General features: G+C 46.4%; 46 protein-coding genes and 1 pseudogene (1 of these 47 only partly in view). 43 read left to right on the top strand and 4 right to left on the bottom strand.

What is annotated here, in order from left to right; all coding sequences use genetic code 11:
• The 25 genes and pseudogenes from G9G54_RS00480 to G9G54_RS00360 form a co-directional block, all read left to right on the top strand.
• On the top strand, nucleotides 1–1,175 hold the 3' portion of the coding sequence (locus G9G54_RS00480; RefSeq protein WP_013310067.1) for an LLM class flavin-dependent oxidoreductase. Its footprint begins 166 nt before the window's first position; the window shows 1,175 of its 1,341 coding nt (coding positions 167–1,341); the start codon falls outside the window, past its left edge; it ends in the stop codon at nucleotides 1,173–1,175.
• Nucleotides 1,176–1,192: 17 nt separating this feature from the next.
• Nucleotides 1,193–1,723 (top strand): NADPH-dependent FMN reductase, encoded by a 531-nt coding sequence (gene ssuE, locus G9G54_RS00475; protein ID WP_165175483.1) that lies wholly within the window; start codon nucleotides 1,193–1,195, stop codon nucleotides 1,721–1,723.
• 107 nt (nucleotides 1,724–1,830) lie between these two features.
• Nucleotides 1,831–2,721, top strand: coding sequence for a LysR family transcriptional regulator (locus G9G54_RS00470; RefSeq protein ID WP_165175481.1), 891 nt, complete (start codon nucleotides 1,831–1,833; stop codon nucleotides 2,719–2,721).
• A 160-nt stretch (nucleotides 2,722–2,881) separates the two neighbouring features.
• Nucleotides 2,882–3,730: a transporter substrate-binding domain-containing protein gene (locus G9G54_RS00465; protein ID WP_165175479.1), complete on the top strand. Its 849-nt coding sequence runs from the start codon at nucleotides 2,882–2,884 to the stop codon at nucleotides 3,728–3,730.
• Nucleotides 3,731–3,806: 76 nt separating this feature from the next.
• Nucleotides 3,807–4,586: an amino acid ABC transporter permease gene (locus G9G54_RS00460; RefSeq protein WP_165175477.1), complete on the top strand. Its 780-nt coding sequence runs from the start codon at nucleotides 3,807–3,809 to the stop codon at nucleotides 4,584–4,586.
• Nucleotides 4,583–5,293 (top strand): amino acid ABC transporter permease, encoded by a 711-nt coding sequence (locus G9G54_RS00455; protein ID WP_165175475.1) that lies wholly within the window; start codon nucleotides 4,583–4,585, stop codon nucleotides 5,291–5,293. The genes G9G54_RS00460 and G9G54_RS00455 overlap by 4 nt, the downstream gene beginning before the upstream one ends.
• Nucleotides 5,290–6,042: an amino acid ABC transporter ATP-binding protein gene (locus tag G9G54_RS00450; RefSeq protein ID WP_025722945.1), complete on the top strand. Its 753-nt coding sequence runs from the start codon at nucleotides 5,290–5,292 to the stop codon at nucleotides 6,040–6,042. The genes G9G54_RS00455 and G9G54_RS00450 overlap by 4 nt, the downstream gene beginning before the upstream one ends.
• Before the next feature lie 15 nt (nucleotides 6,043–6,057).
• On the top strand, nucleotides 6,058–7,074 hold the full coding sequence (locus G9G54_RS00445) for an LLM class flavin-dependent oxidoreductase (RefSeq protein WP_061830373.1): 1,017 nt from the start codon (nucleotides 6,058–6,060) through the stop codon (nucleotides 7,072–7,074).
• A gap of 56 nt (nucleotides 7,075–7,130) precedes the next feature.
• A complete protein-coding gene (locus G9G54_RS00440) occupies nucleotides 7,131–8,288 on the top strand; it encodes an amidohydrolase (protein ID WP_165175473.1) in 1,158 nt (385 codons plus the stop codon).
• 163 nt (nucleotides 8,289–8,451) lie between these two features.
• Nucleotides 8,452–9,183: pseudogene (locus G9G54_RS00435) on the top strand (dockerin); the annotation flags it as partial.
• 371 nt (nucleotides 9,184–9,554) lie between these two features.
• Nucleotides 9,555–10,964: a discoidin domain-containing protein gene (locus G9G54_RS00430; protein WP_165175472.1), complete on the top strand. Its 1,410-nt coding sequence runs from the start codon at nucleotides 9,555–9,557 to the stop codon at nucleotides 10,962–10,964.
• Nucleotides 10,965–11,215: 251 nt separating this feature from the next.
• On the top strand, nucleotides 11,216–12,151 hold the full coding sequence (locus G9G54_RS00425) for an ArsR family transcriptional regulator (RefSeq protein ID WP_165175470.1): 936 nt from the start codon (nucleotides 11,216–11,218) through the stop codon (nucleotides 12,149–12,151).
• 202 nt (nucleotides 12,152–12,353) lie between these two features.
• Complete coding sequence (locus G9G54_RS00420; RefSeq protein WP_185156265.1) at nucleotides 12,354–14,075, top strand: ABC transporter substrate-binding protein; 1,722 nt, start codon at nucleotides 12,354–12,356, stop codon at nucleotides 14,073–14,075.
• 107 nt (nucleotides 14,076–14,182) lie between these two features.
• Nucleotides 14,183–15,136: an ABC transporter permease gene (locus G9G54_RS00415; RefSeq protein ID WP_023988364.1), complete on the top strand. Its 954-nt coding sequence runs from the start codon at nucleotides 14,183–14,185 to the stop codon at nucleotides 15,134–15,136.
• A gap of 15 nt (nucleotides 15,137–15,151) precedes the next feature.
• Complete coding sequence (gene opp4C, locus G9G54_RS00410; RefSeq protein ID WP_165175468.1) at nucleotides 15,152–16,078, top strand: oligopeptide ABC transporter permease; 927 nt, start codon at nucleotides 15,152–15,154, stop codon at nucleotides 16,076–16,078.
• A gap of 13 nt (nucleotides 16,079–16,091) precedes the next feature.
• Nucleotides 16,092–17,075 (top strand): ABC transporter ATP-binding protein, encoded by a 984-nt coding sequence (locus G9G54_RS00405; protein WP_023988366.1) that lies wholly within the window; start codon nucleotides 16,092–16,094, stop codon nucleotides 17,073–17,075.
• Nucleotides 17,068–18,036 (top strand): ABC transporter ATP-binding protein, encoded by a 969-nt coding sequence (locus G9G54_RS00400; protein ID WP_165175466.1) that lies wholly within the window; start codon nucleotides 17,068–17,070, stop codon nucleotides 18,034–18,036. Before G9G54_RS00405 ends, G9G54_RS00400 begins: the two co-directional genes overlap by 8 nt.
• A gap of 197 nt (nucleotides 18,037–18,233) precedes the next feature.
• Nucleotides 18,234–18,503, top strand: a complete 270-nt coding sequence (gene rpsN / locus G9G54_RS00395; protein ID WP_028542369.1) for a 30S ribosomal protein S14 — start codon at nucleotides 18,234–18,236, stop codon at nucleotides 18,501–18,503.
• A 247-nt stretch (nucleotides 18,504–18,750) separates the two neighbouring features.
• Nucleotides 18,751–19,743 (top strand): cation diffusion facilitator family transporter, encoded by a 993-nt coding sequence (locus tag G9G54_RS00390; protein ID WP_069291798.1) that lies wholly within the window; start codon nucleotides 18,751–18,753, stop codon nucleotides 19,741–19,743.
• Between the two features lie 207 nt (nucleotides 19,744–19,950).
• Nucleotides 19,951–21,855 carry a heparinase II/III domain-containing protein gene (locus G9G54_RS00385; RefSeq protein ID WP_165175464.1) on the top strand — a complete coding sequence of 635 codons (1,905 nt, stop codon included), beginning with the start codon at nucleotides 19,951–19,953 and terminating at the stop codon, nucleotides 21,853–21,855.
• A gap of 28 nt (nucleotides 21,856–21,883) precedes the next feature.
• Nucleotides 21,884–23,794, top strand: coding sequence for a glycosyl hydrolase (locus tag G9G54_RS00380; RefSeq protein WP_165175462.1), 1,911 nt, complete (start codon nucleotides 21,884–21,886; stop codon nucleotides 23,792–23,794).
• A 60-nt stretch (nucleotides 23,795–23,854) separates the two neighbouring features.
• A complete protein-coding gene (locus tag G9G54_RS00375) occupies nucleotides 23,855–24,991 on the top strand; it encodes a glycoside hydrolase family 88 protein (protein WP_165175460.1) in 1,137 nt (378 codons plus the stop codon).
• Nucleotides 24,992–25,388: 397 nt separating this feature from the next.
• Nucleotides 25,389–25,883, top strand: coding sequence for an RDD family protein (locus tag G9G54_RS00370; protein WP_061831929.1), 495 nt, complete (start codon nucleotides 25,389–25,391; stop codon nucleotides 25,881–25,883).
• Nucleotides 25,884–26,356: 473 nt separating this feature from the next.
• Entirely contained in the window at nucleotides 26,357–28,324 is a 1,968-nt protein-coding gene (locus tag G9G54_RS00365; protein ID WP_069291803.1) for an ATP-dependent DNA helicase, read from the top strand.
• Entirely contained in the window at nucleotides 28,318–28,617 is a 300-nt protein-coding gene (locus G9G54_RS00360; protein ID WP_061831931.1) for a DUF6509 family protein, read from the top strand. The genes G9G54_RS00365 and G9G54_RS00360 overlap by 7 nt, the downstream gene beginning before the upstream one ends.
• A gap of 119 nt (nucleotides 28,618–28,736) precedes the next feature.
• Here the strand turns inward: G9G54_RS00360 and G9G54_RS00355 are convergent, their stop codons facing one another.
• Nucleotides 28,737–29,099, bottom strand: coding sequence for a hypothetical protein (locus G9G54_RS00355; protein WP_165175458.1), 363 nt, complete (start codon nucleotides 29,097–29,099; stop codon nucleotides 28,737–28,739).
• Between the two features lie 255 nt (nucleotides 29,100–29,354).
• Here G9G54_RS00355 and G9G54_RS00350 point away from each other — a divergent pair, with 255 nt between their 5' ends.
• From G9G54_RS00350 to fabG, 4 genes are all read left to right on the top strand, one after another.
• Complete coding sequence (locus G9G54_RS00350) at nucleotides 29,355–30,278, top strand: PLP-dependent cysteine synthase family protein (RefSeq protein WP_023988377.1); 924 nt, start codon at nucleotides 29,355–29,357, stop codon at nucleotides 30,276–30,278.
• A gap of 1 nt (nucleotide 30,279) precedes the next feature.
• Nucleotides 30,280–31,410 carry a bifunctional cystathionine gamma-lyase/homocysteine desulfhydrase gene (locus tag G9G54_RS00345; protein WP_165175456.1) on the top strand — a complete coding sequence of 377 codons (1,131 nt, stop codon included), beginning with the start codon at nucleotides 30,280–30,282 and terminating at the stop codon, nucleotides 31,408–31,410.
• Nucleotides 31,411–31,608: 198 nt separating this feature from the next.
• Nucleotides 31,609–34,365 (top strand): PHB depolymerase family esterase, encoded by a 2,757-nt coding sequence (locus G9G54_RS00340; protein ID WP_165175454.1) that lies wholly within the window; start codon nucleotides 31,609–31,611, stop codon nucleotides 34,363–34,365.
• Between the two features lie 336 nt (nucleotides 34,366–34,701).
• Entirely contained in the window at nucleotides 34,702–35,457 is a 756-nt protein-coding gene (fabG, locus tag G9G54_RS00335) for a 3-oxoacyl-ACP reductase FabG (protein ID WP_165175452.1), read from the top strand.
• A 179-nt stretch (nucleotides 35,458–35,636) separates the two neighbouring features.
• Here fabG and G9G54_RS00330 read toward each other — a convergent pair whose 3' ends face one another.
• From G9G54_RS00330 to G9G54_RS00320, 3 genes are all read right to left on the bottom strand, one after another.
• Nucleotides 35,637–35,798 carry a hypothetical protein gene (locus G9G54_RS00330; protein ID WP_238807596.1) on the bottom strand — a complete coding sequence of 54 codons (162 nt, stop codon included), beginning with the start codon at nucleotides 35,796–35,798 and terminating at the stop codon, nucleotides 35,637–35,639.
• Nucleotides 35,799–35,970: 172 nt separating this feature from the next.
• Nucleotides 35,971–36,888, bottom strand: a complete 918-nt coding sequence (locus tag G9G54_RS00325) for a hypothetical protein (protein ID WP_165175451.1) — start codon at nucleotides 36,886–36,888, stop codon at nucleotides 35,971–35,973.
• Nucleotides 36,881–37,033, bottom strand: a complete 153-nt coding sequence (locus tag G9G54_RS00320) for a hypothetical protein (protein ID WP_023988385.1) — start codon at nucleotides 37,031–37,033, stop codon at nucleotides 36,881–36,883. The genes G9G54_RS00325 and G9G54_RS00320 overlap by 8 nt, the downstream gene beginning before the upstream one ends.
• A 300-nt stretch (nucleotides 37,034–37,333) precedes the next feature.
• Here G9G54_RS00320 and G9G54_RS00315 point away from each other — a divergent pair, with 300 nt between their 5' ends.
• The 14 genes from G9G54_RS00315 to G9G54_RS25285 all read left to right on the top strand — a co-directional run.
• Nucleotides 37,334–39,136: a vWA domain-containing protein gene (locus tag G9G54_RS00315; RefSeq protein WP_165175449.1), complete on the top strand. Its 1,803-nt coding sequence runs from the start codon at nucleotides 37,334–37,336 to the stop codon at nucleotides 39,134–39,136.
• 24 nt (nucleotides 39,137–39,160) lie between these two features.
• A complete protein-coding gene (locus G9G54_RS00310) occupies nucleotides 39,161–42,550 on the top strand; it encodes a tubulin-like doman-containing protein (RefSeq protein ID WP_165175448.1) in 3,390 nt (1,129 codons plus the stop codon).
• 3 nt (nucleotides 42,551–42,553) lie between these two features.
• Entirely contained in the window at nucleotides 42,554–44,920 is a 2,367-nt protein-coding gene (locus tag G9G54_RS00305) for a transcription initiation factor TFIID (protein WP_165175446.1), read from the top strand.
• 46 nt (nucleotides 44,921–44,966) lie between these two features.
• Entirely contained in the window at nucleotides 44,967–46,256 is a 1,290-nt protein-coding gene (locus tag G9G54_RS00300) for a vWA domain-containing protein (RefSeq protein ID WP_103047751.1), read from the top strand.
• A gap of 19 nt (nucleotides 46,257–46,275) precedes the next feature.
• The gene (locus G9G54_RS00295; protein ID WP_165175445.1) at nucleotides 46,276–46,929 is read left to right on the top strand and encodes a beta-mannanase; all 654 of its coding nucleotides are present in this window, start codon (nucleotides 46,276–46,278) and stop codon (nucleotides 46,927–46,929) included.
• Between the two features lie 16 nt (nucleotides 46,930–46,945).
• Entirely contained in the window at nucleotides 46,946–48,211 is a 1,266-nt protein-coding gene (locus tag G9G54_RS00290) for a TRAFAC clade GTPase domain-containing protein (protein ID WP_165175443.1), read from the top strand.
• The gene (locus G9G54_RS00285; RefSeq protein ID WP_165175442.1) at nucleotides 48,208–51,237 is read left to right on the top strand and encodes a GAP1-N2 domain-containing protein; all 3,030 of its coding nucleotides are present in this window, start codon (nucleotides 48,208–48,210) and stop codon (nucleotides 51,235–51,237) included. The genes G9G54_RS00290 and G9G54_RS00285 overlap by 4 nt, the downstream gene beginning before the upstream one ends.
• A 227-nt stretch (nucleotides 51,238–51,464) precedes the next feature.
• The gene (locus tag G9G54_RS00280; RefSeq protein ID WP_165175440.1) at nucleotides 51,465–51,932 is read left to right on the top strand and encodes a MarR family winged helix-turn-helix transcriptional regulator; all 468 of its coding nucleotides are present in this window, start codon (nucleotides 51,465–51,467) and stop codon (nucleotides 51,930–51,932) included.
• Between the two features lie 92 nt (nucleotides 51,933–52,024).
• A complete protein-coding gene (locus G9G54_RS00275; protein ID WP_165175439.1) occupies nucleotides 52,025–53,407 on the top strand; it encodes an MFS transporter in 1,383 nt (460 codons plus the stop codon).
• 80 nt (nucleotides 53,408–53,487) lie between these two features.
• The gene (locus G9G54_RS00270) at nucleotides 53,488–54,057 is read left to right on the top strand and encodes a hypothetical protein (protein WP_165175437.1); all 570 of its coding nucleotides are present in this window, start codon (nucleotides 53,488–53,490) and stop codon (nucleotides 54,055–54,057) included.
• Nucleotides 54,058–54,125: 68 nt separating this feature from the next.
• Nucleotides 54,126–54,275, top strand: coding sequence for a 50S ribosomal protein L33 (gene rpmG, locus G9G54_RS00265; protein WP_013310116.1), 150 nt, complete (start codon nucleotides 54,126–54,128; stop codon nucleotides 54,273–54,275).
• Nucleotides 54,276–54,478: 203 nt separating this feature from the next.
• Nucleotides 54,479–54,718 (top strand): hypothetical protein, encoded by a 240-nt coding sequence (locus tag G9G54_RS25290; protein WP_237166228.1) that lies wholly within the window; start codon nucleotides 54,479–54,481, stop codon nucleotides 54,716–54,718.
• A gap of 64 nt (nucleotides 54,719–54,782) precedes the next feature.
• A complete protein-coding gene (locus G9G54_RS00255) occupies nucleotides 54,783–55,028 on the top strand; it encodes a type B 50S ribosomal protein L31 (RefSeq protein ID WP_013310118.1) in 246 nt (81 codons plus the stop codon).
• A 679-nt stretch (nucleotides 55,029–55,707) separates the two neighbouring features.
• Nucleotides 55,708–57,671: S-layer homology domain-containing protein (locus G9G54_RS25285; protein WP_238807594.1), on the top strand; the 1,964-nt coding region annotated here is incomplete at its 3' end.

Genomic DNA, 57,671 nt, shown 5'->3' with positions numbered 1-57,671 from the left:
TCGCAGATGGCCTGTTCATTAACGAAAAATCCATTCCCCACTTTCTGAACCGTTTTGAACCAATTACGATTTTGTCTGCTTTGGCTGGGGTGACAAAGCATATCGGACTGGTCGGCACACTGTCAACTTCCTATAGCGAACCGTTCACGGTAGCACGCCAGTTTTCTTCCATTGATCATATTAGCGGAGGTCGTGCAGGCTGGAATGTGGTGACTTCCCCGCTGGAAGGCTCTGCCCTTAACTTTAGTAAAGGCGAGCACCCGTCGCATCCGCAGCGCTATAAAATTGCAGAGGAATATTTACAGGTTACCAAAGGACTGTGGGACTCGTGGGAAGAGGATGCGTTCGTTCGTGATAAGGAAGCCGGCGTATTCTTTGATCCTGAAAAGCTGCATACATTGAATCATAAAGGTGAGTTTTTCTCTGTGCAGGGTCCGCTGAACATTGGACGATCCAAGCAGGGACAGCCGGTTATTTTCCAGGCAGGTTCCTCGGAGGATGGCAAAAACCTGGCCGCCAAGGAAGCGGATGCTGTATTTACAGGACATGAAACGTTAGAGGAAGCGCAGCAGTTTTATCGTGATGTGAAAGAACGTGCGGTACGTTATGGTAGATCCGAAGAGGATATTGTCATTTTGCCGGGCATTTCGCCGATTATTGGCAGCACGACGGAGGAAGCAGAACGTAAGTATGAAGAGATCACTAATCTGGTGACGATTGAGGCTGCGTTAAAATATTTGGGACGTTTCTTCGATCATCATGATTTCTCACAATATCCGCTGGATGAGCCATTCCCTGAGCTTGATGGTATTGGCAGCAATGCGTTCCGCAGCGGTACAGATAAAATTAAACGAGTAGCCAAGGAACAAAATTTGACCTTACGCGAGGTTGCGTTGCGTTCAGCTACACCGAGAACCTCTTTTATCGGAACCGCTGAGCAAGTAGCGGATCGAGTGCAGGAGTGGTTCGAAAGAAAAGGGGCAGACGGATTCATTATTGGTTCTGATGTGCCATCGGGTCTGCATGACTTCGTCAATCTGGTTGTGCCTATTTTGCAGGAACGCGGTATTTACCGTCAGGATTATGAATTTAGCACACTGCGTGAAAACCTGGGCGTGCCTATTCCTGAGAACCGCTATACAGCAGCCAGATCCAAAGTGAAGGTTGACGCATAACAGAAGGAGGGAAAAATATGTCCAAGGTTGTCATCCTATCAGGCAGTCCGTCTACACAATCCCGTTTATACGGCTTGATTAACTATACAACGGAGCAGTTGCAGCAGGCTGGAGCGGAGGTCACATTACTGAATGTGGTCGACTTGCCAGCAGAGGATCTGGTCACAGCTAACTTTAACAGCCCCGACATCACAGCATCACTTGCATTGATTGCAGCAGCGGATGCCGTTATTGTGGCTTCTCCAGTCTATAATGCGTCCTATTCAGGACTATTGAAAATATTCCTGGATTTGGTTCCGCAGGAGGGGCTAAGAGGGAAACCAGTCTTGCCTTTATTTATCGGAGGTACAATGGCTCACCTGCTGGTCATTGACTATGCCTTGAAGCCAGTTATTAATGCACTGGGCGGAAGACATATTCTTGGCGGGGTGTATGCAGTGGATCAGTGGGTCGAACGTCTGCCAGATGGAGCATACGGGTTGTCGGAAGAATTGGTTGCACGGTTGGAACGTTCTGTTAAAGAACTAAATGAGCTATTAAAATTATAGATATTTTCAATATTTCCATTGACAGGTCGTTCAGTGAGTTTTATGATACAAAAAACCAAGTTAACTTATTGGATAAATGTATATAAAACTTACTGGGGGACTTGCGTATGAATATCGAGAATATGGAAGCCTTTGTATACGTGAATCATTATGGGAGCTTTAATAAGGCTGCAGAAGCCTTGTTCTTGTCCCAGCCCTCTGTTACAGCCCGGATTCAGACGCTAGAGCGCGAGCTAGAATGCAAGTTGTTCGACCGCCAAAGCAAGCAAACGGTTCTGACGGAGGATGGACGAAAGTTTCTTCCTTATGCGGAGCAGATGCTTCAGGTGCTGCAAAAAGGGAAACAAAAGCTCCAACAGCGTAAGAAAGCCCCTCAGCAAATTCGAATTGGTTGCACGATATCGGTGTCGAACTACATCATTCCTGAAATATTAAAGCAGCTTCGTGCCCGTTATCCAGAGGTTAACTACAAAATTGTGACGGCTACGACGGATCAACTGGTACATAAACTGTTGAACCGTGAGGTAGACATTAGTTTTGTCCGTAAAGTGATGCATCCGGCTATCCGTACGCTTGCTTTTTATGAAGATCCGATTTCCCTGTATGTATACGACGGCCATCCGTTTATGAAGACAGGAAAGGCCAGCATACAGGATATTCAACGTGAAACACTGGTGTTTTTTGAATGCGGATCACTAGATTGGATGAGAATTCATCGCGCTTTTGAATCACTGGAGCAACCACCGGACATTGCTTTTCAGGTAGACAATGTGGTCACGGCCAAAAAGCTGGTATTGGAGAAAGCGGGTATTGCCTTTTTGCCGGATGTCTGTGTGAACCGTGAAGTAAAAGATCAGAAACTGTTCCGTATCCATGTTCCAGAGGTAGCTGGGGTGTCGATGCAGATTAGCATAATAGCGACCAAAGAAGACTGTGCAGTGACCTCGGATTTTGCAGATGCACTGACAGAAGGTTTCCGGGGTGCTGTTTTGTTATAGAAAAGTTCTATGGCTTGATGGATTGACGTATAGGTTTCCAGGTGTTAAATTAATCACATCCTAAAACCAATTAAACTTATAGGAATTATTAATTATTGGATGTTGTAGCTACCATGTATGTCGCAAACTGCTGATATACAAAGAGATGAGGGGGATTCATATGAAAAAGTGGTTTGCAATATTGTCTGTTATGGCAATTATCCTGGTGTTGGCAGGCTGCGGTTCCTCAGATAACGCGTCTAGCGCGTCAGGTTCAAGCGGAGACGTGAAGAAAATTATCGTAGGCACAGGTACTCAATTCAAAAATGTATGCTTTATTGACGAAAACGGAAATTTAACAGGTTTTGATGTGGAGCTGATTAAGGAGCTGGACAAGCGCCTACCTCAATACGAATTTGAATTCAAAACGATGGACTTTGGAAATTTGCTGCTAAGTCTCGATGCCGGCAAGATTGATCTGGTATCGCATCAAATGGAAAAAAACCCGGAGCGCGAGGCCAAGTATCTGTTCAACAAAAATCCGTATAGCATTTTTCTGAACAGAGTCGCTGTAGCGAAGGATAACAATACCATTCATTCAATTGATGATTTGAAAGGGAAAAAGGTACTCACCAGTCCAACCAGTAATGCGGCGTATGTGCTGAAAGAGTATAACAAAACCCACGCAGATGCCCTAAATATCATTTATACGAGTGGTGCAGCCAATGATACGGTGCAACAAATTACGAGCGGCCGTATAGATGCTACCGTTACGACAGACTTTGCGAACCGTTTTAACACCGATGAAAAAGGAGAAGTAGCTCTGAAAACCGTTGGTGATCCTTTGACTCAATCGGATGTACTGTATGTACTGAACAAAAATGAGCAAGGGTTGGCGGATGACCTCGACAAAGCCATTCAGGAAGTGAAGGACGACGGTACGCTGTCGAAGCTGAGCATTAAATGGCTTGAAGAGGATTTCACTAAGTCTCTGGAAGATGTGAAAAAAGAAGGCAGCAGTAAGAAGTAAGGATAGACGTGGACATTTCAGCGGTCAGGGTACTCTATGTATTCTGGCCGCTGATGTATAGAAAGGAGGCAGGCATATGAGCAGAGAGTTCAATATTGACTATGTTTTTAGCTTTATCCCGAAAATGCTGTCTTACTTACACATCACCTTGTTTATTGTGGCAAGCTCGCTTGTATTGGGGCTTATCATTGGTCTGTTGGTTGCGCTGCCTCGCATGTATAACATTCCATTTCTCAAACGTGTTTCTCAAGTGTATGTTTCCTTTTTTCGCGGAACACCTATTCTAATTCAATTGTTTCTGGTGTATTACGGCCTGCCAGAGCTACTAAAGCTGGTGGATATCAATTCCTCCAGATGGGATGTGCTGTGGTTTGCCGTAGCAACCTACGCGCTCAATAGTGGAGCCTTTATTTCCGAAATTATCAGGTCAGGAGTAGAGGCTGTAGATCGGGGACAAATCGAGGCTGCACAGTCTGTCGGAATGTCAGGCTATCAGACCTTTACACGTATCATTATGCCGCAAGCGCTGGCTGTCGTGGTTCCGGTATTTTCCAATCTGGTGATTGGCAATCTGAAGGATACTTCGCTGGCATTTACGATCGGAGCGATGGAGATGACAGGGAAATCACAGACATTAGGGGCGGCTACCCAACATTTTGTTGAAACCTATATCGCGTTATCCCTTATCTATCTGGTGATCAGTCTGATTTTACAAAAATTGTTCAAGGTGCTGGAAAATACGCTTCTCCGGCATGAGCATCGGGATGCAGTGCAGAAAGAACCCGAAAAACGAAAAAGCTTTGTGGTGCGTTACCTGAGAAGTCCCCGTCTTAGTAAAGGAGGTAAAGGCATATGAGTCTGGATTTTGGCTTTATATATACTGCCTTTTTAGGGTTGTTCTCCGCGTTGCCCAACACTTTAATTATTACGGTGGTTTCCGTACTGGCAGGGTTGGTCATCGGTATTATAACGGCGCTGGCGCGAATTTATAAGGTTCCTGTGTTGTCCCAGATTTCTCACGGTTACGTTACCTTTATCCGTGGCACACCGATGCTGATGCATTTGCTGCTTATTTATTTTAGTTTGCCTTTGTTGATTGATGCGGGAGCGAAGCATTTCGGCTGGCCGCTGCAATCCAAAGATGTTCCTTATATGGTATTTGCACTCATTTCGTTTTCCATTACCAGTGGCGCGTATATGTCTGAGGTCGTCCGTTCTGGAATTCAATCGGTCAACAAGGGACAAATCGAGGCGGCTTATGCCGTCGGTATGACGACGTGGCAAGTGCTGAGACGGATTGTATTTCCGCAGGCGTTCGTGGTGAGTTTGCCAAACCTGACGAATTCCGTTATTGGGATGCTTCATGGCTCTACCTTGGCCTTCACGGTTTCGGTCACAGAAATCCAGGCACAGGCTGAGATTCTGGCATCTACCAACTGGAAATATTTAGAGGTATATATTGCAGCTGCACTGCTATTTTGGGGTTTGACGGTATTGATTGAACGAATATCCGGCTTGGTGGAGAAAAAAATCAATGTGTTTAATGGAGGTGGAGCATCATGATCCGTCTGCAAAATATAACGAAGTCGTTCGGCAAACATGAAGTGCTCAAAGGCATTGATTTGACCGTGAACAAAGGTGAGGTCGTCGTTATTTTAGGCCCGAGCGGTTCAGGAAAAACGACTCTGCTACGCTGCATTAATTATCTGGAAAAGCCGAATGATGGGGAAGTCAGCATTGGCGATTTTACAGTGAACTGCAAGCGACCTGCGAAGAAGGATGTTTTGGCTCTACGTCAAAAGACGGCTATGGTTTTCCAGCAATACAATTTGTTCAAGCATAAAACAGCGCTGGAAAATGTCATGGAGGGACTTGTCGTTGTCCGCAAGGTCAAGCAGGAGGAAGCGAAAAAAATTAGCATTGAAGTGCTGGAAAAGGTCGGTCTGGGTGAAAAGCTGAATCATTATCCAAGCCAGCTATCCGGCGGGCAGCAGCAGCGTGTCGGCATAGCGCGTGCCTTGGCGCTGAACCCGGAAGTGATTTTGTTCGATGAGCCGACTTCGGCGCTGGACCCTGAATTGGTGGGTGAGGTGCTGTCGGTGATCCGCAAGATTGCGAAGGAAGGCATTACAATGATTGTCGTTACACATGAAATGGGCTTTGCGCGCGATGTTTCAAATCATGTGGTATTTATGGATGGCGGTCATATTATCGAGGAAGGCACACCGGACGACATTTTTAACCACCCCAAAGAGGAACGTACCAAACAATTCCTGAAACGGATTACACCGGAATATAACTATTCAATTTAGACGGGAGAGGGAGACATGAGTATTAAAATCGGAGTATTGGATCAAAGCCCTATACACGAGGGAGAAACGGCAGCGCAGGCCCTTCGTAATACGATTAAGCTAGCACAGCGTGTAGAGGAATTGGGATTTACGCGTTTCTGGGTATCAGAGCATCACGATTCCGAGCAGGTTGCGGGCTCTTCACCAGAGGTACTCATTTCCCATTTGCTGGCACGCACTGAGCGTATTAAAGTCGGTTCTGGTGGAGTGATGCTTCAGCATTACAGCCCTTATAAAGTAGCTGAAAACTTTAATGTGCTGTCCTCTCTTGCACCGGGTCGCGTAGATTTGGGAATCGGACGCGCACCGGGCGGGTTGCCGAAATCCACACAGGCGTTACAACGAAACGTTCATGATGCGCCTTCTCTCGAAGAAAAAATTGATGAAGTAAGTCGCTATATTCATAATATTCCGTCTGAAGAAGGACCGTTAGCCGGGTTACAGGCGAATCCGATTCCAGAAATACCAGCAGATATTTACGTTTTGGGTACAAGTACAGACAGTGCTGGAATTGCTGCGCGTTTGGGGTTGCCCTACGTTTTCTCGCAATTTATCAATAGTAATGAGCAGGTTGCATTGGAATCATTCCGTACGTATCGGGCGTCTTTCGATTATAGTTATGGACGTGAGCCGAAAGCTCTTTTTGCGCTTTCAGTCATCGTAGCGGACACTTCCGAGGAAGCTGCAGAGTTAGCAGGTGAGCACAAGCTGTACAAAATTCATCTGGCCAGTGGCAAGACGGCTACGGTGGGCACGCTGGAAAGTGCAGAAGAGTTTGGCAAGCAATCGGGTGAAGAATATACAATTGAAGCTACACAAGCGCAAATTAACAAAGGGAATAAAGACGAAATCTATGCTGTGCTGACGGAAATTCAAGCGAAGTATCAGGCCGATGAGCTGATCGTTACGACAGGAATAAGAGATATACACAAGCGTGTGCGCTCGTTCGAGTTGTTGCATGAAGCTTTTGCCGGATTGCCTGTGCAGTCCTAGATGTTGTTGGTCTGAGAGAATTATAACTATTTTGGGTTCACGAAGGAGGAATAGGGATGAGTGGATCAACCGGGACGAAGGAGCAGGTTTTGGAGCAGAAGTTGGTGGACATTCGCCGCCATCTGCATCGAAATCCCGAGCTATCTAACGAGGAGGTTGAAACTACCGCCTTTATCCGCCGTCTGCTGGAAGAACAGAACATAACCATTTTGGATGTGCCGCTGCGTACCGGATTAGTTGCGGAAATCGGCGGACGGCAGGAGGGACCAACTGTCGCGCTTCGTGCAGACATTGATGCGTTGCCCATTCAGGAGGAGACGGGATTGCCTTATGCTTCGGTGCACCCCGGCAAAATGCATGCCTGTGGGCATGACTTTCATACCGCATCCCTGTTAGGAGCAGCCATACTCCTGAAGCAGCGGGAGCAGGAGCTGAAAGGCACGGTTCGGCTGGTGTTCCAGCCAGCCGAGGAAAAGGCCAAAGGCGCTGCCCAAGTGCTGGACAGTGGTGCGTTGGCAGGGGTGCAGGCCATATTTGGCCTGCATAACAAACCGGACCTGCCCGTAGGCACGGTCGGCATCAAAGAAGGTCCGCTAATGGCAGCGGCGGATGGTTTTTACATCGAGGTGGAGGGTCTGAGCACACATGCGGCAGTGCCGCATGCAGGGATTGACCCCATCGTGGTATCGTCACATATCATTACGGCGCTGCAATCCATTGTGAGTCGGAGCGTTAATCCGCTGGATAGCGCGGTCATTAGCGTCACGAAGCTGCACAGTGGCAACGCCTGGAACATCATTCCAGACCGTGCCCATTTGGACGGAACCATTCGCACATTTGACGAGAATGTTCGCGCCCAGGTAACTGAGCGCTTTGAACAGGTCGTAAAAGGCGTTGCCGATGCTTTCGGCACGAAAGCGACCATCCGCTGGATCGAGGGTCCGCCGCCTGTGCTGAACGACGGTAAGTTGGCCGCCATCGCAGAGGAGGCGGCAGAAGTGGTCGGTCTGGACGTAGTTCGTCCCATACCATCCTCGGCGAGCGAGGATTTTGGGTTTTATCAGAAGAACATCCCCGGTGTATTTGTCTTTGTCGGCACTGCGGGAAGCCAAGAATGGCATCATCCTGCCTTTGATCTGGACGAACGCGCGTTGCCCGGAACAGCGAAGCTACTGGCTTCACTGGCAGATTCGGCATTGATATCCATAGAGTAGGAGTGCGAGCCTAGTCTATGGATACTTATCCCCTCCTTGTAGAGGGGATATTTTTGTTTGACGCTATATCATTCCAATGATAGTATAAAATTGTAATTTTATTCAAAATAGAGAGTGGGTGTAATAAGAGAGTAGGCGTTGTCCTTTTAGATGTCTCGTAAAAATAAAAGGTAGCTCAACCAACCGTAAAAATTTGATTTTTGATCAAATCTATGCGGGAAAAGGAACGCTAAATTATGTAGTGCGTTGGCAATCCTCTAAAAATATCACTCTTCAGCAGCGTAAAGATATGGCTTCCATGCTGAGTCGCCAAATCAATAATTGGAATAAGCAGTTGAAAGGGTATGATGGCTGGCCTTATAACAATATTACAGTAAAAATAGTAGGCTGGGCCGTTGCGAATCCATCACAGATTCTTAACAAACAATCTAATGAAATCGTTTACACGGATACCATTACGGATGACTTAAGTAAAACAGACCCGAATATTCCAGCTAAACTTCCGGTTGCTCCTAACGCACTATCGAGATTTGAACATTTTATGGACCCTAACTATTCTTACCCAGGTGGCCTGGACAAGCGGTTTGATATGTACTTATGGGGAACGTCCAATTTTCAAGGCGGAGCCGGCGGGGATTGGGGGCAACGTATGCCTGATGATTATATCCTGAACACCTTGAATTCGGATGAAATCCAGATTACAGAGCACGAGATGGGGCATGGATTCGGCTTGCCTGACTTCTATGAAGAACATGAGCGTCCACCCGGTGGGTTTCCTGTGCCAACTATTATGTGGGCCGGAAATTCTCCCAAAATAACAGAGTGGGATACCTGGATGTTGCGTTATACCTGGAGCCAGGTCAAAAAGGATACCTCTCGTTTTTCTAACCGCTAAAAAATGCTAGAGTAGTGTGAAAAAAGCTTATAAATAGAGCCGTTTGTTCCAAAATCAAATTCTATGGTGGAATTGATTTAGTGAATAAACGGTTTTTTCATTTTATAAAATACCAGTTTTGTGCATGCAAAGATCAAGTATATGTTCCAAGATACGATTAAAATGACTAATTTAAATCATTAAGGAAAATATTGACGATGCAATAATCCAGTGATAATATGATTTGTGATTATTTACAAAAAACGACAAGGAGATTTGATAGTGTACTCTTAATCTCCTAGATTAGTTCGCAAACACGAAAAGAGAGGTGATAGAGATAGTTATTTCAAGAAAACTATTGCAATAATACAAATGGATATGGAGGTACATACATGTTGAACAGAAAAGGAATGATGATGGCTTCTTTTTCAGTAGTCATTGCTAGTTCATTACTGATGGGAAACGCTAGTTTTGTATCAGCGGATTCTCATCTAAACGGGGATTCTGTGGTTGCGGCAACGGGTGATTCGACGTTAGCTGATATGCCAGCTTATCTCAAATCCTCAGTGGAATGGGTTTGGAAGAATAGGATGTTGACTGAAGGCTCGACGGTTCGTAAAAATACGATTTTTGATCAAATTTTTGCGGGAGAAGGGACTCTTAATTATGTTATACGCTGGCAATCCTCTAAGCCCGTCACACTGAAGCAACGCCAGGATATTGCTAAAATGATAGATCGGCAGATGAACCATTGGACAGATCATCTTCAAGGATATGACGGTTGGCCCTATCAGGATATTAAAGTAAAAGTGGTAGGGTGGGCTGTTGCTGATCCTTCACTATTACTGGACAAGCAACCTGACGAGGTCGTTTATACGGATACCATTACAGATACACTAGCTTCTGAAAAACCGGAAATTCCTGCCGCACTTCCCGTTGCACCTAATGAAATATCGCGATTTGAGCATTTTTCGGACCCGAACTATTCGTATCCGGGTGGATTGGATAAACGCTTTGATATGTATCTCTGGGCCACAGAAAATTTTGGCGGGGGAGCCGGCGGCGACTGGGGACAGCGTATGAATGATGAATACGTTCTGAGTACGGTGAATTCGGATGAGATTGAGATTACTGAACATGAAATTGGGCATGGATTTGGATTAAACGATTTTTATGAAGAACATGAGCGTCCACCAGGTGGATTCCCAACGAACACTATTATGTGGGCCGGTAATTCCGATCATATCACCGACTGGGATATCTGGATGCTGCGCTATACCTGGAGTCAGCTCAAAAAAGATACTTCTCGTTTCCCAAGCGTGACTAACGGCGATGAGGGTCCCATCGATCCATCACCTAATGAAAACGTAAACATTGCGCCAGCTGCAACGGTCAGCACTTCTTATACTTCGCCTTGGGAAAATGTGAGCGCGCTTAATGATGGATTTGACCCAACCAGCTCTAATGATCGAAGTCATGCCGTGTATGGTAACTGGCCTGAGACGGGTACACAATGGGTCCAATATGATTTTGATCAAGAATATACATTATCCCAAACGGATGTCTATTGGTTCCAAGATGGCGCTGGCATTGATGTTCCTAAGTCTTACAAGATTAAGTATTGGAATGGTCGCAGCTGGTCCAATGTCAAGCAGGCTAATGGATTGGGTACTTCGGCAGACCAGTATAATACGACTACTTTTACGCCTGTAAAAACAACGAAATTAAGAATTGAAATGGTATCCAAAGGTTCGGCATCCACAGGAATATTGGAGTGGAAAGTAGCAGCTAACAAACTTTAAACATCATACTATTTGTCCCAAGGTTGTCTCCTGCGATATTTGTGGGAGACAACCTTTTTGAATTCATAGCTGAACAGTTAAAGTCTGATGAGATCAGGCTTTTTTTTGCGCCTTGATTATGACGCTTGTTTTCTTCATATTTGTATCTGTGTTTTGCTACATTCTCGTATGAATGGATCACTAAGAATGAATGGGTGTACGATAGTATGTATAATGGACTTCAGACATGAAAGAAAAGAGGACAGAAAGCGATGAGTTACGACGTGAATGCTCCTTACGATGTACATGTAGCCTATGGACCGGCGTTTGAGCTGCTTAGCAGCTTACACACCTTTATTTGCCGCAAGGCTTACAAGAAGACCGATTTATCAGCCGGGTGGGCGGAGCAAGTGCGTGGAACGCTGTCTCCAGGTTTGTCCGAATTGCTGGAGTCCATGGAAATTAATGCAGATTGGAAGGTTATTTATGGACTCGTCTGTATGCTTTCTGATCAGGGAAACACGGAAGAGGTCGTAGACCGTCTGGAGAACCGGACTGTACAGGAATTAAATGAACAGGCATCAGCTTATGGGGTCCCGCTGCCTGACGACATGGAGAAGCTTCGCAAACTTGCTTTGCAACTGCTATCTGGCTGGGACGAGGAGTATTTTCGCCATGTGGATACAAGTATTCTTAGCGGTCTGGAACAGGAAGCTGAACGGAGAAATAAGGAGAAGGGCGTATATAGCCCTATGGAATGGGTGGATCGTACCACAAATGGCTTCCGATTCGAGCCTTCCGAAGGGCTGACGCGGGTGTTGCTGGTACCGCAATATCATTTTCAGCCGATTAATATCATTTATCGATTCGGATCGCTCCTGCTGTGTCATTATTCGGCAGGTATTTATGTTCAGGATGACGATTTTTTATCCCCACAGGAATATCGAATGATTCGAAGTTTGGGGGAGAAGAGCAGGCTCAAGATTTTAAAATATTTGTATCAAAGTCAGTCTCCACGAACCTTTATTGAGATTGTCCGTCATCTCAAGCTGTCCAAGGGAATCACGCACGACCATATTTTTAAGCTCCGGGCCTCTGGCTTCATCCATGCACATTTTGATGGCGAAACATTACTCGGATATAGCGCACGGCTTTCGGCTGTGGATGAAATGCATCGGAGCATTACTGGCTATATGGAGCGAAATTAGGCTGCACGCACCAGTTAGACTTTAACACTTTAAACAAATAGACGCCAACCATTTGGAATCCAGATGAGTTGACGTCTATTTTTTTACATAAAAAATGGAGTTCTCTCTTTACAGAACCGGAATAGATTCCTATAATGAGATTTATCTTATTAATTACAACTTGTTCGATCGGAATTTACTAAATTAACTTGGGGGGATTATTTTGAAAAAGGGAATTATTCTACTCAGCAGCCTACTTCTGGCAAGTTCTACCTTATTAGCAGCTTGCTCGAGTGGTGGATCAGATAGCGCTAGCGATGCTGCTTCGCAAAATAGTGATGCCGCACAGACAGCCGCTACAGCGCAGCCATTAACAAGTCTGGTACAAGCTTCAGATTTATCCAAATTGCCGGAAGTGTCCAAAAAGAGAAGCGACACGATTATTGTTGGTCTGACTGACCCAGCCGGGGTGTTTACTCCGTATTTTAACCAAAGCGGCTATGACGGCAACGTGATTTCGCAGTTGTGGACTCCGCTGGTCACGGTAGACGAGAAGGGGCTTCCGCTGCCCAATCTGGCTAAGAGCTGGGATATTTCTAAGGATAATCTAACGTACACGTTTCATCTGGTTCCCGGTACAAAATTCAGTGATGGCTCTCCTTTGACAGCAGAGGATGTCGCTTTTACCTGGACGTTGATCTATGACAAAGCCTATCCTGGTGACAGCCAAATCCGAAAGCTGAACATTAAAGGCGGCAAAGACTATACGGAAGGCAAGGCAAAACAAATTGAAGGAATCAAGGTGATTGATGCGCAGACCATTTCTGCGACGTTGGAAAAACCAAACGCGCTGGCTCTGCCGATTCTGGGTGACTATGTACTGTCCAAAGCCTACTACGGCAAGGATTACAAGTTCGGACAGCTGGATTATTTTAAAAATTTACATAGTAGCCCTCTGGGAAATGGGGCTTATAAGTTGGAAAAGTTCATTCCAGGGCAAGAAGTTCGTCTGGAGGCGAATGATCACTTTTTCAAAGGCAAACCGAAAACACAGCATTTCATTTACAAAACAGCAGAAGGCGACGCTTGGCAATTCATAGAAACAGGCGATACCGATTTTGCTCAATTCACCGCAACTCAGGAAAATATCGACAAACTAAAAGGGCTTGGCTTTTTAAACATTTTGCCGTATACCCCTAGCACTTACGGATATTTGCAAGTAAATCTTGAAAATGAAAAGCTTAAGGATAAAAAGGTTCGTCAAGCATTGACCTATGGACTGGATCGGAAAAGCATTTATGTCGACGCAGCTCAGGGAGCAGGGGCGGTCGCAAACATTCCAGCTTCCCCAATATTCTGGTCTTACACGACCGATGGAATCAATCCATATAACTACGACCCAGAGCAAGCGAAAAAGCTGCTGGATGAAGCGGGCTGGGCAGAAGGTAGTGACGGCATACGTGAGAAAAACGGTCAGAAGCTGACCATTCACCTGCTGACCTCTAAACGTCCAGAAACAGACACCTTTATTGCGCTTGCGGCTGAAAATTACAAAGCGATTGGCGTTGACCTACAGCCGGAAATCTTTGCAGACTTTAATGCAATGGTCGCCAAAGTAGAAGGTAAGGATTATGATCTTGCCGCCTTTTCGACAGGCATGCTGACAGATCCATCAGATGGAATCGAGCAATTCGTCAATGGAGAAGTCAAGGGATATAACAATCCAAAGGTAAAAGAGCTATATGAAAAAGGCTTGTCTACGACGAATATGGAAGAACGCAAGAAAATATATCAAGAATTATATGTGCTGCTAAACGATGAACTGCCCGTAATTTTTACCAACTATAAGAAGACGGTGTATGCCTACAATGGTCGGATGGAACATGTAAAGGTCAGTCCGTTCATTGGCTTGTCTGGTAATCTGTTCGAATGGTCCCTTAAATAAGCCACATTTGCGGGCCCCTTGTGAAGAACATCAGGTTCGGATCAAGGGGCCTCCCAAATAGGGGAAACGTAATGAGTAGCCTGCCCTTGAATTGAAAGGAGTCTGTCATGAGCTCGTTTTTAACGAAAAGACTGACGTATATGGTTATTATTTTGTTGGCCGCTTCGATGATGATTTTTTTCCTGTATGCCATGACACCGGGAGATTTCATTAGCGGCAATCTGAAGCTGTCGCCAGAGAGAAAGGCGGAGCTGAGGGAAATTTACGGCCTGAATAAGCCTATTCTTGAACGCTATGGAAATTGGCTGGGCAATGCGCTGCATGGAAATTTTGGTTATTCGCTTGCCCAGCAAAAGCCGGTGCTGACCTTATTTAATGAGTATATCTGGAACTCGTTTTTGCTGGCCGTTGTATCGACCTTCCTGACCTGGTTTATCGCGGTCATTATCGGTGTGGTTGCTGCTTATAAGCAGTATTCATGGTTTGATACTTTGGTAATGGTGGTGATTTTCGCTGCCATGTCTGTGCCCTCATTTTTTATCGGGTTGTATCTGATTAAAATCGCAGCGGTTGACCTGAAGTGGTTGCCACCCGGTGGCATGCTTAATACGGGGAGTAACGCTACAGGTATGGAGTATGTGAAGGAGGTTCTCCAGCATATGACCTTGCCAGTGATCGTTATGACGCTGCTGGGACTGGGGTCGTTGACCCGCTACTTCCGTAGCAATATGATCGACGTGATCCAGCAGGATTATATACGCACAGCCCGTGCAAAGGGCTTAAAGGAAAGAAAGGTACTTTTTACGCACGCATTGAGAAATGCATTGCTGCCTGCCATTACGCTCGTTGGCTTCGAATTACCTGCGCTGTTTGGCGGGTCCCTGATTATTGAAAAGATTTTTAATTGGCCAGGAATCGGTCAGTTGTACATGCAATCCTTTTCGCTCCGGGATTATCCACTACTTATGGGCTTTACGATGCTAATTGCCATATTGAGCGTTATCGGAACACTGTTGTCCGATATTTTGTATCGCATCGCGGACCCGCGTGTGAAAGTGTAAGAAGGGGGCTAAGGAATGTCATCCGTGAGCAGTAATTTGAGCAAGAGCAGCGGCAGACTGCGAACAACTGTTAAATCTTCAATGTGGCAGCAAGCGCTCCGGCAGCTGTTCAGAAACAAGCTTGCTATGGCTGGTCTGCTTGTCGTGGTATTTATGTTTTTGCTCTGTTTTATCGGTCCGCTATTTTCTCCTTATTCCGATAATAAAACAAATATATTAATGATGAACAAGGCGCCAAATATCCATCACTGGTTAGGAACAGACAAGCTGGGGCGGGATGTGTTGACACGTGTGATGCAAGCAGGTCAAATTTCTCTTACCGTGGGTTTGGCTTCAATGGTATTGTCAGTCTTTTTGGGGGCTACGCTGGGGGTCGTATCCGCATATTTTCGCGGGATTGCGGATCAGATTATTATGCGCGTTGCTGATTTGCTGCTGACGATTCCCAGTTTGCCCCTGCTATTTATTATGGGCGCGCTGCTATCGGACTGGAAGGTTCCACCCGATCAACGGATGTATATTGTCATGCTGATGCTTAGTCTGGTCAACTGGCCGGGGATTGCACGGATGGTGAGGGGCCAGATGCTTAGTTTGCGGGAACGTGAATTTATGCAAGCCGCGACGGTACTGGGACTCTCGAATCGTCGAAAGCTGTTCAAGCATCTGCTGCCGAATATTTTACCGTTGTTGATCGTTATCGCTACATTGAATATTGGCGGAGCCATCCTGAGTGAATCTGTGCTCAGCTTCTTTGGCCTTGGCGTGCTGCCCACAACACCGACTTGGGGCAACATGATTGATGCCGCTAACAATGTGCTGGATTTTCAGCAACGTCCGTGGTTGTGGATACCGCCAGGACTGTCTATTTTTGCTACAGTCATCGCTATTAATATTTTTGGTGACGGGCTGAGGGATGTACTTGACCCGAAACATAAGAGGTAGGTGATCATACACCATGGACAATTTACTTTCTATTGAACATTTAAGCACTCATTTTTATACAGAAGAAGGAACGGTTAAAGCGGTGGATGATATCAGCTTCCGTGTGAAGCCAGGGGAAACGGTATGCATTGTCGGTGAATCGGGATGCGGCAAAAGTATTACTGCGATGTCGATCATGGGTCTGATCCAGAGTCCCGGTGGTAAAGTGGCAGGCGGAAGCATCCGCTTTGAGGAAACCGATCTGCTAGAGCTTAGCAGAAATGAGATGCGCACGATTCGCGGACATGAAATCTCCATGATCTTTCAGGAGCCGATGTCTTCATTGAATCCGGTCATGACCATTGGTGAACAGCTATCCGAACCACTGATTGAGCATTTGAAAATGGGCCGTAAGGAAGCTCGTAAGCGAGCACTGGAGCTGATCGAACAGGTCGGTATATCCCGGCCGGAGCAGATTTTAAAAAGTTATCCGCATGAGCTGAGCGGGGGGATGCTGCAGCGAATTATGATTGCGATTGCTGTTTCTTGTGGTCCCAAGCTGCTTATCGCGGATGAGCCAACCACCGCTCTGGATGTAACGATTCAGGCGCAAATCCTCGATATGCTGCGTGAATTTAAAGCCCAATCCAATATGTCGCTCATGCTAATCACCCATGATCTGGGTGTTGTCGCCGAAATGGCTGATTACGTCATTGTGATGTATGCAGGCAAGATCGTCGAGGAAGGCGAAGTGGTACAGCTGTTTAATCATCCCAAGCATCCTTATACACAAGGGTTACTAAAATCCAAACCGGTGCTTAATCAGCGCCAAGAGGAACTGTATTCCATTCCCGGGCAGGTACCTAATCCGCTGGAGCTGACGACTTCCTGTTATTTTCATGACCGCTGTGGGCAGTGCATGGACATTTGTCGTGTAAAGGAGCCTACATTAAAAGAAGTTTCAGCTCAGCAGAAAGCATCCTGCTGGTTATATGAGGAGGCGGTTGTTCATGGCTGAGCCGTTGTTGGAAATAGACCGCTTAAAAACGTACTTTCCGGTGAAGTCCGGGTTTATGAACCGTACTTCAGGACATGTGCGGGCGGTAGACGATATCAGCTTTACGATCCGTCAGGGTGAAACCTTCGGATTGGTAGGGGAATCGGGGAGCGGTAAAAGCACGGTGGGCCGCACGATTGTTAGATTGACGGATAAAACGGACGGTACCGTAAAATACAAAGGGGTGGATCTGCACAGCTTGTCTGCCAAAGGGATGCAGGAACTTCGTCCCAAAATTCAGCTGATCTTTCAAGACCCATATAGCTCGCTGAATCCGCGTGTACGGATTGGTGATGCCATTGGTGAGGCGCTACTGGATCACGGTATAGCATCGAAGGAGGAGGTCCGGCAGATTGTGCTGGACGTGCTCAAGCTATGTGGATTGTCAGAGTATCATATCGACCGTTTTCCCCATGAATTTTCGGGAGGTCAACGCCAACGGATCGGCATTGCCCGAGCGCTGGCGCTTCAGCCGGATCTAATTATCGCTGATGAGCCGGTATCAGCGCTGGATGTGTCCATACAGGCGCAGATTATTAACCTATTCGCCAAATTGCAGGCCGAACGAGGTCTGACATATTTGTTCATCTCGCATGATTTGAGCGTGGTAGAACATTTGTGTTCCCGTATTGGCGTGATGTATTTAGGCTCCATGGTCGAAACGGCTTCGCGTGACGAGCTATTTGGGAATCCGTTGCATCCGTATACGAAGGCGTTGCTGTCGGCTGTACCTATTCCGGTGCCGAAGCTGAAAAGAGAACGAATTTTGCTCAAGGGGGATATTCCTAGTCCGGTTAATCCGCCTTCGGGCTGCAAGTTCCATACTCGCTGCCCCTTTGCAATCGATCGTTGCTCCAAAGAGATTCCACTCTATCGTGAGGCTCGTCCAGATCACTGGGTGGCTTGCCATTTGGCTGAATGAACAGAGCTACTGTTTCAACGGCTTTTTAATGTTATGATTCAAACCGCTTGGGTTGACAACACACCTGGAGTAACGTTATATTAATCGTAATTATTACTATTTAATATGTGAAATCAAGTCCATATCCGTGTTCATCCATCTCGCGGTAGTGAGGGTGAACCTTCATGATTGGCATATATCACAAGGAGGAGCTTTACATGGCCAAGAAGTCAAAAGTCGTAAAAGAGAAGAAACGCCAGGAAATTGTAGCTAAATATGCGGACCTGAGACGTGAATTGAAAGCAAAAGGGGACTACGAAGCTTTGCAAAAGCTTCCGCGTGACTCATCTCCAACCCGCCTGAAAAGCCGTTGCGAGCTGACAGGCAGACCTAGAGGATACTTGCGCAAATTCAAGCTGTCTCGAATCGCGTTCCGCGAGTTGGCACATAAAGGCCAAATTCCAGGAATTACGAAATCAAGCTGGTAAATAGGCACTTATGTCAATCGTCAGCGCATGGAGATTATCTGTGTTGTTAACCTGAGGGTATGTCTGATAGAAGGTTGTAACGGGAATGCTTCATGTCGTAGGGACATGGGGCATTCCTTTTCCATGGAAAATATTATCGTTTGTATTGATTCTCCTCAGATGGTTAGGTAGAATATGGACGGGTTAAAAATAATACATAACAAACGATGATATATCAGATTATGTATACCTCAGGAGGAGCTACAAGATGGAAGTGAAACAGAAAGAGGACTCCTTTTGGAGTATGGTCAAAAAAGGAAACAAATCCTCGGGCTCGGCGGCGTTAGGTAATACCGGCATTGCCTTGATTAAGGGGATTGCTTTTGCCTTGACAGGCAGCGGTTCTATGTTTGCTACGATGATGCATTCCATTGCGGATGCAGTGAATCAAATGTTTGTATTCGCGGGCAGTGTACTGGCAGAGAAAAAACCGACAAAACGCTTTCCTACCGGCTTTGGACGAGTGATTAACCTGTTCTGTATGGTTGCCGTTATTGTCGTAACGATTATGGCCTATGAAACCGCATTGGAAGGCATTCATTTGCTGCAGCATCCGGCTGAATCTACACATGGATTTTGGATTAATGTAATAGTGCTGATTTTGTCACTAGTGGTGGACGGATTTGTATGGAGCAAAGCGATGAAAGAAGTGCTGCATGAATCCAGAGTAGAAGCGAAGGGGTTAGGCATTTTCACCTCTGCGTTCCGTCATGTGGGGCGTGCTGCACCGCCAACCCGGCTGGTGTTTTATGAAGATTTGGTAGCAACAACGGGTGGAGTACTCGCTTTGCTAGCAGTGGTGGTCACATCGCTGACAGATTTTAAACTGCTGGACGGCATTTCAAGTATTCTCATCGGTTGTCTGATGGTCGGTGTTGCTTTCCGGGTCGGTTACGACAACATGGTAGGTTTGATCGGTGTATCTGCTCCTCCTGATATCGAAGAACGTGTGGCTTCCATTATTCTCGCAGATACGCATGTTACGGATATTTATCAAATGCGTATTTTACAGGAGGGACGCTATTATCACGTGGAAGGGTTGATTGAGCTTACGCCGGGCATGACGCTGGCAGATGCTGACGATATTAAATTTAGAGTCGAGGACGCTTTGCTGCGTGATCCTAATATCTCAGATGCAGCACTGGGTATTCTGGAGGATGACGGGATTAGAAAGTGGAAACAAGAGAAACCCACAGTTTAGAAAACATGATCAAAGCGAATCTGGACGGAGATTGGCACTAGTGTAAAACAAGAACTTCCATGACCACGGCAACGGGGCATAGAGGTTCTTTTATTTTTTCTCAATTGTTTTGCTACCCCTTTGAATTTACAATGATTGTTAGATACAATGAAAGCGTTAACAAAAAAAGAAGGTGAAACAAATGCTTCTCATGAGGAGGAAATGCAGATGAGTCTTCTGAGGGAGGCTTGGCCTGCTTCGCGGCTCGTTAAGGCGCTGGCTGGCGGCATGCAGGATTCAGCAAGGCAACGGTTAAGGAGTAATTGGACAAAAAGGCTACGGACGACTGTCTCTGAGCCGATATACGCCGAGCTTTGGATGGATATTGAGCGTGTCTGTAAAGATAATCGGGAAGCATCATGGCCTGAACTGCCGTTGTCTCTGTTTCGGCAATTTGCTAATACAGGAGAGCGCAAGCCGTATGAGGATGTGTATTTTGAACGGCGTAGACGACTGGTCGCTATAGTGCTGGAAGCTGTTGTCAAGCCGGAGCCACGAAAGATGAAAGAGGTGGAAAGCGGTCTGCTGGACATATGCAGTGAGTACACATGGGCGCTTCCTGCACATGTCAATGAAGAGGACACCGTAACACCGCCTTGGCAGCAGGTGGATTTATTCGCGTCCGAAACAGCACAAACGCTGGTTGAAATTTTATTGCTGCTAGGAGAACAACTGGCTAGCCATGTGGTCGCTCAGGTGCACGAAGAGATCGAACGTCGTGTACTGGAACCCGTTTTTTGGAAGCCTCGTCATTTTGGATGGAAAACCGCAGATCATAACTGGTCGGCAGTATGTGCTTCCGGTTGCGGAATTGCAGCACTGCTGCTGGTAGAAGATGACTCTTCCAGAGCGGTAGCCATCGAGAGTATGCTGGGCGCGCTGGATTGTTTTTTGGCAGGCTATAGTGAGGACGGGGGATGCCCCGAAGGCGTAGGATACTGGGTGTACGGCTTTGGTTATTTCATTTATTTTGCCGATATGCTGCGTGAGTTTACCGAGGGAGCTGTGGATATTCTGAACTCGAAAAAGGTTAGGCAAATTGCAGCCTTTGCAGAGCGGGTTCATCTGTCGAATGGAATTTTCGCTAATTATTCGGACAGTAGTGAAACTGAACGATTGCCTTCCGGACTCATCTCTCAGTTGAATTCATTGCAAGAACGACCATCTACACTCCCTTTCCGCGTACCTGGTCTGTTGGAAGACCCCTGTCGCCGCTGGGCTCATGTATTGCGTAACCTGGTTTGGACGAATTCTTTGGCATTTGGGAGCGGTGAGACCGTTGCCAATTATTTGCCGCAACTCGGTTGGCTGATGTGCCGCAGCCGCAGTTCCAGCCATAGTGGACCCAGAAGCCAAATGGGTGAACCAGGTGTCATGCTTGCTTTTTCAGCGAAGGCTGGGCATAACAATGAACCGCACAATCATAACGATCTTGGACATTTCATCCTTCATGGCGGTGGCGAAAATCTATTGTGTGATCTGGGAGCAGGCTTGTACACGAAAGCCTATTTTTCACCGGGACGAGAGTCGATTATTAATATCTCCTCTAGTGGTCATTCCGTGCCTGTCATCAATGGGACTATGCAGCAATCGGGCGCAAAGGCAAAGGCGGTTGTGCTGGATATTGCTTTGGATGAGCAGGAGGAGGTACAGACGGGCACAAGGCTTAAGCTTGATTTGACATCTGCTTATCCCGTAGAAGAATTGGCGGTCTTCACCCGCTCCTTTATATGGAATGTGCTGGAGGGAAACGAGGGGGCAAGGCTTACCGTCACCGATCATTTTGAGTTTGAAACGTCTGGCGTGAGCATGAAGTCATGGGATGTGGAGGAGTTTTTCATCAGTTGTATTCAGCCTAATCTGGGAACAGGCTTCGTAGAATGGAAGGGAGCGAACGCAGTCGTCAGGCTAGATTATGATGCCGGCGTGCTGCGGGCGGGGTTGGAGGCTGTGAAGCACATAGATCATGACGGAGCTCCCTTTGTGTTTTATAAAACATCGCTGCGACTATACTCCAATCACTGGAGCGATTCTGCAAGCGTAGATTGCAATCTGTTTTTTACCATACATTAATTTTCATTTTGAATGGGAGGCAGACAGGATGAATAAGCTGCAGACAGGCAGCGTGTACCCTTGGCAGACGGAGCTGGAGAGATTTATAGAACAGGTGGAAAGCGAGCCAAATCGAGTGAATGACGGATGGACTCACCAACATAAGCTGGCCGTGCTGGAAAAGCTGGTTCGCGCATATGCCCTGCATCAGGATGATACCGGAGCTATCATTGACCCCCATTCTGAAAGTGAACGGTACTACTCCACCCCCTCCTATGCGTTGGCTGCGGCGGTGTTGGTCAAAGAAGGCCGGCATGATTTACTGGAATCTGCTGCTGCGGCCTTGACGCATAGCATAGCTTGTGTAGTGGAGGAAAAAGCGCCAGATCACCACCCAGACTTTTTTCCAATTATGATGATGGGCGCGTATCGGCTCCTTAAAAATCTGCTGCCAGAACAAGCTACGGCATGGAAGCAGCAACTGAGCAGAATTCAGCCGGAGCAGACCTACATTTTTACGATGAGCAAAATGAACAATCCGAATCGGATGATCAACTGGAATGCGATTATGATTTCCGGCGAGTTTTTGCGTGCAGCGGAAGGAATTGCAGCCGATTCGGAATGGATGGAGACGTATATCCGCAGCTACCATTTGCCTCGTTTTACCGGGTTGGGCCTGTATCAGGATGGTCCGTTGGATCGGCCCAATAGCCCATTTGCCTACGATATCGTTACACGTTTTCATCTGGGCGTGATGCTGGAGAACGGATATAATGGCAGCTGCGCACTCGAACTGCGTGATTACCTTCGCAGGGGAGCGCTCAGCACATTGCTGGCGCTATCCCCGCACGGGGAAATTCCGCCGCGTGGAAGAAGCGCGCAGCATCAGTGGAACGAAGCGGCGGCGGCCTTTGTCTTTACAACACATGCTCAGCAGGCTTTTACAGCAGGAGAGCATGGGCTCGCAGGTGCGTTCCGACGGGCAGCAGATCTATGCTGGCAAGCGATTAGCCGCTGGCAGACCGATGACGGCAAGCTGCATATCGTCCGCAACCATTATTCGTCCGAGGCACGGCATGGCTTTGAGGTGTACTCGAATCATACCTGCTACAGTCTGTGGACGGCGGCTGTGCTGGCCCACACCCTTCTATATGGTGAGGAGATGGATCGCATTTCCCCAACCTTCATCCCGGCGGAGATCGGCAGCCGGGTGTTGGCAACGGATGGCTGGTTCCAGACTGTCATTGCAGCCGTAGACGGGCAGCAAATGCTTGTGCAAACATCGGTCAACGACCCGTACAATATTCCGGGCATCGTGCGTATTCAGCAGTCTGCGCTGCCGTCGCTGATCGGTCCGTCCTCAGCAGGTCATGCAGACCGCGGCTTTACAGGCTTCGCGGAGGGAGATATTTTCCCGCTGAGCTATACCCCAGCCTGGCAAACGGAGGACGGAAAGTGGCACAGCTTGTCGGAGGGCATTCCCGGTACGCTGGAGTTCGACCGGGATGGAGGGATTGACCCGCAGGATGGTGGAGGAACCGTACAGATGGAACAAAGCTCAGCGTCTGACGGAGCAACGGATTTTACACTCCTATGGGAAGGCCCATTCCCGGGAGTGAGGGAAATCCGAACGCATTATCTTCAGGTACCCGGCAAAATTGAAGTGGCGTATGAGCTTCAAGGCAATATTCAGAATGTAGGGGCACTTATTCCCCTAATGGCGTACGACGGTCGGGAGCGCAGCGTTATTCATCATGTCATGTCAGCTGGGAAAAAAACGGAAAGCATTCGAGTAGAATACGCAGGTGCAAGCCTTGAAGTCATCCCGACGACGGAAGGAACGAATGTGGTCTGGCCGGAAGAATTAGCTTCTGTGGCCTGTCGGAATGGTTTACTTAAGGGAGCGCGTCTGGAATGTGAAGGCAACCGCATTTCCTTTATCATTCGGTTACCTGAATAAATGGAACTGGTGTAGCCATATATATTTTTAAACATGTGGAAAAAGGGAGAGGAAAAAGAAATGACGAAAACAGAAGCGTGGCTGGAGCAATCGTGGGAGCTGGCTTTGGATAAAACGCTTGCCTTGGCGGCAAGACTGGGTGACGCTCTTCCACATGTTGCAGAGGGTGGACGTTATGATAATCGTGAAGAAGCGTGGTGGACAGCAGGCTTTTATCCGGGACTGCTATGGCTAGCCAATCGGGCGCGTCCTGACAGTGTGGCTGCCGGGATTGCACAGCGGTGCGAGGGTCGTTTGGAAAAAATACTCTATAATAGCGAAGCTGTAGACCATGATCTTGGCTTTATTTGGCTGCTCAGCGGCGTGGCCGCCCACCGATTGAACGGAGATTCTGAGTCCAGAAGACGTGGGTTATTGGCTGCCAATCTGCTGGCTGCCCGTTTTAACGTGAATGGCCGTTTTATTCGTGCGTGGAACTTCCCCTCGAAGGACATGGATACACGGGGCGTTGCGATTATAGATAGTATGATGAATCTACCCTTGCTTTATTGGGCTTCGGAGGAAAGCGGAGATCCGCGTTTTGCCGCTCTTGCTGTGCAGCATGCAGATACCGTAGCACGTGAATTTGTCCGTTCGGACGGTTCTATCGCACATGTGATCGAATTCGATCCAGAGATTGGAAAAAAGGTCGCCGAGCATGGCGGACAGGGATTTGCTCCCGGTTCTGCCTGGGCACGTGGCACGGCTTGGGCTCTGTATGGTTTTACGCTTTCGTATGGGTACACGCGCGATTCGCGTTATTTGAAGGTGGCCGAGAATACGGCTGACTTTTTCCTGTCCCAGCTGGGCGATGCTTGCCTGCCTGTGTGGGATTTTAGAGCAGAAGAAGAGCACCGCGGGGCATGGGATTCATCGGCGGCGGCAATTGCGGCCAGTGGTTTGCTGGAGCTGGCAAAATATTCGACGCGTGCAGAGCATTTTACAGAAGCTGCAGCATCTATCCTCGAGGGCTTGCATCATACGTGTACAGCGTGGGGCGAGGAGCATGAGGGATTGCTGATGAACGGGACTGTACATTATCCTGAGCAAAAATACATCAACGTTCCCATTATCTATGGCGATTATTTCTTTGTCGAGGCATTGGCAAAGCTGCGCGGAGAAGAAGGTTTGTTTAGTGTTGAATGCAAAAAAATATAGTGTATAAGCGTGCAAGAACGAACTCATTTTTAATCGTCCTATAATTTGTCAGATTTGCAGAATGAATTGTGAGACAGCGTGTGTGTAATTTCATTTACATATACGCTGTTTTTTATGCATGAAAAGGCTGGATTTATTTCGATGCCAAAGTACTACTTATGGGTAGTTAAAGATCATAGCTGCGCTTGTTTTGTACCCAATCAGAGAAAAATCATTGTATATAAGCTCTTAATTCCTATGAAAATTTTCATTTTGATGCATGGAAATAGGTCCTTTTACTTGTTTAAGAGCATTTGCTCGTAAATTGACAATATAGGTGGGTAACCGTATGATATCTTCTTGGATAAAGGGATAAACTGGATTTTAAATCTCATTTGCAAAAGGAGTCATACATATCATGACAGCAACAAGTGATAGTACAAAAAGAATATACGGAGGATTTTGGATAAGAACAGCAGCGTTTTTGATTGATCTGATCATCCTTACTGCCATAGTCCTTTTAGTAGGGGGCGCAATTTACATTATCCCAGATCTTCTGGGCATAAAGGAGACGGGTTTCATACAAGTACTGCTTATGTTGTGGCCGCTGATTCTTTGGCTCGTGCTACCATGGCTGTATTGTGGTTTATGGGAGTCATCGAAAGTTCAGGCTACACCGGGTAAGCTTGCGTTCTCTTTGGTTGTCGTGGACAAGGAAGGAAAACGCCTTGGATTTTTACACGCCTCAGGGCGTTATTGGATAAAGGCTATTTCTTTTGTAATTGCTCATATTATTTATATTGTGGTTGCTTTTACTGCTAAAAAACAGGGACTCCACGATCTTTGTACCAACACCTTTGTTGTACATAAAAAAGAATTGCAGCGATATGGGCAGCAATCGTCTTTTCTTTAAGTATTAGAGGAGATCACCAAAGCTTCTGTTTAATGCATATTCTTCAATTAACAAGAAACCAGCTAATGCTTGCAATACATTAGGTGGTTATTTGTTTTTTCATTTTGTTATGGTGTTTTACTTTTTTTGTCAGGAAAGCGAGACATTTTTCATTTATAAAATAACGATACTACGGTGGTGCGCAGCGTAGTGGAGGATTTGAATATGGAGAAGCGTAGCGTTCGCCTTTGCCATGGGATTCTTACCTTTTAAAGGTTTATGAAAATCTGAGAATCCTGGGGCAACAGCGATCGTAGGATCAAATGCTACACGTAGCGTCTCACTCAGACAAAAGTATGTCCCTTTATTTTAAAGGGATTCTTATAGCGAAATAAAAAATGTAAGCTGTTCTTACAGTTTTCATGTTCTTTTTAGCTTGTTTTGCGTTATAATGAAAGGATGCACATTATGAACGAATTGGAGGCACAGCCCGATTGACTACTTACCCTTTTGCCTTTGATCCGTCCAAGCCGTTTATTGAGCAGGCAAGTGACTGGATTGCGGATGTATTTTATGAAGTTTTGCCTGAAGTCGGCTTTGAGGTTCGGGATGAACAAATTTATATGGCATTCCAGCTAGAACGTGCCTATAAGGAAAAAAAGACCATTTTTGCAGAAGCGGGTGTGGGCACTGGTAAAACGCTCGTATACCTGCTGTACGCTATTGCATATGCTCGATACATGAGAAAACCGGCGATTATCGCCTGTGCGGACGAATCGTTAATTGAACAATTGGTAAAGCCGGAAGGGGATATTGCCAAGCTGGCACAGCATTTGAATCTGACGATTGATGCCAGATTGGGGAAGTCGCCGGATCAGTATATTTGTCTGAATAAGCTGGATGAGGTACGAGGCGGACTGGATGAGGACGCAGATGTTTTCCGTGATATTTATCTGGAACTGCCGGATTTTGTTCATTTTCCAGATACGTTACAATCCTTTACTCCTTACGGGAACCGAAAGGAATATCCCGAGCTAACAGATGGACAGTGGAGCAGACTCGGATGGGATGTATTTCAAGACTGTCTCGTTTGCCATCAGCGGCATCGTTGCGGTCAGACGTTGTCTCGTGATCATTACCGTAAAGCGGCAGATCTGGTCATCTGCTCTCATGACTTTTATATGGAGCATGTATGGACCTACGAAGCGAGAAAGCGCGAGGGTCAGCTGCCGTTGCTGCCGGAGCACAGCTCTGTTGTCTTTGACGAAGGGCATTTGCTGGAGACAGCGGCACAAAATGCGCTTACCTACAAGCTTAAGCACGCTCAGTTTGAATCTATAATTACCCGATTGCTGGAGGGAGAAGTACGGGAATCTTTGGCAATGACGATCGAAGATGCGATCTCCCAAAGTGAGGCTTTGTTCGCTGCGCTTGATAAGAACAGTCAGCCTGTACAGGGTTCTAATCGCAAGGAGTTCATTCTGAATGAGTCACTGATTAGAGAGGTAAACCGCTTTGGTGAACTGATCGGCACGATCGAAGAAGAGCTTGTATTTGAAAGCGGGCTATTCTCTTTGGATGAGTATCAAGTCAAAATTGTGGAAGAACATTTGGAAATGATTCAAACCGCGTTGGCTTTGTTTAAACGTCCTGAACTTCTCATTTCGTGGGTGATGGAGGATCAGGATGGATTAACGCTTGTGGTTATGCCGAAGATGGTAAAAGAGATTCTCAAAGAACGAGTATTTGCGCAGCATATACCGATCGTATTCTCTTCAGCTACACTTTCCGTAGAGAGCTCTTTTGACTATATGGCGCAGAGTCTCGGTATTGAAAATCCGCTAACGTTTTCTGTTGCTTCACCTTATGACTACAGCGATCAGATGCAAGCTGCACTGTACCCGTTGCAAGCGGGGGATGATCCAATCCCGAGAGCACTGGCACTGCTGGAGAAATCACAGGGAAGAGCGCTTATCCTGTTTCCTTCACAGGAAGAACTGGCTGCATTCCAGACGGGTCTCGTTGCCTACCCGGAGGCGTCTGCCTATCGTTTTCTGTACGAAGGTTCGGCTGAAATCAGCCATCTGATCTCAGCTTTTCAGAATGATGAGGAAAGTGTGTTGTGCGCTGTTACATTATGGGAAGGATTGGATATTCCTGGACCTTCTCTGTCGCACGTCATTATCTGGTCACTGCCATTTCCTCCGAATGATCCGGTTTTTACGGCTCTGCGCAAGGATGCAGCAGATCCGTTTATTCAGATAGATATGCCTCACATGGCACTTAGACTCAGACAAGGCATAGGGCGTTTAATTCGCTCGCGTAATGATCGGGGCTGGATATCCATCATGGGCCAGGATTTGAGTCGTCAAGAAGTACGTACACAAGTTGAACAACTACTGCCTGCGGGCGTAGAATGCACCGTAATTGAAGGAAACCCGGGGGGAATAAAAACATGTTGAACTTTACAACGTACACAGTAGATCAGATTAAAGATGCTTTTGGTATTTTGACTGGACAGCGTTATGAATTTATCATTGATGTAGAGGTAGAGGAGGACGACGAGCTATACACTGAAAACGGACTGTATATCCGTTGTCTTTATTTAGTAGACGAAGAAAAGACGGGACTGCTAAAGTATGAATTAATTGAAAAAGTAACGAATCGTTACATTGATCTTGAACTTGAAGATGATGAGTTGCAAGCTGTTGAAACCTTCTGTAAAGAACATGTACAGGATGAAACAGTGAAGTAATAGTATAGAACACTTAGCTAGCAAAGCTGGTATATAGCTAACATATAATGAAGATATCAAGGAGTCCTGACATGATCAGGCTCCTTATTTTTATGGCCATTGAAGAGAACTTATTTGCTTTAGCGCAGTCTATCCCACACATTCACCATAAACAGCATAGTCCCCCCGGCGAGTAACACCCATCCTATGACGATCCAAACTCCAGCCTCTGGAACCTTGTAATTTTCACCTATATTCGCCAATATCAACACGGGCAGACCGATATTGTGCATCCAAAAATGGATATGTGCCAGAATAGTAACTGAAAGTGCAGGAAAGGTCACATAGATCAGACCTATTATTCCAAGTGCCATCCAACCCAACAAATGGGTATGAGACTGAACATTGGATAGGCTGTGATCACCCGACACGCCAATAATTACACTAAGCAGCACACTAAGGGCAAAATATACGGCAGCTATCTTCAGAAATTGCTTTCCCATATATGAACTCCTCCTTATGTTGCACAAGGACATTTTGTGACATCTTCTCTATCATATCGAGCAAGTAGGCAGGGGGTGTGGGTATTGTGACTGGTCCATTTGACAAAAGCTTCAAATACACATAAAATCTTATTGCATCAATACTTACCGTATTACTGTGTTTTCTCGGAGATGATAGCGAACTTTTCCGACAATAGGCGTTAATTTTTGACCATTGGTTTATTTTGGATTCGCCATTAAAAGGAGCTTGAAATTATGAATGTATATCAAAATACCCTTGAACTCATCGGACGCACGCCATTAGTGGAGCTGAACAGCTATTCTCTACCGAGAGGAATTCGCCTGTTTGCGAAGCTGGAGTTTATGAATCCCGGCGGCAGCGTTAAGGATCGGGTGGGGAAGGCTCTAATTGAAAAAGCATTAAAAACAGGTCAGCTGAAGCCAGGGGGGACATTAATTGAAGCAACAGCAGGCAACGCAGGTATTGGTCTTGCGATGGCAGCTCTTCATTATAATATCTCGGTTATTTTTGCTGTGCCTGAGAAGTTCAGCCAAGAGAAGCAGGACCTAATGAAGGCATTGGGAGCACGCATCGTTCATACCCCGACAAGTGAGGGGATGAAAGGAGCTATCGAAAAAACAAAAGAATTAGCTGCTGAAATAAAAGATGCATACTTGCCACGGCAATTCAGTAATCCGGATAATCCCGAGGCATACTATACGACAATGGGACCTGAAATATGGAACGATCTGGACGGCAAAGTGGACGTATTTGTGGCAGGTGCAGGCTCGGGGGGAACATTTATGGGAACCTCGCGTTATCTTAAGGAACAAAATGCAGCCCTTAAAACGGTCATCGTGGAGCCAGAAGGGTCCATTTTGAATGGCGGCGAGTCAGGCCCACATAAAACGGAAGGAATTGGCATGGAATTAATCCCTGAATTTGTGGATAAAGGATATTTCAATGCCATTCACACCATTAGCGATGTCGATGCTTTTGACCGTGTCAAGGAACTGGCTGCACGTGAAGGCCTTCTTGTTGGTAGTTCTTCAGGGTCTGCTTTACATGCCGCTTTACTGGAAGCAGAAAATGCACCGGATGGCGCACATATTGTTACCATTTTCCCGGATAGCAGCGAACGTTATCTGAGCAAAAAAATATATGAAGGCGGGATATAAAATGAAACGCAAAACAAAACTGATTCACGGCGGGCTTCCTACCGATCCCCATACAGGCGCGGTTAACGTTCCTATTTATCAGGTAAGCACTTATGAGCAAGAGGAAATTGGCGTCCATAAGGGATACGAATATTCGCGTACAGGCAATCCGACCCGGTTTGCTCTGGAGGAGCTGATCAAGGATCTGGAAGAAGGAAAGCGTGGTTTTGCTTTCGGTTCGGGTATGGCAGCCATTCATGCGGTATTTTCACTGTTTAACGCAGGGGATCATATTTTGCTGACCGATGATGTATACGGAGGCACCTACCGTATTGTAAGCAAAGTGCTCAGCCGTATCGGAATTGAATCCACATTTGTGGATACGACTGACCTGGAAGCCATCTCCAAAGCAATTCGTCCGAATACGAAGGCATTGTATATCGAAACGCCAACGAATCCGCTTTTGAAGGTTACTGATATCCGTGCTGTTTCGGAGCTTGTAAAAAAACATGATCTTTTACTGATCGTCGACAACACATTTGCTACCCCTTATTGGCAGACGCCAATTACACTTGGGGCTGATATCGTCATTCACTCTGCTACCAAGTATTTGGGCGGCCACAGCGATGTTGTAGCCGGTCTGGCTGTTGTGAACAGCGACGAGCTGGGAGAACAACTGCATTTTCTGCAAAACGCCATTGGTGCTATTCTCGGCCCGCAGGATTCTTGGTTATTGATCCGCGGTATTAAAACATTGGGTCTGCGTATGGAAGCGATTGAGCAAAATGCGAAGGAAATTGCAGCCTTTTTGGAAAAACATCCGAAGGTTAGCAAAGTGTACTACCCTGGATTGGAAAGCCATGCACAACATGAACTGTCCAAAACCCAGGCTGAAGGCTTTGGCGGCATCATTTCCTTTGATGTAGGTAGTGACGCTAACGCGGTTGCACTTCTGAAAAAGGTAAAATATTTTACACTAGCTGAAAGCTTGGGAGCGGTTGAAAGTCTGATTAGTGTTCCGGCACGTATGACGCACGCCTCTATTCCGGTAGAACGTCGTGCAGAGTTAGGCATTACCGAAGGTTTGGTGCGGATTTCGGTTGGGATCGAAGATCTGGAAGATTTGATCGAAGACTTACAGGCAGCATTGTAAGAAAATAATCGTAATGATCAAGAGAGGTAGCTGAGGCTGCCTCTTTTTTTTGTTTTTTTATCACAGCTACTTTTTTGAGAAGAACAGAGGAGTACGTAGATGTAATAACGAATAGTTTTATATAGTTCAATTGAATGTTAAACGGGATATAACCGCGACTACGTCTCTGAGGAAACAAAAACCTGGAGGGGGAATGTTATGAGGTTCACACATCTGGAAAAAGCAACAACTGTGCTGTCGGATCATCCGGTACGTCTGAGGTCTGCTTATGCAGTCGGTCCGGTCATGCTCCCGGAAAATTGCGGTGTGGGCAGGGAATGGTCCAATTATTTTGCTCATGAGGATTGGAATTTGGAAAAGGCTTGTGGTGAAGAAGGAATAGAGCTTTCAGCCGGAGGAAAGGCAGCGTGCCGATTACTGACCGAGCTAGACCCTCGGACTGCGGAACTGAATCTAGGTGTTTTTCCGCCTTTGGCCGAACAAGAAAGGCTTTTGCTGGTTTCAAATCTTCGTTGTATGGTTGCACAGGAAGTGATTTTCAGACCCTTTGAAGGAACGGGACAAATTTGGATAGATGGCACACTGGTATATGCGGAATCCGGTCCTTTTCGCTTGTATCTGGAGGAAGGCGATCACACGGTAGTTATCATTGCTGCGTTTATTCCTGAGGAGGCCCGCTCTATTCGTATCAGTGGAAATCAGGTATGCAACGAACCAGATGTGGCAGAACTGCATCGTGAATTTGTAGACCGTAATATACGTTTTCATATGGCATGGCTAGAGGTTGAGAAAAGTGCTGGCAGGGAGGGTGAAGACAGCCCGATCTTATTTTATTTACTGCGTAAGGATCGGATAGATCTTCCCTTAGATCAAACGTTATGGGTCGAGGTAACGAATGATGAAGGCATAAAGCTGGATCGCTTTCCAGCACATTGGGAGCAGGAGCAAAGCTATGACTGGGATGAGGAAAAGGCCAGGAATACGGGAATGCTGCACTTCACCGTTACATATCGGGATCATGAGGCTGTGGAGCATCATTTTGTGTATTCGGCACTTGTGCGGCCTTTGTCAGTCGTCGTGGAGGGCTTGCAGGAAGAGTATGACCGGTACATTCAAGCCCGCGCTATAGATATTCTTCCTTCTACGCAGAAAATACAAATAGAGGGCCTGCTTGAAGAATTAAAAAGGTTAACGGATTTGCCGGAAGATCCTTTTGAAATCTGGGATTACCGGATTGTGCGTGAATATATCAAGCTATTAAAAGAGATCTTCACAAATGGACATACCGGACAGTCACAGCCCCCATCCTTACTTCAAAAAGAACACATTTTTTTGTCTAATGACGGAATTGGGGAAGGATTTTTTGTCTCCCGTTTGGACAATAGTTTGCAACGTTATACCATTCAGCTTCCTAGAAGCTACTCGACTGACGGACAGTATCCTCTGATCGTCCTGATGCCAGGCAAGCGATATGAGCTGGGTTTGCCGGATTTTCAGAATCGAGGTTTTGGGCAAGGCTGGGAAGAGGAAGCTATATTTGTTACTTTTTCATGCCGTGGTGTAACGTTGGGTAGTTATATTGGAGAAGCTGCTTTTTTGGAGGCGCTGGATGTCATACTGCAAGCATACCGAGTGGACGAAGAGCGGATCTATCTGACGGGTTATTCGAACGGAGCATATGCGGCCTGGGCGATGGCACAGGCTTATCCTTCTCGGTTTGCGGCTATTGCGGTTATCTCTGGAGCGCCACATCCTAAGCATCTGATAAATCTGTTGAATATGCCAATATTGAATGTATGCGGAGATCAGGATTACTTATTTGCACAAGCATACACAGCCCCTGTAACAGAGCTTCTATCTGATCATTTTAAAGGTGTCGTAGAACGCCATTCTAATCACTGGGATACGCATGAGCTGAGACTTCTGGACGGCGTGCTGAGCTGGCTTATGCAATGGAAAAGAGATGTCGTACCTCAGCGTATTGCCTATCGGACGGAACGGGGGAGACATAACCGGGCTTACTGGCTGGAACTGGCAAAAATGGATGAAAATGAGGAATATGCCGAATTGTACGGTGAAATGAGTACCACAGGTGAGTTGGATATCGAGGCAGTTCACGCCGAAGAATTTATCATTCATCTTTCTCAAGAGGTCATGCCCTTGGAGCTGGCCCAGGTTCGTATTGGAGCCCGTATTTTCGTGTTGGATTTGCGGGAATACAGCCGCTTTCGCTTTGTTAAAACACACTCACATAAACGTCCCTCACCTGAATACCGTTTGATTGCCGAACGGGAGGAAGAAAGCAGTGGATGCTTTACAAAAGAATCGGATGCCAAAATGAAAACGGTGGATTCGAAAAGCGTGGGAAGAAACGTTTTGAGCCATGGTATGGGTGTGCTTGACGTTTATATGGATCGTCTTCACATTGTCCTTCCATCCAGCTATGCTACACCGGAGGAAGAGCAGGCGGTGAGACGGACGGCGAACGCCTTGGCTAGCCCACGAACAGCAACTTGGAATCCGTATATCGGTGTTCATTATCCCGTGGTGTCTTCTAATGATATTACGGAGGAAGCACTGGCTGATAGCAACGTGATTTGTATCACTTCGGGCTTGTCCAGACATGAGCTGCTTCAGAAGCACCAAGCCGATCTGCAAATTACATGTACGGAGCAAGGATATACATTGGGCGACGACTTTACGGCAGGCGAGTATTGTCTGTCATATATTCAACCTAGCCCATGGTCTGCAACCCAGCAAATGCTTGTCGTAGCGACCAATTCACCCCGTATGCTGGGTAAAAACCTATTTATGCGCAGACTAATTATGCCTGGATATTTTAATGGTTTACACCCATATTTGAATAAAGAGATTATTGTGTATGATAGCAAGGGAGTGCGTGCTTTTAACTTTACTTCCATTCGACATGCGCAGCAGAAACTGCAAGGCCAATAAAGAAGACAGCTAATTAGACACGATAATCCTAAAATAAAAAAACGTCCGGAGTTGGGGAGGGGGACTGCCCCCTTAATGTGAGACAAATCAAAACTCCTTCAACAGAGCTCAACCATGTCGAGATATGGAAGTAGACTTGTGCGTCCACTTTATTGACAATGCTAAAAATGTGAATATTATCCAAATGTTTTGAATCCTTCTTCTGTCCAGGGAAAGGCACATTAAGTGCACAGGAAAAGATTAATCTAGTCATGCAATCTATTAATATTATTATAAGATAATTTTTTTGATCTATTTAGAGAGCAAATGCTCTCTCTCCGAAGGAGGGAAAACATAATGGAAAGTTCATTTGAAAACAAGTCGGTTATTGTAACTGGTTCGAGTAAGGGGATTGGTAAAGGAATCGCCAAAGTCTTTGCTGAAAAGGGAGCTAAAGTAGCCATTATTTCTCGTAACCTAGATGAGGCCGAGATATGCGCTGCCGAAATCAGAGCATCCGGTGGATACGCGCAAGGCTTTAGAGGTGATGTCACAGATCGATCTTCTATGGAAATGATGGCACATTCAGTATCGGTGGCCTTTAGCGGCATTGATGTGTTGTGTGCTAACTCAGGTATTGCCCCTATGACTACAATTGAAGAAATGGTTGCTGAAGAATGGGATAGCGTGATGAATACTAATGTGCGTGGAGCTTTATTTTCTTTACAGGCTTGTCTGCCATTCTTAAAAAAAGCTGAATATGGAAGAGTGGTGTTAACATCTTCGATTACGGGGCCGGCGACAGGATTTGTAGGATGGTCGCATTACGGTGCCAGTAAGGCTGCCCAACTCGGTTTTATTCGCAGTGCAGCGCTTGAGTTAGCTCCGTTTGGTATTACAATCAATGCGATCATGCCCGGTAATACAATGACTGAAATGATACAAACCTTCCCAGAATACATTGAAACCATGCTTCCAGCTATTCCATTGAAACGGTTTGGAACCGTTGAAGAAATGGGACATGCAGCTGCATTTCTTGCCTCTAAGGAGGCTGGCTTCATCACGGGACAAACAATTATTATCGACGGAGGACAGAGCTTGCCTGAATCTTAATAAAAACAAGTTTGTACCAAGAGGGATAAAATGAATCCTTGAGTAGTCATACCCCTGTCAAGTAGACGAATGAAAAAAGCTAAGCTGCAAGCGCGTGCCGATACTCGATCGGGCGCGCTTTTTGAGTTTATCCTGAAACCGCTGAGCTTCGCTCCGTCACCAGATTTGAATATCGCTTTTTAAGTAGTCCACCCCTGAGCTATCAAGTAATCTCGTTCTTCTTTGATACTGGAAAAGGAGGTACGTGTACGCCCCTTCATCAGGCTGGATGAACCCTTGCGCCAATCGAGCGGTTCAGCATTTCGAACCTTCTTCACCCAAACTTTGAGTTGGTTAGCCATACGAAAATCCCCTCCAGGTTCACTCATACCCTCATGGTAACACACAAGGTTTTTTAAGAGTGTCTACTTGAAGGGGACGATACCACCCAGGCGATCCTGACGGATTTTTGCTGGTTCATTGCAGTGATTTGTGATCGAGATGACGTCATATAAAGAAGGGTATTGTGGCAGCTTAGCTTTTATATTGCTCCATCAGGTACATGATCTTTACTTCATCGGCCAAATCTCCAAAGGGTTCTAACGGATTCTCTTGAATGATATGATATAAACGCTGGACTCGTTCCTTTGGCAGTTTGCGTACATATCTGGAAATGAAAGCGGCATGGGTGACTACGTAGCGCTTTTTACGGACAGCTGCACTGGCTACGCGGACGAGAATATCTTCGCCCCCTGCCAATTCCAGAATTCGGCGCTCATAAAAGACTACGTATCGGAATGTCCGGTCCTTGATCAGCTCACGATTGAGTCTGGCAATCTCTCCGATATATCTGACCATAAGCGGCTCGAAGCTCTTGATCAGGAGGGGATCGAGCGTTAATTCCATGTCTTTGCGGAGAACGAAAGATTGCAGCAGGGCGACCTGCTGGAGCCTTATCCGATCATTGTGAATGAGTACAGCCATCTCACGCAGCATTTCATAGGAGACACGCTCACTGAGTTGCCGCAGGGCAACCGCGTTTTTATGATTAACGTTTAGTCCTTCCTGGATCTGCTCTATACGACCTCTGAACAGACGTATAAGCTGCCTACGCTGTTCATAAGGATAAATACCCTGCTGTAGAAGTACTAAGGGCAGCAGAAGAAGCGCACCGACGATACCGCACAAAAGCATTTGTTGCGGTGAGTGGCCGAAAAAGACAGTAGCGGCCAGCAATATGACACTGACAGCAAGGTCTTTACGAAAATAACGTTTGGCTCTGAGTCTGGCATATTGCTCTACAGGAACTAGTGTATCCCGACCACATGATGTGCATTTCTCTTCCCAAAGGGCAGTGAATTGTCCACAACGCTTGCAGACTCTTAGCTTTTGGAAGGCGTGCTCTGTGCGGGTAAATGGGCGAAATTGTACAGCTTGTTTGGAACTATTCATTGCGTTCACTTCTCCGGTTCAGCAGTGCCAGAAGCTCGGTGTCGATTTGTGTAATCGACGGGGCCCGTTTTTTATGTATATAGTAAATTAGTGATTTGATGGCGACAAAAAGAAACATAATCGCCAGACATCCGTATGAGATCATAGTGTACTTCCTCTTTCTGCTTGGATTTTTACTTCAATATTTTACATGGGCGGGTTTCGCTACTGTCATTTTTGTCGTATAAAGGAGAAGGCTGGTGCCCGATTGCCCTTGTTGGGGTATAATTATATCATTACTGCAGGATATTGGTAAAATCTTGCGGTATAACAGGCTTTTTGGTTGGGTTCAGACCATTCGGGCAGTATTTTCAGCTGGCGCTCATGTAAAACTCATTATAATTTAATAGTAGGGGAGTACAACTGTAATTTAGAATGAGAATTAACCGGCAAAGGGGTACAAGCGATGTTTAGTAGAGACAGAAAATGGTTTTTGGTCATCGGAATCATATGTACAATGATCATGACCTCGATTTTGGCATGGCAGCCACAGATGGCGAATGCCGCTTCACCCTCTGCTTCTAAGGTGGATGCGGTGCTGGTCGTCGATGTAAGTAATTCAATGAACACCAGTGATCCTGGGAAAATTGGCAATGAAGCCATGAAAATGTTCATTGATATGCTGTCGACGCAAAATGACAAAGTCGGGATTGTAGCGTATACGGATGTCGTACAGCGCGAGAAAGCCTTGCTTAATATTACATCCGAAGCGGATAAGCAGGAACTGAAGACGTTTATTGACGGACTGAACCGGGGGGCGTATACTGACACCTCCGTGGGTGTCAAGGAAGCGATCCGCATTTTGCAAGATGGTAAAACAGCTGGACATGCGCCTATGATCGTCATGCTTGCCGACGGTAACAACGATTTTAATAAGACGACAGGCAGAACCGAAAGCCAATCCGATCAGGATATGGCACAGGCTGTAGCCGAGGCTAAAAATAACGGCGTTCCAATCTACACCATCGGTTTGAATGCAGATGGAAAGCTGAATAAAAACAAGCTCGCCGACATAGCGCAGCAAACGGGTGGCAAGTCCTTTATTACAAGCTCAGCGGATGACCTGCCGAACATTTTGAGTGAAATTTTCGCCAGCAATTTGAAGTTGAAAGTGGTGCCTTTGCAGTCCATTACGGCAAACGGCGACTATCAGGACGTAACGGTAACCGTACCGAACGATAGTGTGCTGGAGGCTAACATTTCGATCATGTCCTCGAAACCGGTGGATGCGAGACTGATAGACCCGTCGGGTAACACCAAGCCGATTCCTTCGAGTGATGTGCTGCTGTCCAAGTCCAAAAGCTACTCGCTGATTAAACTGCTTAAGCCTGTGGCTGGTGACTGGAAGCTCCAAGTCAAGGGAGTCCAGCAGGATCAGATTGATATTAATCTGGTGTTTAACTATGATTTGGAGCTGAAAATGGACGCACCGTCAGCCAAATCATACAAAAAAGGCGATGCAGTTCAAATTCGTTCCTACCTGACGAGCAATAGCCAGCAGCTCCAGGATCAGGAATTGTATGCGAATATGAATGCTGTTCTGAAGGTCAAGGATCTGGATTCCGGTACAACGAATGAGGTGCCGTTAACCAATGCAGGGGATTCTTTTACCGGTTCCTATACGATTCCAGATGAGCATGACTACGAACTAACCGTTAGAGCAGAGGAGAAGAGCTTTTACCGTGAAACACAGCCTGTAACCATCAGTGCTAAAGCAGGGGCGACGAGCGGTACGAATACGGGCACGACGCAGCCAACAACACCTGCTGAAAAGTCCAAGCTAATGCCACTCATTCTTTTAGGGCTGGGACTGCTCGTTCTGCTGGTTGCCGCGTATTTCATCTGGAAGGCTGTCAAAAAGGCCAACCGTGGCTTTGTCGGTCAAATCGTACTGGAAATCCGGGATGAGAACACCGGCGAAAAAACGTATCCGCAATACAAGAAGCTGAACACCTTCCGAGGCAAATTTAATCTGCACCAGTTGCTGCAACTGGCACCGGAATTTGCTGGAACCGACAAGGTCGTGTTCACACCAGCCAATCAGGATCGTATCATTGTGCGCAGTACCCCCGAGATTACGATTGAAAAATCCGGACGGGCTGTTGACACAGGCAACGGTCTTGAACTCAAAAACGGTGATCGTCTGACGATTCCGTTAGCCAGTGTGGACAAAACCATTTTACTGGAGTTTATTTCAGTAAACAGCTAAACGAACCCTTAGGAGGTCATATCTATGAAACCAGTAGTTAGAGAGCATATCCAACAATTAGACGTATCACTCGGCGGAGGGATCGTAAGCGATAAGATCAGAGTTGATACTATTGATAATCCTATTTTAATTATCGGACTCGGAGGAACGGGGATTGATGCCCTTCTCCGCTTGAAATATCAAATTAACCGTAGATTCAAGCTTCCAGCAGATCCGATTTCCAAGAAAAAGAGTGATAAACCGGACAATGTGGAATTTCTCGCTTTTGAAACGAATGAACAAGACCGCAACAAAAAATACAAGGGGATTGGTTTGGACCCTATCAATGAGTTTGTACTGCTATCCAATGCGGAAATCGGTGGATTGCTGCAAAACCGCAGCATTCTTGAGCCGTACATTACCGATTGGCTGTCTCCCGAACTAAGCATTACCGATGGTATGAATGGTGCGGCAGGGGTGCGGCAGGCAGGACGATTGCTGCTGTTCACCAAAATCAATCAGGTCGTACAAAGCATTGACAAAAAAATCAAAACCTTGTCTGAAGGCACCAACAAGAAGCTTATGGTGTTCCTGCTGTCCGGTTTGTCCGGCGGTACAGGAAGCGGTACCTTCCTCGATATTTCATATATCGTCCGAGGAATTATTGAGCGCGACTATGGCTCTGCAGGCGTAGACCGTGTAAATACATTAGGTTATCTGTTTACACCAGATATTAATTTGGCGAACAAAAGCCTGAGCGAGCATACCCGTGAATATATTAAAAAGAACGGCTATGCTGCACTGAAAGAACTGGACTATTGGATGAATGTAGACAGCCGTGGTGAACGTTTTAAGCAGCAGTACGGCAACATTTTGACCGTGAACTCGCCGCTTCCGCCGTTTAATCTGTGCCACCTCATTTCGGCCACGAATACGGAAGGCAAGCTGTTGGAAAACGCTTATGATTACTGCATGAATGTCACCGCTGAGAACATCACTAACTTTATGGCGAGTGAGGAAAAACAGTCGGGCGAAGAGTTTGCCATTCATGACTATATCAGCAATATCCGTACCAACATCGCACAAATGAATAAGGCGTATCCGGCAAACTACGATTACAATATTATCGGGGCTTCCTCGGCGGTACTGCCAATGGAGGAAATGACGACATATCTGGCCTATCGAATGTTTGGCAAAATGTCCAAAATGTTCGAGCAATCGCCAAATCAAGAGGATGTAGAGAAGTTTGCCCGCAAGCTGGGCGTGGATCTGGATAGCATGATCAAAAACTTTGAATCCCGTGTACCTGAGCCACTTCCTGGCTTTGAAAACAGTGAACGGTTAAGTTATAGCAATGTCGTTAAAATGCAAGTTGTCAATATGGACACCGAGCTTGAGCAAACGTTCCTGACGCGTGCCCGCGAAGAGTATATCAAAGCGAAGAAGCAGCTTCCTGGTGAAATTACTGGACAGTTTACGGATCAAATTCGCCGGATGTTTCTCCATCCTGAGCAAGGGCCGTTTTATGTATCCCGTATGATTTATACTGAAAAAGGATTTAGCTTGCTGAAAATGCTGCTTTCATATGTTGAAACGTTGCGTGAATCACTGCATCGTATTCCTACGGACATTGAATGGGCACGTGAGCAGGCGAACGAAAAGCTGGGCGATGCCAAGAGCGCGTTTGTGTCTAAGGATAAAAAGAAAAATGCGTACATCGAAGCGAAAATTAATGAATATTGGCTGCGGGCTGATGTGGAACGTACAGAGCAGCTCATTGAATTTTATGAAGACCTGTATGACTTGTTGAACAAGGAAAATAGCCGCATTTATAATGTATTTACTGAAATTTTGAACGCGCTGAGCGCAATTTTCGAGAAGAATGGCGATCTGCTGATTAACGGCGAGGAACAGTCCGATCACAAAGGTAACAAAACGTACTATTGGAATCTGGTAAGTGTACCGGATATTTCTGAAGTTGTGACTAAGCTGCTTGATAACCGCAACGGTGATGATTTGATTCGTGATTTTGCCCAAGAATTGCTCGAAAATTCAGATCAATGGGTGAAGGATCAGGATATGGACATCATCAGCTCAATCTCCAATTTTTTGACTGATAAGTTCGGTGATCTCATTACCCGTTCCATGGAAGATTTCCTCGTCATGAAATACGGGCAAGATGAAGCCATTGAAAAATTTGTGGAGCGCTACATTGCGAGCAAACTGGATGAGGAAGCTGTACCTGTGTTTCATCTGAGCAATAGCTCTGGCAACTTGTACTTCCCGTCATGGGGATTCGTTTCAGTACCTGTACAGTCGCCTAATATCCTGAAGGGCGTTCGCAATTATCAAAATAATGCAATTGGCAAATCACACTTTACTATTAAAGAGAGTGAAGTTCGTAACCGGATTTTCTGGCTCAATACGCGTAATGGTGTTCCTCTGTTTGTATATACGCCGCTCAAAGTGTATGAAGAAAGCTATGAAAAAACGATTCTTGACCGCGAAGGTATTGGCCGCCATCTGGTACAAACAGGTCAGAACAACTGGACTAATCTTCCGTCGCCGATTCCTGAAAAGTCATGGGGCGAAACTTACGTCAATTCGCGTGTGCAAGCTTACAATGCGCGCATTCGTAATGATTTTGACCGTGCCAAGTCACTTGGCGTGATTCGAGAAAAGGATGTCGATCAGAATACGAGCAGCCGCTTCACTGTAATCCGTTCACATGCGCTAGATCTGAATGCGATGCTGGCAGGCTACGATATGCGCTTGCAGGAATCCAAGCCGAATTTGGGTGAGGTGAAAAGAGCATGGTCTGAGTTGAAACGTCTGCTGGCTGAAGGGCTGGAGCAGGCCGGAAGCAAGGACATCTTTGGCAGCATCAATGAAGAGATGGCGAAGGAAAACCTGATCCGTTCACCAGAGTTAACACAGGTGGTTCGTGAAGAACTAGCGAAATATACACAAATTGAAGCGAAAGCCACTGAACTGGAAGCTTTGCTGGGCAAATATCAGGATGAAGAAAAATGGCTGGATCAGTTCATTCAGGCACTCTATACGGATACGATTACGAAAAAAGGTGCTTTGTACGTCTATGATCGTGACGAAGAAGAAGAGGCTTGGGAGCCGTTTGCCAATGTCATGAAGAGCCGTAATTATGTGGAGTTTGAAGTGTTTACAAACTTCCGTGGTTTGGATGAAAAGAAATTCGCAGCTCTAATGCGCAAGGCGGATCGCCGTGATGCTGTATTGACTTCATCGGAGGATATTACACCACTGCTGTCGAAGCTGGATGAACTGGCTGCGACTTACACAGAGGCCCGCAATCAATTGGAATATGAAAAGGTGGAGCTGGCTAACGGAGCGGAACTATATGCATTTTATGCTCAAATGGCTGGAAAATTAAACGACATCCGCAGAAAGTTGAAATAAAGTATGAGAGAGCAGCTGTTACGTTATGCGGCTGACTATGCAGCCGCAGAGGACCAATTAATCGGAAGCGGGGATGGACGCAGCAGCATCCATTTCCCGTCCGTGTTTCTTTTTATCGGTGATCGCATGAACCCGGTGATGAACACCATTGCAGATATCAACCGGACCAAGTGGGATAACAGCACGGGAGTAACGTATATTCAGATCCGCTCGCAGGAAGAACATGCGGCTGTAGATCGTTCGGTGGATGCTATTGTTCATACGATAGCGGTACCGGAGGAAAGTGGCCACCAAACGATACGCCGTGACTTGCACCAGGCTTTTTATACACATGAATCGCAGCTAATTGAGCTTAACACCGCGTTGCGCCGGGCTAGTGGACATCTGGCAGATTACGGTCGGTTGTATTCTTCGTTCGAGCGTGTCCATTTGTCGATTTTGACGACAGCGGATGACCCCATGAACGTATTAATCCCTGAAATTACGCTGTTGGCGGAGTATATTTTTGCACAGTCTTTTAAATCGGTACAAATGGATCTGTATGTGTTGGTGAATGAAAGCGATCAGGCTGTCCAATTCGGTTACAGTAATGCAACGTCCGTTGCTTTCATGCGGGAGCTGGACTATATCCAGAGTCCAGAGTATACGTTTACGGCACCGCTTCATATGACCGAGGACAAATTGACCATTTCAGTAACCCATGCTCCATCACCGTTGTTCGACCTCGTCTATGTGCTGTCCGACAAGAACGAACGCGGCGTAACGGTGCCGAATAGCCTGCGAGAAAGCTGTGACATCATTTGCCATATTCAGCTTCTTAAAAACCGCTATCAGGCAGGAGATTCCTATCGGTCACAGGATGGGGGATACAACAATACATCGTTTAAAAACAACATCATGACGGAATCCGGGCGGCAGGGTTATGTGTCGGCTGGATTTTCCCGAGTCAACCGCCCTAACCAGTCAATCGCACTTACGGTGCTGTATCACTTTTATGTGAAGCTGTTAGAGCGTATGAGAACAGAGCAGGAGTGGGACATACGCGATAAGCTGAATTATTTTGGTTTAGATGCTGCTGAGCGTGGTCGCACGCGAAATGATCTCGTTCCTGGTAATGAAGCGATCACGGACATGAGCGCACTGATGACCAGCGGAACCAGCTACGGCTCGTTGAAGCGAATGACATTACGTGAGGCGGAGGAAGCCTTGTTTGGTCGGGGCTGCGAAGCCTTTTTCCGCGATAACTGTGAACGGATTGTGCACAAACGGTTGGGAGATTTTCAGGCGGAATCAGGTCTGCAGTCGGCTGTGAATGCAGCTGCCAAGGAATATCCTGAAATCGGCTTATTCGAGTTAACAGACTGGACAGATGAAAATAAAACAGGAAATGTGCTTACCGCCATTCGGGGGCTGATTCGGGATACGTCCAATGACTTGCAGATTAGTGCTGCTGAACTGGACACCCTGTATAGCGGGCGAGTGGAGGACCAACCTTTTCAACGACTGCCACTCATGGATAAGCATAATGTGCGCAGCTTGATTCGTTACCTGACCGAGACGGTTTACGGGCACAAACTGCACATGCTGCGAATTCAAGCCGATTTGGAGCTGCTTCGCCGCTATGAACTGGCACTAGAAAAATGGCATGCACAAGCGAAGCATATTACAGTACAGCTTTCCAGCCTGGAGCGTGAATTACATCAAGCTGCAACAGACAGTATTCGGCAGGCCGACAGTTACACAGGTCAAAACCTGTTCGAGTATTACGAGCGTGTGACGGAGGATGTCATGCGTGAGCTGGAAAGCAAGCGGGGAAAATCTATATTCTTTGATACCCGGCATATGGGGCCTGTATCTGGATTGCTGGACGGGGGCCTGTCCGCATTGGTGGATCGACTTACGCAGACCTGTCGCACCTTGATTCTCAGTTCACAGCCGTTTAATCAGACCTTCGAAGAAGAATTATTGCGGCGTGCGAATGTAGCTGCTGCATATGAAAATCGGCTGGTCGTTCCGAAGGATGAGCTGTTTAAGAAACTGTATCAAACGTTAGAGGAACATGGTGGAATTAACGTACGTTTGCTCGACTATACCCATGAGCATCGGTATGAAGAAAAGTACTTCTTTGGTGACTACGAAGGTGAATTTCTTCCTTATGCGATGGATGTGGACATTACTTCGCGTATTTACAAGCTGGGTTTTGTACATGAGCGTCGCAGCAGCGGGGTGGAAAAGCTGCATTTGATGGGCGGCTTCCATCTGGAGGATCTGATGGTTTACCGCAACGGCAAAACGTATTATGAGACATATACTGCGAATGGTTTCGTGTTTCACGGAATCGACGTGGACCGGTTGCCGGAATTGCGGTAGCCACATATTCATCCTACTTTAATGATGGAAGGAAGCAACGATTCTTATGAAGCAGCGTAAATTTAACGTTCTCCTATTGCTGTTCGGCTTGCTGGGCGCTGTAGTAGGCTTCATCTTGGGAGAGCTTATTCTTCACAAATTGATAGGGCACTGGCCGCATATCGTCGTGATCGGGCTGTATTTTGGCATCATGGCACTGTGTATTGGCCTAGGTTGTCTGATCGGCGAACTAATTTCGCCACAGTTAAATGGGCATTCATGGCGGCAGCGCTACTCCGGGTTATCCTGGAAGTTACTGGTGCCTGCAACGCTGGTGATGTTATTCGTCGCAGGTCTGCTATTGGAGTTGGGCTATCAGGTTAACCCTGAAGGGCGCAAGAGCGTACAGGACCTCGTGCTAGTGATTGATAATTCCGGGAGTATGCAGCAAACAGATCCCGATAATGAACGCCTAACGGCTGCCAAGAGTCTAATTGGCCAAATGGATGGAGACAAGCGGGTAGCCATTGTTTCATTTGATTCTACTGCGCAGTTGGTTCAGCCGTTTACTCCCATTCGCACAGATGCAGAGAAGCAAGCGGTTTATTCCAAAATTGATAGTATGCAGACTATAATGTCAGGCGGTACAGAGATCGGACTTGCTTTGGATGAGACGATCAAGGAGATTGAAACCCAAGGCAATGCAGAAAAAGGTTCTCTCGTTATTATGCTCTCTGACGGCTTTAGCGAGCTGGATACCCAGACGGCATTGGCTCCTTATATCGCCCGCCAGATTCCGATCAATACGATCGGGCTGAAGCTGGCAGAGTCGGATGGTATAGCCTTATTGCAAAATATTGCTGACCTGACAGGCGGAACTTATTCTAATGTAGCCAATGCCCAAGGACTTACTCAGGCGTTCGGTAAAATATATAACAAAATCGGTGATCGCACACTGGTAACGGAGCGGACAGGTGAGTATGCCGACAGTCTGTATTTTGCCATTTATCGCGTAACGGCTCTGGTCATTATCGGCGCTCTATTAGGATTAGCTCTTGGGCTGATGTTTGATAACCGTTTTCTCGCGCGGAATTTTGCGATTGGAGGAGTCCCGGCAGGCTTGCTCGCTGGCTTTATTTTGGAAAAGGGATTATCTGGCTCGCCTATAGGCGACTTGATGATTCGTTTGGTGGCAGCGCTCGTACTGGCAGCCCTTATCGCTGTCTTTTCGCTTGTTCTACCGATTGCGGAAAATACTCGCCGATCTTCCGGTGGAGGAAGTCAGGGTGCGCCGTCAGGACGCCGGAGAGGGGCACCGGAAGCCCCGACGCGCAATCGACGCAGCAGTGGATTTTAGAACGGGAGGCCTGGAACTTATGCAGTATAGGGAAGCACAGCCCGGTGATCCTGTTATTTCGGAGCTGAGCCACAAAATTGATGACAACCGGGTTGTGTTGCGCTGGCAGTGGCCTGAGGGCGCAGCCGTGGTATATATTGCGAAACAATCAGCCGATGCAGGTGTGAATGGGCAAAATGAGGGTGAAGTTTTACCGCCTTTTTCAAGCCTAAAACTGTTTACACGCGAGGAGTATAAGGCTGCTGGTAGCTATCGTGACCGAATTGATGGTATTGGACGCGTACGGTATATCGTATATCCGGCTGTTCGGGAGGATGGAGACACTTACGTGATCCGTCAGCAAGACGGAGCCAACCAACTGGAGTTGAGTACGGGGAGGGCTAAAATCAGATATGCGGTTCACCATAAAAAAAGCTGGTTTCGCAGCCGCAAAACCGTCCAGATTCAGGTGACAGCCGAAGTTCCTGTCCCGCAGGAGGCGCTTTGCTACGTGAAGAAGCGCGGGGGCTATCCCGCAGACCGGGACGATGGAACCTTGTATCCATTCACGGCACCCTTTGCCGCGGGACGGAATGTTTTACCCGCTGTTGAAGTGGGGGGAGATGAATATGTGCGGCTGTTTTTTACAGACGGCCAGAAATATGGCACGGTATATGAATTAGTTCCTGAATGAAAGGAGGCCGCAACCGATGAGTTTTCTTAGCAATTTATTCAGAAGAAAGCCACAGGCAGCGCCAAGGCCGTTATTTTATGATATTGTGTGCCCTTATTGCTTTAGTAAATTTTCCCCGGAGGACGTGGTATTCCGTGCTTCTCATCACCGTGAAGATGACGAGGACTACGCTTTGGGTGAAGATGAACTGTTGAACAAATATCGGGAGCGTTTTGGCTTGGATAGTGTGCATGATATGGAGGCAATTTTGCATCCCCATGATGTTCCTGAGGAACATCGATTGTATTCTGATCATGTACTAACAGGACTGACAGACCGTTATGGCGAGCTGACGCGTCATCGACTGTGCCCACACTGTCATAACGAGCTGCCCGTGACCGCGGGTAAGGTGCCTAGCAATATCATTTCGATTATTGGAGCTTCGCAGGCGGGGAAATCTGTCTATATGACCTCCCTGATTCACACGCTGCAGCATGTTACGGCCGATCATTTTGACGCGGCTTGCATGCCGCTCAATGCAGAGATCAGCCGAAAGTTCCGCACCATGTATGAGGAACCCCTATTTGAACGAGGCGATCTGCTTACATCGACACAAAAAGAAAAGATGCAGGAGCCTTTTATCTTCCAGTTTGTATTTAAGGATGAGGAAAAGCCGCCACTGACGCTGGTATTTTTTGATGTCGCCGGTGAGGGAATGGTAGATCAGGACTATCTGGGACTGCATGGACAGCATATTAAGAATTCAGCAGGTATTCTCTTTATGGTCGATCCACTGCAAATCCGCTCTATTCGGGAGCGCATTAAGATTAACCTTAGCGATAAGCCGGGTGAATGGGTCTCGCAATATGATGAACCGCGTGATGTCGTACTTACGATGTTCGGTGATTTTATTGCTTATCAGGAAAAAGGGAAAACGGACATTCCGACCGCTGTCGTCCTGACCAAAAGTGATATGCTTACTGCATTGGCAGATGAAGAAGGCACATACATCAAGACGAATAGCAATATTTTTAATCCGATGGAGCATCGCAAATATATGGATTTGGATGAGTTCGCGAACATTGATGGCGAAGTTCGACGCTTCATCGAAAAGGTGGATAAGCCGTTCAAGGGCACGATGGATGTATATTTTACGGATACGGCCTATTTCGCGGTTTCCGCGCTGGGTAGCAATCCAGTGGAGCAAAAGCTGCAAGGATTGGTTAGTCCGATCCGTGTGGATGAGCCATTCATTTGGCTGCTTTATAAGTTGAAGTACATTGAGGGGAGAGAATCACAGTGAGTTATTCTACCTCTCATTTGATACAACAGCAGATGTACACACGGGAACGGCGTGGAATTTTCCGTTCTACGGAAGGCTTCGATACAGTGGCTAATTCCAAAGGATTGGATGCTTCTTTTATTAAAAAGGTGCTCAATCCCTTATGTGTATATGATGCGCCTGCTGCTTTGACGGCGCGTGGCGAGAAGCAGGAAAGCGTCTATCCAGAAGCCATGCATCTGGTACGGACGGAGTCCGGGGATGTAGTGCTTGGCCGCAGTATTTATAAGGCTGCGGATTTTACTGGGCTGCGGAGCGCCTTTTTCACGCACAACTATGTGATTCCAGCCGGACATGGTGAATCTCCGTCTGACTATAAGCAGTGGCTGAACACATCATTTGTTGATACCTATGATATTGAGCAGGGAACGGATTTACCGGAATTGGAGCGTCTACCGGGTGGAAGTGTATTTCCGGCTGTTGACCCGTCTACAGTGCTGGCTCAATTGCAGCTGAGCGAAGAAGTGTTCAAACAGCTTTTATACGCAGTCATGATGTCCGCAGCGGGTCGCAAAAAGGTATATGTAGCGCTGAATGTTCCTGTAGAAGCGGTCGGTTCTTCAGCCAAGCAGCTGCTGGGTGTGCTGTATGCGGCACTGCCTTATGCATTTCGTAACAGACTCGGATTTCTTACATATGCACAGGAACCGAACAGCAGAAAAGGCATTCACTTGATGTTCGTTGAGCCTTTTAGTTTGCGTCCCGGTGATCGGAATGTGGAAAAGGACTTTGTATTTGACCTGTCTAACCATAGTCGAATACTTAATGTGGATGCAGAGCAGATGAGACAGCCGTATTTTGACTGGATTGTCCGTACGTTGCTGAATGGTGAGACGCCGGATGATTTCTTCAAATTTGCCGAGCAAATGCTGACAGGTATGGAGGCAGGGCGTGATTTGACGCCATCCAGCTATCATGAGCTCATTACGTTGTACAGAATTGAGCAGGGAGAGCGGGCATTATACAACGAACAACGAATCGCTGTATTACGAAGCTTGACTGATTATTTATCGCCACCCGATTCGCTGCCACGTAAAATGAGGCTGAATGATCTGTTTCTATCGTTTTTTGATCATGAATTTGATCGGGTGAAGGATGGATATATTCCAGATGTAGGTCTAGTCGATAGTTTCAAGGACTATTATAAAGTTCATGCACGCAGCAGCGAAAATCGGTTGGTGGAATATTTAATCCGTTCGCTAAACAATGCTTATACTGCCAGAAATACGGAAGCAGTCACGTATATTTACCATACGATTGAGGAGAATCCGTCATTAGGCAAGGCATATTTTACGAAAGTGCTGGGTAATCCGGCGCTTACAAAAATGCTGTTCATTCCCTACATGGACAGTCAGATGAAAAGAACACCGGATGCCAAGGGATTGCTGGCTGTTGTGCATGAATGGGGCAGTCGGTATATCGAAGTGTCGGCGAATGCCGATTTTCAGCTTTTGGCAGAATCTGCACTGATGGGCAGACTGCGTGCCGAAAGAAAACCAGTAGAGGCTGTGGCTGCCATTCACCAACGCTTGCGTCAATGGGACAGCAGCTCTGCCGTAGGCAAACTGTCCCCGCTGGAGCAATCTGGATTGACAGAGCGCCTGCAGGAAGCGTCGGATCGGTATTTACTTACCGAAGTAGAGCTAAAAGAAATATCACCCGATCAGGTCGTACAGATTCCATTTTTTACACGGCCCGATTTGGTGCAGTGGGTTGGAAAGCTGCCTGCTCCCCTCAAGGGACAAGCAGTGCGATTGATTGCGGCTTACGATTGGTTTAATACGGAGGAACCGGAACCGTCGGTACTGGATGGCCTGGAGCCTGGCGAAGTAGAAAAGGTACAGGATTGGGCTTATGGCTGGCTGCCCCAGCAGCTTGCGGAAGGCCATTTTGCCCGTCTGTTGCCTGCTTTCTATCGTTCTGACGGGCCGGGAGAAGGAATATTGGACTTTGCTCGTCTGGTCAGTTCGATCCGCAAATGGGCGAAGGATAACGATACGATGTACCGCTTTATCCGATGGTCGGAAGAACACCCCGAGTTTGCTACTCCACGTGGCGGTTTCGAACCGTCGTATCGACGTGCGCTACTTCTATTCTTCCAAAAGGAAGGACGAGAGGGACTGCATAAAAAAACGCTGTGGCGTCAATATTTTGAACCTGCAAAGCCTGCTTTTAAAAATTTCTATTTGGCAGCAAAGCGGGAGACGGACACACCGTTGGTTAAAACACTTCGTCGTTTTCGTAAAGGTGGGGTGATTTCCGGGATCGTGCTGATTGTCATTGCAGGTACGCTCGGCGGCCTGAAAGCAACCGGGGTGATCGGATCTGGTGACACACCTGCGCCTGTTGCTGCTCCGAAGCCTGTACAACAGCCTGTAGAGCCTACAGTGCCCGTAAAAGAGGAGCCTACGGCGATAGTGACACATGTGCCTAATACCAAGTCCACTACGAAAATGGTCAAGCTGTTGTTTGCGTTTCAGACATCGACAGAGCAGGCAGAATTTAAGCCGAAGAAGCTCGTCATTGTTGGGGCGGATCAACAGGAGCACTTATACGAAAATTTTACGCTTGCTGAACAGAACGACAAGGAAGCTGCCAGTAATGCGAACAATGATCCATCCGGTGACGTAATCACTGGGAGCGCCACTACAAAAAGTACGACAGCAGATGGACAATCCACGGACAGTGGTTCCACAGCTCGTGGTAGTACATCCAGTGGAACAAGCGGCGATCAGTCTGGAGCAGTGACAGGCAACACGGACGGAGGCTCGACTTCGGAGATTTCTACTGAGGGTAGTGGTATAGCAGCCGATAAAACCATAGGTAGCACGTCCGGTGATGGTACAGAGACAAAGGAGTACGATCTGAAGAAGTATCCTTATCGTACGTTGTTAACCATTTGGCAACGGCTGGAGCTGAATGATGCTAGTACGGTTACCGTTGATGAAGAAGAATATCCGCTAGTTCAAGTGAAAGCCGCGGACTAAACAACTATAAAACAAATGAATGATGAATGAAGTAAAAGACGGGTTTCCTTCAAGGACTCGTCTTTTATTATGCCTATATTTCCATAAAGGATGAATCCGTAATTTGAAATTCACCTTATCTTAGTAAACATCATTTTACGAAAGTATTGACACCAAGTAGGCAGCTGATTAAAATTAGTTGGAATTCAAACTATTAAAATTAGATGGATATGGAGGTTCGTAGTGAGATGGGAAGCGAGGTGTATCCCGTTTGTCTTCCTTGGGAGGAAGAGAGCACGATGTATTTAATTAAATGGATTTTCACTACCGTCCGGCGCGAAATTGAAACGGCACTGCGCCCTTTGGGACTCACCTCCCCACAATCGCAGACGCTCTATATACTGGCGGTGTCGCCTGGAGTCACCAATACGGATTTGGAAAGGCTATTGCTTATTGATAAATCAAGCGTTACCAGCCTGGTTAACGGGATCGTTAAGAAAAACTGGGCAATACGCAAAAGTCACCCGGAAGATGCACGAATGAAGCAAATCTATTTGACTGAGGAAGGCTTAGAGATTCACAAAGTAGCTGAACGTACTATTGAGGCAATTAAAAGCTCGGTAGGTGAAACATTATCTGTCGGAGAATCGGAGACGCTGCGCGGCCTGCTTAAAAAAATTCTCCGCGACTACCACCATGAGGACACCCGCGTTTGAGCGGATATATAGAGAATTTGCCCGGATAGGGGTATCAAAAACAGTGAAATATGATCTTAGATAAGAGGTTTACAGGAGAGGGAGACAACCAAATGATAAATGAACAAACTTATCCCAATGCGGATAAGCTTATGCGAGTGCTAGCTTTCACACTTGTTTTTTCAGTGATGAACGCTTTTATGTTTAATGTCGTTATGCCTGTGATTCGAGAGGAGTTTCATATTAGTGCTTCCGATGTAAGTTGGTTGCTGACTGGCTATATGATCGTGTATGCAGTTGGCTCGGTGACCTACGGCAAATTGGCAGATAAATATCGTCTTAAGGATTTGCTGACGTTTGGGATTATCTTTTTTGCACTGGGTTCGCTTATTGGACTGTTGGCCAATCAATTTTGGATGCTCATTGTAGCTCGTTTGCTTCAGGCTGCAGGGGCTGCAGTTATTCCGGCAACTGCTATGATCGTCCCAGTCCGTTATTTCTCGGCTGAAAAAAGGGGACGTGCTTTGGGCGTCACAGCAATCGGCTTGGCGTTAGGTACTGCACTGGCTCCGATTATTTCCGGTTTGATCACAGGCTTTGCAAGCTGGCGTTTTTTGTTCGTCATTTCCATGCTGCCACTGATCGCATTGCCGTTCTTCCGCAAATATTTGGACGATCAGCGTGGAGAGGATCAGAAGTTCGATTTTCTGGGTGGATTATTGCTGGGTGGAACAGTAGCCTTCTTATTACTTTCGATTTCGCAAACCAATATGATGTTTTTTCTGGTCGGTATGGTGTTATTTGCACTGTTTATATGGCGCATTAACACTGCGCATGATCCATTCATCCAGCCGAAGCTGTTCCGTAACAAGCAATATTCATACGGGCTCCTTATTGCTTTTTTAGGGACGGGGATTAGCTTTGGATTGCCGTACTTGGCACCGCAGTTTCTAAACAGTCTCAATCAGCTTACGCCGGCAATAATTGGACTGGTTATGTTTCCGGCTGCTATTGCTTCGGCTCTATTGGGTAAAAGAGGAGGGCGTTTGGCGGATAGCAAAGGAAATTCGTTTCTCGTCTATACAGCTGTATCGCTTTTGTTTATCTGTTTTATCAGCTTGTCTACATTTGTGGGTGCCTCTCCGTATCTGATTTTATTTTTGCTTATTTTCGGAAACGTAGGTCAGACCTTCATGCAAATTGCCATGTCCAACACGATTTCTCGTACCTTGTCGAAAGACCAGATTGGTGTTGGAATGGGGCTGCTATCTCTGCTGAATTTCATTGCCGGGGCGATCACGACAAGTATTTTGGGCAAAACGCTGGATAGTTCGTCGTCCTTTCATTTGAATCCTGTCGTATCTAATGTGCAGGTATTCAATTTTAGCAATATTTTTACGGTGCTTGCACTGATTGCGCTTGTGACGATGGCACTTTATGCGTTGCAATTCAGAAGGGGTTCACGCCGTAATACGCCTGCTGTTGAACAAGGATAAACATTTGATGTAAACTCATGCCAAAACAAGGGTATAATATAGAAGGAAAAGTTCATCTATGGAAGGACGGAGTGTCCGGCATGACAAGAAACCTTCAATATGTACCCTATGGTTATGAGCCTCCGATCGAGACGCATAAAGGGACCCTAGTCTACTATGATACGTTCGAGCAGATTACCGCCAGAGAGCTGGAGCTTTTTGCCGAAACAGGAGCTGCATTATCTTTTACAAAGCTGGTGCTGTATCCGCTGCATGAAGAAACCGTCAGAAGAATGTGGAAGCAGCCGGTACGTTCGTATTACAAGCGGGTGGACGAGCTGGGAGAGTGGCAGCGGGAGCAGGCTTTGAGTGCTGTTGTGATTGAGAGCTGGGAAGGTAAGCGTAAAAAGTATACGCCGATTGAAGCAGCCATCCGTTTTTTGGCGGAAAAGTATACGACCCCGATTTTTTTGTATATGAGTCCTGAAATGGCAAATTTGTGCGCTTCCTATGCATCATTCGGAGAATGGATTAGAAACGTCAGATTGGTGCTTTCGAGCGAACCACTAGAACTTCATCCGAAGCTTGCACAGTACCGTAATCGCTGGAACACGGTAGAAGAAGCGACAAACCGTGACTCTAAGGTTGACAAAGCGGAGCATGAATTATAGAATAGAACTAATCGTAAAAATTACTATTGTAATTGTATACCATGTATTCCAATTAAGGAGGAAGAGAAATGCGCGTAATTGTTACCTTGGCATGCACCGAATCCGGTGACCGCAACTATACAACAACCAAGAACAAAAGAAATCATCCGGACCGTCTTGAAATGAAAAAATACTCTCCGCGTCTGAAAAAGTACACGATCCATCGTGAAACTAGATAATTTTAGGTCTGCTGTATAGCAACCTGAATGATTCTGCTTCCTGAGCGAAGCCTGTTAAGTTTGCAAAAGCCTGCGTTATGGAACCGGCGAAAACTTGAATTAGTCCAGTGGACAGAGCGTCTAAAGTTAAAGCTTGCATCTAAGAGAACGGCTTTTTTCATGGCTGTATGATAGATGCCGAGCTACATGGTACGCTTTGCCTTTTGAATCGAAAGCACGTGGCTACCGAGTTCTCCTGTGCTGGTGTCAGCATTTGGGACGAGCCGGAGGACCATTCACTATATGCTTATATAACGATGAAGGCTGACGAAAGATCCGGAGCGTTCGTGCAATGGGCGATGCGTATATGCGGCATCGTTTGCTTGTCGTTTACGAGCTTGAGCGCAACCGTTATGATCTGTCGTCTTTTTTTCTGGGACATAACCGTTCCTTTTGCCAACTGATGGAGTATTGCGCCAGTACGTTTGAGTTTGAAACTAAAACTACATGAAAGATTAGGTGAAACTAATGAAAAAAGATATTCATCCAACATTGAACAAAGTTATCTTTTTGGACCCTAGCTGTGGATTTACTTTCCTGAGTGCTTCCACTAAATATTCGCAAGAAACGATGGAATGGGAAGATGGCAACACATACCCAGTTATCCGTGTAGATACTAGCTCCGCTTCCCACCCGTTCTTCACTGGTAAACAAAGAAACGTGGATATCGGTGGCCGTGTGGATCGCTTTAACAAAAAATATAACCTTAAGTAAGACTCGTCGAGAGCTAGGTTTACGGATTATGCCAATAATTCGTAAACCTAGCTTTTTTATTTTTTACGGATAGTTACATCCGAAACAACGCGAATAACAAATGTATTTTCAAGTCTCGAATTTAACATTCTTATGGAACAGTCCGTGAAGCTGCTGCTTTTTAATGCTAAATGAAGCTGAACAATAGTCGACGAGGGCTATGATGAAAAAAGATACGAATATAACGTTTTAAGATATTCAGCAGCGGCATTGCTAATCTTGGCAACTAATCATTTTAAAACGTAATTCTATACTTCGCATAGGCTGTCTTAATTTAAAAATAATCGCAGGTATCTAGCCTGCGATTATTTTTTTTTAGCACAAGAGTCGCGATTAAGGGAGGGTTCCGATAAATCACTTGCGGAAATAAGTTATTTGAAGGATATAGTTAGAGACTTGATACAACTAGGCATCATTATAGATAAGCTTTTGTTCAGAATTGGTTCAGTGGTTTCATGTATATTAATTGAAAACGACATAAATCACTTATTTTCGACAAATATATGAATAAAAGATTAATATAAACACATTTTTATCGGTAAATACAGTGAATAAGCTTTATTATCTTTGAATTATGTAGAAACATTTCGAAGATCGAATAGGGTCGTTTTACTCAAAAGTAAATTAGGAGGTAGAACCATTGAAAGTTTATTCACTTAAGTGGGCAGCCGCTCTTGTTGCTCTTCAGGCGGCGTTTGGTACTTCTGCTTACGCTGCAACGCCTACCAATAATTTGTTTTCAGATACATCCTATGTGACGAGTGATAAAATGGCGGCCATCCAAGAAGCTGTACGCCAAGGGCTTTTATCGGGAGATCCTCATGGAACTTTTCGCCCTGCAGCAACATTAACTCGTCAGGAACTCGCAGTATTATTGGTCAGAGCCTTAAAATTGGACCCTATTTCGAGTTCTTCTACTTTTAAAGATGTGCAAAGTAAACAATTTGCTGCCCCATATATAGAAGCCGCACAAAAAGCCGGGTTTCTATCCGGGGATGGATTAGGAAACTTTCGTCCGAACGATCCTGTTACCCGTGAAGAGCTGGCAGCTGTGTTTGTTCGTGCAGTCGGAGGGGTTAATGCAGAGGGCGGATCAAGCATTTTACCCAAAGATCAGTCCTTGGTAAGCCAATGGGCGGCTGGATCGGTAGATACAGCACTTCGCCTGGGTTTAATTGACATTCATGACAGCAAGCTCAATCCCACCGGTGAAGTAAAAAGGGAGGATATTGCTCCTTTCCTGCTGGATATTTTCAAATCTCAAGAGCAAACAGCTACGATCAATAGCATTGATGGGGACATTGTAACAATCGATAATGTTCCTTATTTAATAGAGGGGAATTTGAAAGAGTTAATCGGAAACTCCAATAAAGATGCGCTAAAAGGAGCTAAATTAAAGTTTAATTCGCGCAATCGTAATGTGGACGGGCTGCAACAATTAGAAATCGTGCAAAAAGATGTTGTGTTAAACACCAATGGTCTACCGGAAAGCAGCCTGCTTCGAATTTTAGGTGATGGTGTTCAGATTAAAGGGGATATCAAAGGAGTAATCGAGCTTAATGACGGTGTTTCTAATATCCAGCTGAATGGAAACGTAAACCATCTTAATGTGAATTCCGGCAATGGTATTTCTATTAAAGGAACCGGAACAATCGGGGAGCTTCAAGTTGCCAACGCAAACGCTAAAGTGACCTTGAACCCGAATTTTAAAGTTGAAACGATTAAGCTGCCTAAAGATGCATCCGTTTCACAAGTTATCCAAAATTACAGCGAAGTACAAAAGCAGATTGGACAAATTCAGTCCGCTGACGGAACGGTTCAAGAAACGACTACAATTACGTCCAGTAGCGTGACATTTTCGTCTGGAGGAGGAAAAACTACTTCGACAAATTCAGTGACTAACCATGCGCCAGGCGTTACTACCGGGTTTACTGATATTACGTTAAGTACAGCAGATGAGCCTAAAAAGATTAATCTGGCAAATAGTTTTACCGATGCTGATGGAGACACGCTGACCTACACAGCAGAAACTTCAGCCACAAACGTAGCGACGGTATCAGTGAATGGAAGTCAGCTGACTCTCACGCCGATGAACGCCGGAACAGCCACGATCACGGTTACGGCGAACGACGGCAAGGGCGGGACCATAAACAGCCAGTTCAACGTAACGGTTACGCCTGTGATTCCGGAAGCCGTGAACCATGCGCCGACGGTGGAAACGTCGATCAGCAATGTGACGACAGGAGCCGCGGATGGAGTTAAGACGGTGAGCCTTGCGAGTGTGTTTGCAGATGAAGACAGCGACGCGCTGACGTACACAGCAACCTCGACGGATACGGGCGTGGCGACAGCAGCGGTAAACGGAAGCGATCTGAAAATTACGCCAGTGAACGCGGGTACAGTCACGATTACGGTAACGGTAGATGACGGCAAGGGCGGCACGGTGGATACGCAGTTCAACGTGACGATCACGCCGGTGATCCCGGAAGCTGTGAACCATGCGCCGACGGTGGAAACGTCGATCAGCAATGTGACGACAGGAGCCGCGGATGGAGTTAAGACGGTGAGCCTTGCGAGTGTGTTTGCAGATGAAGACAGCGACGC

It is taken from the genome of Paenibacillus sp. EKM212P, from assembly GCF_011066115.1.
Classification (GTDB): Bacteria; Bacillota; Bacilli; order Paenibacillales; family Paenibacillaceae; genus Paenibacillus; species Paenibacillus polymyxa_B.
Note: the sequence above shows the minus strand (reverse complement) of the source record. Positions and strands in the feature narration are given on the sequence as shown.

Bases quoted from the DNA above. Each gene is read 5' to 3' on its own strand.
- ssuE (WP_165175483.1), top strand. From the start codon at position 1,193: ATGTCCAAGGTTGTCATCCTATCAGGCAGTCCGTCTACACAATCCCGT.
- G9G54_RS00470 (WP_165175481.1), top strand. From the start codon at position 1,831: ATGAATATCGAGAATATGGAAGCCTTTGTATACGTGAATCATTATGGG.
- G9G54_RS00465 (WP_165175479.1), top strand. From the start codon at position 2,882: ATGAAAAAGTGGTTTGCAATATTGTCTGTTATGGCAATTATCCTGGTG.
- G9G54_RS00460 (WP_165175477.1), top strand. From the start codon at position 3,807: ATGAGCAGAGAGTTCAATATTGACTATGTTTTTAGCTTTATCCCGAAA.
- G9G54_RS00455 (WP_165175475.1), top strand. From the start codon at position 4,583: ATGAGTCTGGATTTTGGCTTTATATATACTGCCTTTTTAGGGTTGTTC.
- G9G54_RS00450 (WP_025722945.1), top strand. From the start codon at position 5,290: ATGATCCGTCTGCAAAATATAACGAAGTCGTTCGGCAAACATGAAGTG.
- G9G54_RS00445 (WP_061830373.1), top strand. From the start codon at position 6,058: ATGAGTATTAAAATCGGAGTATTGGATCAAAGCCCTATACACGAGGGA.
- G9G54_RS00440 (WP_165175473.1), top strand. From the start codon at position 7,131: ATGAGTGGATCAACCGGGACGAAGGAGCAGGTTTTGGAGCAGAAGTTG.
- G9G54_RS00430 (WP_165175472.1), top strand. From the start codon at position 9,555: ATGTTGAACAGAAAAGGAATGATGATGGCTTCTTTTTCAGTAGTCATT.
- G9G54_RS00425 (WP_165175470.1), top strand. From the start codon at position 11,216: ATGAGTTACGACGTGAATGCTCCTTACGATGTACATGTAGCCTATGGA.
- G9G54_RS00415 (WP_023988364.1), top strand. From the start codon at position 14,183: ATGAGCTCGTTTTTAACGAAAAGACTGACGTATATGGTTATTATTTTG.
- opp4C (WP_165175468.1), top strand. From the start codon at position 15,152: ATGTCATCCGTGAGCAGTAATTTGAGCAAGAGCAGCGGCAGACTGCGA.
- G9G54_RS00405 (WP_023988366.1), top strand. From the start codon at position 16,092: ATGGACAATTTACTTTCTATTGAACATTTAAGCACTCATTTTTATACA.
- G9G54_RS00400 (WP_165175466.1), top strand. From the start codon at position 17,068: ATGGCTGAGCCGTTGTTGGAAATAGACCGCTTAAAAACGTACTTTCCG.
- rpsN (WP_028542369.1), top strand. From the start codon at position 18,234: ATGGCCAAGAAGTCAAAAGTCGTAAAAGAGAAGAAACGCCAGGAAATT.
- G9G54_RS00390 (WP_069291798.1), top strand. From the start codon at position 18,751: ATGGAAGTGAAACAGAAAGAGGACTCCTTTTGGAGTATGGTCAAAAAA.
- G9G54_RS00385 (WP_165175464.1), top strand. From the start codon at position 19,951: ATGAGTCTTCTGAGGGAGGCTTGGCCTGCTTCGCGGCTCGTTAAGGCG.
- G9G54_RS00380 (WP_165175462.1), top strand. From the start codon at position 21,884: ATGAATAAGCTGCAGACAGGCAGCGTGTACCCTTGGCAGACGGAGCTG.
- G9G54_RS00375 (WP_165175460.1), top strand. From the start codon at position 23,855: ATGACGAAAACAGAAGCGTGGCTGGAGCAATCGTGGGAGCTGGCTTTG.
- G9G54_RS00370 (WP_061831929.1), top strand. From the start codon at position 25,389: ATGACAGCAACAAGTGATAGTACAAAAAGAATATACGGAGGATTTTGG.
- G9G54_RS00360 (WP_061831931.1), top strand. From the start codon at position 28,318: ATGTTGAACTTTACAACGTACACAGTAGATCAGATTAAAGATGCTTTT.
- G9G54_RS00355 (WP_165175458.1), bottom strand. From the start codon at position 29,099: ATGGGAAAGCAATTTCTGAAGATAGCTGCCGTATATTTTGCCCTTAGT.
- G9G54_RS00350 (WP_023988377.1), top strand. From the start codon at position 29,355: ATGAATGTATATCAAAATACCCTTGAACTCATCGGACGCACGCCATTA.
- G9G54_RS00345 (WP_165175456.1), top strand. From the start codon at position 30,280: ATGAAACGCAAAACAAAACTGATTCACGGCGGGCTTCCTACCGATCCC.
- G9G54_RS00340 (WP_165175454.1), top strand. From the start codon at position 31,609: ATGAGGTTCACACATCTGGAAAAAGCAACAACTGTGCTGTCGGATCAT.
- fabG (WP_165175452.1), top strand. From the start codon at position 34,702: ATGGAAAGTTCATTTGAAAACAAGTCGGTTATTGTAACTGGTTCGAGT.
- G9G54_RS00330 (WP_238807596.1), bottom strand. From the start codon at position 35,798: ATGGCTAACCAACTCAAAGTTTGGGTGAAGAAGGTTCGAAATGCTGAA.
- G9G54_RS00325 (WP_165175451.1), bottom strand. From the start codon at position 36,888: ATGAATAGTTCCAAACAAGCTGTACAATTTCGCCCATTTACCCGCACA.
- G9G54_RS00320 (WP_023988385.1), bottom strand. From the start codon at position 37,033: ATGATCTCATACGGATGTCTGGCGATTATGTTTCTTTTTGTCGCCATC.
- G9G54_RS00315 (WP_165175449.1), top strand. From the start codon at position 37,334: ATGTTTAGTAGAGACAGAAAATGGTTTTTGGTCATCGGAATCATATGT.
- G9G54_RS00310 (WP_165175448.1), top strand. From the start codon at position 39,161: ATGAAACCAGTAGTTAGAGAGCATATCCAACAATTAGACGTATCACTC.
- G9G54_RS00305 (WP_165175446.1), top strand. From the start codon at position 42,554: ATGAGAGAGCAGCTGTTACGTTATGCGGCTGACTATGCAGCCGCAGAG.
- G9G54_RS00300 (WP_103047751.1), top strand. From the start codon at position 44,967: ATGAAGCAGCGTAAATTTAACGTTCTCCTATTGCTGTTCGGCTTGCTG.
- G9G54_RS00295 (WP_165175445.1), top strand. From the start codon at position 46,276: ATGCAGTATAGGGAAGCACAGCCCGGTGATCCTGTTATTTCGGAGCTG.
- G9G54_RS00290 (WP_165175443.1), top strand. From the start codon at position 46,946: ATGAGTTTTCTTAGCAATTTATTCAGAAGAAAGCCACAGGCAGCGCCA.
- G9G54_RS00280 (WP_165175440.1), top strand. From the start codon at position 51,465: ATGGGAAGCGAGGTGTATCCCGTTTGTCTTCCTTGGGAGGAAGAGAGC.
- G9G54_RS00275 (WP_165175439.1), top strand. From the start codon at position 52,025: ATGATAAATGAACAAACTTATCCCAATGCGGATAAGCTTATGCGAGTG.
- G9G54_RS00270 (WP_165175437.1), top strand. From the start codon at position 53,488: ATGACAAGAAACCTTCAATATGTACCCTATGGTTATGAGCCTCCGATC.
- rpmG (WP_013310116.1), top strand. From the start codon at position 54,126: ATGCGCGTAATTGTTACCTTGGCATGCACCGAATCCGGTGACCGCAAC.
- G9G54_RS00255 (WP_013310118.1), top strand. From the start codon at position 54,783: ATGAAAAAAGATATTCATCCAACATTGAACAAAGTTATCTTTTTGGAC.